54 protein-coding genes, 1 tRNA gene and 1 other RNA gene (1 of these 56 running past the window's edge) are annotated in these 57,671 nt (G+C 35.7%); 35 read left to right on the top strand and 21 right to left on the bottom strand.

Features of this window, described 5'->3' with window-relative positions; translation table 11 throughout:
- A protein-coding gene (locus tag ACSHW7_RS14985; RefSeq protein WP_435680178.1) for a hypothetical protein crosses the window boundary here: on the bottom strand, nucleotides 1-30 show its start. It extends 171 nt beyond the left edge of the window; 30 of the gene's 201 nt are visible here — the first part of the coding sequence; it begins with the start codon at nucleotides 28-30; its stop codon lies off the left edge, out of view.
- Nucleotides 31-336: 306 nt separating this feature from the next.
- Entirely contained in the window at nucleotides 337-2,130 is a 1,794-nt protein-coding gene (gene typA, locus ACSHW7_RS14980; protein ID WP_435680177.1) for a translational GTPase TypA, read from the bottom strand.
- 242 nt (nucleotides 2,131-2,372) lie between these two features.
- Between typA and ACSHW7_RS14975 the strand changes: the two genes are divergently transcribed.
- The 3 genes from ACSHW7_RS14975 (at nucleotide 2,373) to ACSHW7_RS14965 (ending at nucleotide 5,259) form a co-directional block, all read left to right on the top strand.
- Nucleotides 2,373-3,767: a T9SS type A sorting domain-containing protein gene (locus tag ACSHW7_RS14975; protein ID WP_435680176.1), complete on the top strand. Its 1,395-nt coding sequence runs from the start codon at nucleotides 2,373-2,375 to the stop codon at nucleotides 3,765-3,767.
- Between the two features lie 70 nt (nucleotides 3,768-3,837).
- A complete protein-coding gene (gene kdsA / locus ACSHW7_RS14970; protein WP_435680175.1) occupies nucleotides 3,838-4,656 on the top strand; it encodes a 3-deoxy-8-phosphooctulonate synthase in 819 nt (272 codons plus the stop codon).
- A gap of 24 nt (nucleotides 4,657-4,680) precedes the next feature.
- The gene (locus tag ACSHW7_RS14965) at nucleotides 4,681-5,259 is read left to right on the top strand and encodes a hypothetical protein (RefSeq protein ID WP_435680174.1); all 579 of its coding nucleotides are present in this window, start codon (nucleotides 4,681-4,683) and stop codon (nucleotides 5,257-5,259) included.
- A 30-nt stretch (nucleotides 5,260-5,289) separates the two neighbouring features.
- Here the strand turns inward: ACSHW7_RS14965 and ACSHW7_RS14960 are convergent, their stop codons facing one another.
- Nucleotides 5,290-5,661: a DUF1801 domain-containing protein gene (locus tag ACSHW7_RS14960; protein WP_435680173.1), complete on the bottom strand. Its 372-nt coding sequence runs from the start codon at nucleotides 5,659-5,661 to the stop codon at nucleotides 5,290-5,292.
- Between the two features lie 358 nt (nucleotides 5,662-6,019).
- Between ACSHW7_RS14960 and ACSHW7_RS14955 the strand changes: the two genes are divergently transcribed.
- The 6 genes from ACSHW7_RS14955 to ACSHW7_RS14930 all read left to right on the top strand — a co-directional run bounded on the left by ACSHW7_RS14955 (nucleotide 6,020) and on the right by ACSHW7_RS14930 (nucleotide 9,811).
- Nucleotides 6,020-6,628: a hypothetical protein gene (locus ACSHW7_RS14955; RefSeq protein ID WP_435680172.1), complete on the top strand. Its 609-nt coding sequence runs from the start codon at nucleotides 6,020-6,022 to the stop codon at nucleotides 6,626-6,628.
- Nucleotides 6,628-6,915, top strand: a complete 288-nt coding sequence (locus tag ACSHW7_RS14950) for a winged helix-turn-helix domain-containing protein (RefSeq protein WP_435680171.1) — start codon at nucleotides 6,628-6,630, stop codon at nucleotides 6,913-6,915. Before ACSHW7_RS14955 ends, ACSHW7_RS14950 begins: the two co-directional genes overlap by 1 nt.
- A 119-nt stretch (nucleotides 6,916-7,034) precedes the next feature.
- The gene (locus ACSHW7_RS14945; RefSeq protein WP_435680170.1) at nucleotides 7,035-7,313 is read left to right on the top strand and encodes a hypothetical protein; all 279 of its coding nucleotides are present in this window, start codon (nucleotides 7,035-7,037) and stop codon (nucleotides 7,311-7,313) included.
- Between the two features lie 17 nt (nucleotides 7,314-7,330).
- On the top strand, nucleotides 7,331-8,686 hold the full coding sequence (gene creD, locus ACSHW7_RS14940; protein WP_435680169.1) for a cell envelope integrity protein CreD: 1,356 nt from the start codon (nucleotides 7,331-7,333) through the stop codon (nucleotides 8,684-8,686).
- A 128-nt stretch (nucleotides 8,687-8,814) separates the two neighbouring features.
- The gene (locus tag ACSHW7_RS14935; protein WP_435680168.1) at nucleotides 8,815-9,177 is read left to right on the top strand and encodes a DUF2809 domain-containing protein; all 363 of its coding nucleotides are present in this window, start codon (nucleotides 8,815-8,817) and stop codon (nucleotides 9,175-9,177) included.
- Nucleotides 9,164-9,811: a DUF1361 domain-containing protein gene (locus ACSHW7_RS14930; protein ID WP_435680167.1), complete on the top strand. Its 648-nt coding sequence runs from the start codon at nucleotides 9,164-9,166 to the stop codon at nucleotides 9,809-9,811. The genes ACSHW7_RS14935 and ACSHW7_RS14930 overlap by 14 nt, the downstream gene beginning before the upstream one ends.
- Before the next feature lie 31 nt (nucleotides 9,812-9,842).
- On the opposite strand, the gene ACSHW7_RS14925 is transcribed toward ACSHW7_RS14930, so the two are convergent.
- The gene (locus tag ACSHW7_RS14925; protein ID WP_435680166.1) at nucleotides 9,843-14,345 is read right to left on the bottom strand and encodes an HYR domain-containing protein; all 4,503 of its coding nucleotides are present in this window, start codon (nucleotides 14,343-14,345) and stop codon (nucleotides 9,843-9,845) included.
- 419 nt (nucleotides 14,346-14,764) lie between these two features.
- On the opposite strand from ACSHW7_RS14925, the gene ACSHW7_RS14920 reads away from it, so the two are divergent.
- Nucleotides 14,765-16,969 carry an ATP-binding response regulator gene (locus ACSHW7_RS14920; protein ID WP_435680165.1) on the top strand — a complete coding sequence of 735 codons (2,205 nt, stop codon included), beginning with the start codon at nucleotides 14,765-14,767 and terminating at the stop codon, nucleotides 16,967-16,969.
- A 435-nt stretch (nucleotides 16,970-17,404) separates the two neighbouring features.
- Here the strand turns inward: ACSHW7_RS14920 and ACSHW7_RS14915 are convergent, their stop codons facing one another.
- Nucleotides 17,405-18,016 carry a hypothetical protein gene (locus ACSHW7_RS14915; RefSeq protein ID WP_435680164.1) on the bottom strand — a complete coding sequence of 204 codons (612 nt, stop codon included), beginning with the start codon at nucleotides 18,014-18,016 and terminating at the stop codon, nucleotides 17,405-17,407.
- A gap of 138 nt (nucleotides 18,017-18,154) precedes the next feature.
- Nucleotides 18,155-19,363, bottom strand: a complete 1,209-nt coding sequence (locus tag ACSHW7_RS14910) for an NAD(P)-dependent oxidoreductase (protein ID WP_435680216.1) — start codon at nucleotides 19,361-19,363, stop codon at nucleotides 18,155-18,157.
- A 285-nt stretch (nucleotides 19,364-19,648) separates the two neighbouring features.
- Here ACSHW7_RS14910 and ssrA point away from each other — a divergent pair.
- The 5 genes from ssrA to ACSHW7_RS14885 all read left to right on the top strand — a co-directional run bounded on the left by ssrA (nucleotide 19,649) and on the right by ACSHW7_RS14885 (nucleotide 24,415).
- Nucleotides 19,649-20,048: a transfer-messenger RNA gene (gene ssrA / locus ACSHW7_RS14905) on the top strand.
- Nucleotides 20,049-20,439: 391 nt separating this feature from the next.
- The gene (locus tag ACSHW7_RS14900) at nucleotides 20,440-22,782 is read left to right on the top strand and encodes a 7TM diverse intracellular signaling domain-containing protein (protein ID WP_435680163.1); all 2,343 of its coding nucleotides are present in this window, start codon (nucleotides 20,440-20,442) and stop codon (nucleotides 22,780-22,782) included.
- Nucleotides 22,783-22,992: 210 nt separating this feature from the next.
- On the top strand, nucleotides 22,993-23,562 hold the full coding sequence (locus ACSHW7_RS14895) for a mechanosensitive ion channel family protein (protein ID WP_435680162.1): 570 nt from the start codon (nucleotides 22,993-22,995) through the stop codon (nucleotides 23,560-23,562).
- Between the two features lie 172 nt (nucleotides 23,563-23,734).
- Complete coding sequence (locus tag ACSHW7_RS14890; RefSeq protein ID WP_435680161.1) at nucleotides 23,735-23,956, top strand: hypothetical protein; 222 nt, start codon at nucleotides 23,735-23,737, stop codon at nucleotides 23,954-23,956.
- 159 nt (nucleotides 23,957-24,115) lie between these two features.
- Nucleotides 24,116-24,415, top strand: a complete 300-nt coding sequence (locus tag ACSHW7_RS14885; RefSeq protein ID WP_435680160.1) for a hypothetical protein — start codon at nucleotides 24,116-24,118, stop codon at nucleotides 24,413-24,415.
- A gap of 158 nt (nucleotides 24,416-24,573) precedes the next feature.
- Here the strand turns inward: ACSHW7_RS14885 and ACSHW7_RS14880 are convergent, their stop codons facing one another.
- Both ACSHW7_RS14880 and ACSHW7_RS14875 read right to left on the bottom strand, forming a co-directional pair.
- Entirely contained in the window at nucleotides 24,574-25,068 is a 495-nt protein-coding gene (locus ACSHW7_RS14880; protein WP_435680159.1) for a hypothetical protein, read from the bottom strand.
- Between the two features lie 21 nt (nucleotides 25,069-25,089).
- The gene (locus ACSHW7_RS14875) at nucleotides 25,090-26,505 is read right to left on the bottom strand and encodes a hypothetical protein (RefSeq protein WP_435680158.1); all 1,416 of its coding nucleotides are present in this window, start codon (nucleotides 26,503-26,505) and stop codon (nucleotides 25,090-25,092) included.
- Between the two features lie 132 nt (nucleotides 26,506-26,637).
- Between ACSHW7_RS14875 and ACSHW7_RS14870 the strand changes: the two genes are divergently transcribed.
- From ACSHW7_RS14870 to ACSHW7_RS14855, 4 genes are all read left to right on the top strand, one after another.
- Nucleotides 26,638-27,078 carry an RNA polymerase sigma factor gene (locus tag ACSHW7_RS14870; protein ID WP_435680157.1) on the top strand — a complete coding sequence of 147 codons (441 nt, stop codon included), beginning with the start codon at nucleotides 26,638-26,640 and terminating at the stop codon, nucleotides 27,076-27,078.
- A 128-nt stretch (nucleotides 27,079-27,206) separates the two neighbouring features.
- A complete protein-coding gene (locus ACSHW7_RS14865; RefSeq protein WP_435680156.1) occupies nucleotides 27,207-28,109 on the top strand; it encodes a FecR family protein in 903 nt (300 codons plus the stop codon).
- Nucleotides 28,096-30,612, top strand: a complete 2,517-nt coding sequence (locus tag ACSHW7_RS14860; protein ID WP_435680155.1) for a TonB-dependent receptor — start codon at nucleotides 28,096-28,098, stop codon at nucleotides 30,610-30,612. Before ACSHW7_RS14865 ends, ACSHW7_RS14860 begins: the two co-directional genes overlap by 14 nt.
- Nucleotides 30,613-30,712: 100 nt before the next feature.
- The gene (locus tag ACSHW7_RS14855; RefSeq protein WP_435680154.1) at nucleotides 30,713-31,558 is read left to right on the top strand and encodes an alpha/beta hydrolase; all 846 of its coding nucleotides are present in this window, start codon (nucleotides 30,713-30,715) and stop codon (nucleotides 31,556-31,558) included.
- Between the two features lie 89 nt (nucleotides 31,559-31,647).
- Here ACSHW7_RS14855 and ACSHW7_RS14850 read toward each other — a convergent pair whose 3' ends face one another.
- The 4 genes from ACSHW7_RS14850 to ACSHW7_RS14835 all read right to left on the bottom strand — a co-directional run bounded on the left by ACSHW7_RS14850 (nucleotide 31,648) and on the right by ACSHW7_RS14835 (nucleotide 33,779).
- Nucleotides 31,648-32,082, bottom strand: a complete 435-nt coding sequence (locus ACSHW7_RS14850) for a rhodanese-like domain-containing protein (protein ID WP_435680153.1) — start codon at nucleotides 32,080-32,082, stop codon at nucleotides 31,648-31,650.
- On the bottom strand, nucleotides 32,082-32,393 hold the full coding sequence (locus tag ACSHW7_RS14845) for a rhodanese-like domain-containing protein (RefSeq protein ID WP_435680152.1): 312 nt from the start codon (nucleotides 32,391-32,393) through the stop codon (nucleotides 32,082-32,084). Before ACSHW7_RS14845 ends, ACSHW7_RS14850 begins: the two co-directional genes overlap by 1 nt.
- Nucleotides 32,394-32,508: 115 nt before the next feature.
- Nucleotides 32,509-33,213: a thioredoxin family protein gene (locus ACSHW7_RS14840; protein WP_435680151.1), complete on the bottom strand. Its 705-nt coding sequence runs from the start codon at nucleotides 33,211-33,213 to the stop codon at nucleotides 32,509-32,511.
- Between the two features lie 5 nt (nucleotides 33,214-33,218).
- A complete protein-coding gene (locus ACSHW7_RS14835; protein ID WP_435680150.1) occupies nucleotides 33,219-33,779 on the bottom strand; it encodes a TlpA disulfide reductase family protein in 561 nt (186 codons plus the stop codon).
- A gap of 278 nt (nucleotides 33,780-34,057) precedes the next feature.
- On the opposite strand from ACSHW7_RS14835, the gene ACSHW7_RS14830 reads away from it, so the two are divergent.
- The 11 genes from ACSHW7_RS14830 (at nucleotide 34,058) to ACSHW7_RS14780 (ending at nucleotide 42,362) form a co-directional block, all read left to right on the top strand.
- Nucleotides 34,058-34,522, top strand: coding sequence for a MarR family winged helix-turn-helix transcriptional regulator (locus ACSHW7_RS14830; protein ID WP_435680149.1), 465 nt, complete (start codon nucleotides 34,058-34,060; stop codon nucleotides 34,520-34,522).
- 4 nt (nucleotides 34,523-34,526) lie between these two features.
- Nucleotides 34,527-35,096 carry a YceI family protein gene (locus tag ACSHW7_RS14825; protein ID WP_435680148.1) on the top strand — a complete coding sequence of 190 codons (570 nt, stop codon included), beginning with the start codon at nucleotides 34,527-34,529 and terminating at the stop codon, nucleotides 35,094-35,096.
- Between the two features lie 235 nt (nucleotides 35,097-35,331).
- A complete protein-coding gene (locus ACSHW7_RS14820) occupies nucleotides 35,332-36,741 on the top strand; it encodes an anthranilate synthase component I family protein (protein WP_435680147.1) in 1,410 nt (469 codons plus the stop codon).
- 39 nt (nucleotides 36,742-36,780) lie between these two features.
- Complete coding sequence (locus ACSHW7_RS14815) at nucleotides 36,781-37,419, top strand: anthranilate synthase component II (RefSeq protein ID WP_435680215.1); 639 nt, start codon at nucleotides 36,781-36,783, stop codon at nucleotides 37,417-37,419.
- 117 nt (nucleotides 37,420-37,536) lie between these two features.
- The gene (gene trpD, locus ACSHW7_RS14810; protein ID WP_435680146.1) at nucleotides 37,537-38,529 is read left to right on the top strand and encodes an anthranilate phosphoribosyltransferase; all 993 of its coding nucleotides are present in this window, start codon (nucleotides 37,537-37,539) and stop codon (nucleotides 38,527-38,529) included.
- 9 nt (nucleotides 38,530-38,538) lie between these two features.
- Complete coding sequence (trpC, locus tag ACSHW7_RS14805) at nucleotides 38,539-39,318, top strand: indole-3-glycerol phosphate synthase TrpC (RefSeq protein ID WP_435680145.1); 780 nt, start codon at nucleotides 38,539-38,541, stop codon at nucleotides 39,316-39,318.
- On the top strand, nucleotides 39,315-39,953 hold the full coding sequence (locus tag ACSHW7_RS14800; protein ID WP_435680144.1) for a phosphoribosylanthranilate isomerase: 639 nt from the start codon (nucleotides 39,315-39,317) through the stop codon (nucleotides 39,951-39,953). Before trpC ends, ACSHW7_RS14800 begins: the two co-directional genes overlap by 4 nt.
- 47 nt (nucleotides 39,954-40,000) lie before the next feature.
- Entirely contained in the window at nucleotides 40,001-41,182 is a 1,182-nt protein-coding gene (gene trpB / locus ACSHW7_RS14795) for a tryptophan synthase subunit beta (RefSeq protein ID WP_435680143.1), read from the top strand.
- 69 nt (nucleotides 41,183-41,251) lie between these two features.
- On the top strand, nucleotides 41,252-42,013 hold the full coding sequence (gene trpA, locus ACSHW7_RS14790; protein WP_435680142.1) for a tryptophan synthase subunit alpha: 762 nt from the start codon (nucleotides 41,252-41,254) through the stop codon (nucleotides 42,011-42,013).
- Between the two features lie 92 nt (nucleotides 42,014-42,105).
- Entirely contained in the window at nucleotides 42,106-42,234 is a 129-nt protein-coding gene (locus ACSHW7_RS14785) for a hypothetical protein (protein WP_435680141.1), read from the top strand.
- Nucleotides 42,234-42,362 carry a 30S ribosomal protein THX gene (locus tag ACSHW7_RS14780; protein ID WP_435680140.1) on the top strand — a complete coding sequence of 43 codons (129 nt, stop codon included), beginning with the start codon at nucleotides 42,234-42,236 and terminating at the stop codon, nucleotides 42,360-42,362. Before ACSHW7_RS14785 ends, ACSHW7_RS14780 begins: the two co-directional genes overlap by 1 nt.
- 62 nt (nucleotides 42,363-42,424) lie before the next feature.
- On the opposite strand, the gene ACSHW7_RS14775 is transcribed toward ACSHW7_RS14780, so the two are convergent.
- The 3 genes from ACSHW7_RS14775 to yaaA all read right to left on the bottom strand — a co-directional run bounded on the left by ACSHW7_RS14775 (nucleotide 42,425) and on the right by yaaA (nucleotide 47,198).
- Nucleotides 42,425-45,511 (bottom strand): HYR domain-containing protein, encoded by a 3,087-nt coding sequence (locus ACSHW7_RS14775; protein WP_435680139.1) that lies wholly within the window; start codon nucleotides 45,509-45,511, stop codon nucleotides 42,425-42,427.
- 216 nt (nucleotides 45,512-45,727) lie between these two features.
- Nucleotides 45,728-46,249 (bottom strand): uracil-DNA glycosylase family protein, encoded by a 522-nt coding sequence (locus tag ACSHW7_RS14770; protein ID WP_435680138.1) that lies wholly within the window; start codon nucleotides 46,247-46,249, stop codon nucleotides 45,728-45,730.
- Nucleotides 46,250-46,436: 187 nt separating this feature from the next.
- Entirely contained in the window at nucleotides 46,437-47,198 is a 762-nt protein-coding gene (gene yaaA, locus ACSHW7_RS14765) for a peroxide stress protein YaaA (RefSeq protein ID WP_435680137.1), read from the bottom strand.
- A 293-nt stretch (nucleotides 47,199-47,491) separates the two neighbouring features.
- On the opposite strand from yaaA, the gene ACSHW7_RS14760 reads away from it, so the two are divergent.
- Nucleotides 47,492-49,243, top strand: coding sequence for a T9SS type A sorting domain-containing protein (locus ACSHW7_RS14760; RefSeq protein WP_435680136.1), 1,752 nt, complete (start codon nucleotides 47,492-47,494; stop codon nucleotides 49,241-49,243).
- Nucleotides 49,244-49,291: 48 nt separating this feature from the next.
- Here ACSHW7_RS14760 and ACSHW7_RS14755 read toward each other — a convergent pair whose 3' ends face one another.
- Together ACSHW7_RS14755 and ACSHW7_RS14750 are read right to left on the bottom strand one after the other, a co-directional pair.
- Nucleotides 49,292-50,341: an RluA family pseudouridine synthase gene (locus ACSHW7_RS14755; protein ID WP_435680135.1), complete on the bottom strand. Its 1,050-nt coding sequence runs from the start codon at nucleotides 50,339-50,341 to the stop codon at nucleotides 49,292-49,294.
- A gap of 3 nt (nucleotides 50,342-50,344) precedes the next feature.
- Nucleotides 50,345-50,935 carry a PASTA domain-containing protein gene (locus ACSHW7_RS14750; RefSeq protein WP_435680134.1) on the bottom strand — a complete coding sequence of 197 codons (591 nt, stop codon included), beginning with the start codon at nucleotides 50,933-50,935 and terminating at the stop codon, nucleotides 50,345-50,347.
- Between the two features lie 127 nt (nucleotides 50,936-51,062).
- Here ACSHW7_RS14750 and ACSHW7_RS14745 point away from each other — a divergent pair, with 127 nt between their 5' ends.
- Both ACSHW7_RS14745 and coaD read left to right on the top strand, forming a co-directional pair.
- The gene (locus ACSHW7_RS14745) at nucleotides 51,063-52,052 is read left to right on the top strand and encodes a D-alanine--D-alanine ligase (RefSeq protein ID WP_435680133.1); all 990 of its coding nucleotides are present in this window, start codon (nucleotides 51,063-51,065) and stop codon (nucleotides 52,050-52,052) included.
- A 56-nt stretch (nucleotides 52,053-52,108) separates the two neighbouring features.
- Nucleotides 52,109-52,549, top strand: a complete 441-nt coding sequence (gene coaD / locus ACSHW7_RS14740) for a pantetheine-phosphate adenylyltransferase (RefSeq protein ID WP_435680132.1) — start codon at nucleotides 52,109-52,111, stop codon at nucleotides 52,547-52,549.
- Between the two features lie 107 nt (nucleotides 52,550-52,656).
- Here coaD and rpsT read toward each other — a convergent pair whose 3' ends face one another.
- The 3 genes from rpsT to proS all read right to left on the bottom strand — a co-directional run bounded on the left by rpsT (nucleotide 52,657) and on the right by proS (nucleotide 54,558).
- A complete protein-coding gene (gene rpsT / locus ACSHW7_RS14735; RefSeq protein ID WP_435680131.1) occupies nucleotides 52,657-52,908 on the bottom strand; it encodes a 30S ribosomal protein S20 in 252 nt (83 codons plus the stop codon).
- 25 nt (nucleotides 52,909-52,933) lie between these two features.
- Nucleotides 52,934-53,005: transfer RNA gene (locus ACSHW7_RS14730), tRNA-Glu, on the bottom strand.
- An 80-nt stretch (nucleotides 53,006-53,085) separates the two neighbouring features.
- Nucleotides 53,086-54,558 (bottom strand): proline--tRNA ligase, encoded by a 1,473-nt coding sequence (gene proS / locus ACSHW7_RS14725; RefSeq protein WP_435680130.1) that lies wholly within the window; start codon nucleotides 54,556-54,558, stop codon nucleotides 53,086-53,088.
- A gap of 102 nt (nucleotides 54,559-54,660) precedes the next feature.
- Here proS and ACSHW7_RS14720 point away from each other — a divergent pair, with 102 nt between their 5' ends.
- Nucleotides 54,661-55,722, top strand: coding sequence for a hypothetical protein (locus tag ACSHW7_RS14720; RefSeq protein WP_435680129.1), 1,062 nt, complete (start codon nucleotides 54,661-54,663; stop codon nucleotides 55,720-55,722).
- A gap of 26 nt (nucleotides 55,723-55,748) precedes the next feature.
- Nucleotides 55,749-57,254, top strand: coding sequence for an OmpP1/FadL family transporter (locus ACSHW7_RS14715; RefSeq protein ID WP_435680128.1), 1,506 nt, complete (start codon nucleotides 55,749-55,751; stop codon nucleotides 57,252-57,254).
- A 303-nt stretch (nucleotides 57,255-57,557) separates the two neighbouring features.
- Here the strand turns inward: ACSHW7_RS14715 and ACSHW7_RS14710 are convergent, their stop codons facing one another.
- Nucleotides 57,558-57,650 (bottom strand): hypothetical protein, encoded by a 93-nt coding sequence (locus tag ACSHW7_RS14710; RefSeq protein WP_235906147.1) that lies wholly within the window; start codon nucleotides 57,648-57,650, stop codon nucleotides 57,558-57,560.
- Nucleotides 57,651-57,671 lie beyond the last annotated feature (21 nt).

The raw sequence follows: 57,671 nt of genomic DNA, 5'->3' as shown, positions 1-57,671 counted from the left end.
TGTTCCAGCGTCAAAATATAAAAAGCTCATTCTATTTTGTTTTATCTATTTTATTAAACTATCCGCAAATTAACTAAAAAAGACGGAGTTTATTGAGGGTGGGTTAAAGTAAATTGTTAAAAGTTGCAACCCCAAAAGGTGACAATAAAGTACATAACGTAAAATCTGGTATTTCATTTTAATTTCGGCATTTCCAATTTTCGCTTTTATATCCTAACGGAAATATAACTCGATGTAAATATTAGCTGTTGTTTTAAAATTTCCGAAGAAAAACCGAATAAAAAAAGGGTTAAAAGTTTTTACACCTTTAACCCTTTTTAAATCTATAGATGTAAATTACATCTTGTTACGTTTTCTGTCTGTAGCTTTCAACCAAACCTTACGAATTCGCAAGTGATTGGGCGTTACCTCAACATACTCATCTTTTTGAATGAATTCAAGCGCTTCTTCTAATGAAAATTTAATCGCAGGAACAATTTTTGCTTTATCGTCTGCACCACTTGAACGTACGTTAGAAAGTTTCTTCGTTTTTGTGATATTCACTTCCATATCATCTTGACGAGTGTTCTCTCCAATAACTTGTCCTTCATAAATTTCCTCATTCGGATTTACGAAGAAACGGCCTCTATCTTGTAATTTATCAATTGAATATGGAATTGCACTTCCATTTTCCATAGAAACCAAAGATCCGTTTTGACGTTCTGGAATTCCACCTTTTAAAGGTTGGTATTCAAGAAAACGGTGTGTCATGATTGCCTCACCCGCCGTAGCTGTTAATAATTGGTTACGTAAACCAATGATTCCACGTGATGGAATCTGGAATTGGCAGATCATACGATCACCTTTTGCTTCCATTGATAACATCTCTCCTTTTCTAATGGTAACCATATTCACTGCTGTACCACTTACACTTTCTGGAAGGTCAATTGTTAACTCTTCAACTGGCTCACATTTAACACCATCAATTTCTCTAATGATTACTTGTGGTTGCCCAATTTGTAATTCATATCCTTCGCGACGCATGGTCTCAATCAATACCGAAAGGTGTAAGATACCACGACCAAAAACTAAAAATTTATCGGCACTTCCCGTTTCTTCCAAACGGAGCGCTAGGTTTTTCTCAAGTTCTTTTTCCAGTCTCTCTTTTATATGGCGAGATGTTACAAACTTTCCATCTTTTCCAAAGAAAGGCGAATCGTTAATCGTAAACAACATGCTCATCGTTGGCTCATCGATTGCGATAGTTTTCATTCCTTCAGGATTTTCAAAATCGGCAACCGTGTCGCCAATTTCAAAACCTTCCAGTCCAACAAGCGCACAAATATCTCCTGCTTGAACTTCTGTTACTCTTTTACGCCCAAGACCTTCAAACGTGTGAAGTTCTTTAATTTTCGACTTTACAATAGAACCATCACGCTTTACCAATGAAACTTTCATTCCGTCTTTTAAAACACCTCTTTGTAAACGTCCAATGGCAATACGGCCTGTAAATGAAGAGAAATCTAAAGACGTGATCAACATTTGTAAGCTTCCTTCTTTAATTTCAAAAGAAGGCACATGCTCAACAACCATATCTAATAATGGCTCGATATTATCTGTTTCATTTTTCCAGTCATCACTCATCCAATTGTTTTTGGCAGAACCATAAACCGTTGGAAAATCTAGTTGCCATTCTTCGGCACCGAGTTCAAACATTAAGTCAAAAACTTTTTCGTGTACTTCTTCTGGAGTACAGTTTTCTTTGTCTACTTTATTGATTACCACGCAAGGCTTTAAACCAAGGTCAAGTGCTTTTTGAAGTACAAAACGCGTTTGAGGCATTGGGCCTTCAAAAGCATCAACTAGCAAACAAACACCATCTGCCATGTTTAATACTCGCTCTACCTCTCCACCAAAATCGGCGTGACCAGGCGTATCGATAATATTAATTTTAGTGTCTTTATAAACTACAGAAACATTCTTTGATGTAATTGTAATACCACGTTCACGTTCAAGATCGTTATTGTCAAGAATTAAATCTCCTGTGTTTTCATTGTCACGAAACAATTGACAGTGATACATAATTTTATCTACCAAGGTTGTTTTACCGTGGTCAACGTGTGCAATAATTGCGATGTTTTTAATTTCCATTTTCAAAGTCCGCTAAGGCGGCTAACTATTTAATTAAGTGACAATTAAAACATTGAAAATCAATTGACTTTTTCATGCTTTTTTTGACGGTGCAAAAGTACTGCTAATTAATGGATAACTTGCAAGTTAAGGGGTGATATTTTAATACTAGAAAAATCGTGTTATTTCTACTTTGTAAATTTAACTTAATAATATTTTGATTATATTTAATGATAATCCTCATAAGATGAAAATAAAATTAAATGATGAAAAAATATTTTTTTGTAATTGCTCTACTTTTTAGCTCGATTTCTTTTGCTCAATGGGAAATACAAGAGGTTATATCGTTAACTTCAATTGAGCCTTCATTTGCTTTGCCATTTGACATTGATGGAGATGGGTTCATTGATATACTAGCCAATTCAAATAATAGCTTTAATTTAGTTTGGTATAGAAACACTAATGGGCAAGGAGATTTTGAAGAATCACAAACGTTAAATAATGTTCCCACTGCATATTTGAGAATAATACACCAAGATATTGATAGTGACGGTGATAAAGATTTACTCTTCTTAGAGAACAATCCAAATAGAATTCAATGGATGGAAAATCTCGACGGTAATGGAAATTTTGGAATACCACAGTTAATTTTTGAAAGGATAGATGACTATGTCAATGATATCTCTTTAATGGACATTAACAATGATGGTCATTTTGATTTGATTATGACATATCAAGATTTTTTTACGCACAGCATAGTTTGGAGAGAAAATATTAATGGTATTGGCACATTCGAAAATGAAATAGTAATTATAGGCGAAACAGAAAACATCACTCACCCTACACTCGCAGATATCAATAATGATGGTTTAATAGATTTTGTAACAGCACATGAAGAAAATTTTGCGGCAAAATTAGTATGGTACGAAAATCTTGGAGATAGTACATTTAGTCAAGAAAATGCAATTTTCCAGTATCAATACTCAGCATCAGATTGGACAAGTGTTTATGGAATTCAAATGGCAGATATCAATACGGATGGGATTGAGGATATTGCCTATAGCACAGTGAATGATGATATTGGTAGCTACTTTTACTGGATTCCCGGCAATAATACTGGAACGTCGTTTGAAGAACCTATTTTGATTCCCAATATAACCTTTGGTAATTTGGCTTATGATATGGATAATGATGGCGATGTTGATATGCTTAGAAATTTAAGACAAATTGATGAGATTAGATGGAAAGTTAATAATGGAGAAGGTATTTTTAGTGATGATATATTAATTACAACACAAGTTGATTTCCCGATTTTTTCCGCTATGGCAGATTTAAATGGTGATGGTTTTCTTGATTTGATTTCCGCATCAATTGGCGATGACAAAATTGCTTGGTATCCCAGTTCTGGAATTTTTGGCATAGAAGACAATAGTCTCAATACTATACAAGCCGTCCCAAATCCTACAAATGGTATTGTTAGTCTAATTTCCGAAGCACAAATAAAAAAAGTTATTGTAAATGATATGTTGGGGCGCCAACTCAACAATGTTTATAAAGAAGAAACAATTGATCTGACTAATGCTCCAATTGGAATTTATCTCGTGGCCATTACTTTTGAAAACGGAAGATCTGAAGTGTTGAAGGTGATTAAACACTAAAATTTCAACGATATTAGAGAACGCAAAATAGGGTAGTAATTTACTATCTTTACACAACTAAAAATCTACTATGCATCTTTCAGAAATTCCTAGAATAAAACACGCAGATTCAGACAACTTTTTTTTACTCGCTGGCCCTTGCGCTATTGAAGGAGAAGATATGGCGCTCAAAATTGCCGAAAAGGTGTTGAGCATCACCGATGCACTCAAAATACCGTACATTTTTAAAGGAAGCTTCAAAAAAGCAAACCGAAGCCGTATTGATAGTTTTACAGGAATTGGTGATGAAAAGGCGTTGAAAATTCTTCGTAAAGTTTCAGAAACGTTTGACGTTCCAACGGTGACGGATATTCACGAAGTAAGCGATGCTGCTATGGCTGCGGAATATGTGGACGTGTTACAAATTCCAGCATTTTTAGTGCGCCAAACCGATTTAGTTGTCGCAGCTGCCGAAACCGGTAAAGTGGTCAACCTCAAAAAAGGACAATTTATGAGTCCGGAGGCGATGCAACACGCAGTGCAAAAGGTGAAAGATTCGGGGAGCGATAAAGCTTGGATTACAGACCGTGGTACCATGTTTGGCTATCAAGATATGATTGTTGATTTCCGTGGAATTCCAACGATGAAACAATATGCGCCCGTTATTCTTGATGTGACCCATAGTTTACAACAACCCAATCAAAGTGCAGGTGTTACAGGCGGGAGACCCGAAATGATAAGTACCATAGCTCGTGCTGGAATTGCCACCGGTGCCGACGGACTTTTTATCGAAACCCACTTTGATCCAACAAATGCAAAAAGTGACGGCGCCAATATGCTCGACTTGAGCAGGCTCGAAAAATTGTTGACAGATTTGACGGCTATTAGAAGAGTTGTAAGAAGTTTGTAAATCATACAATAAGAGCTGCAAAACGTGAACCCTCAACAAACATATCTAAATGGAAAATCCGTTTTTATTGTTTCTAGTCTCGTTATAGCTGTTACTATTATAACCGTATATCTAACAGGTGTAAATTACAATAGATCACTTACCTCAAACTTATATTTATCCTTATCAATAATTGGATTTACATTATTTGTTTTTATGACATTTGGTCTTTATAAAGGACTGGGCCTGAAAGATGATTTTCCTAAATATAAAGAATTTGAGAGTGGCGCCTTATTAGGAAACGCTTCGCCATCATCAGAAACACCATCTATCGATATAGCTGATGGAATTGGCGGAATAATTACATCAATACTTTTATGGATAGGAATGACAATAGCAATAATTTTGTTGTCAGTTTTGCTTGAAGTAATTTTCTGGTTCTCCCTTTTTATTCTACTAACAATGCTATATTGGGTATTTTTTAGAGCACTAAAATTTGTATTTTCAAAATCTATTATTACAAAAGGAGATATTGGAATTTCACTAATTTATGCTATAACTTTTACGTCTCTATATTTGGGTTGGTTATTTGTGCTAGTCTATCTCAAAGAAATTTTCAGTTAAAACTTAATTGTCTCATTTTTAAATTCGTAGTCAATTCTTCTTTTTATAAAAAGACTTCTCTTTATGACCATCGGCTTCGAGTAGAATTTCTATTAGTACATCTTCATCAATGTCCTCTTGCTTATAATAGCGGAGTGATTTTAAGGCTTTTCTGCCGTAGGGTTTTAAATGTTGGGGATGGATGTCTAAATATGCCGAGCGCCAGAACACTAAGTCCACATAATTTTTGGTTTGGTTAAGATAGCAAAATCCGCTGTGCTCTTTATACCAATAACACGGCAGACTCCATTTATAAGTTAAATCGATATCCTTAATCGTATGCTCAATCACCACTTGAAGCTGTAGTAAGATGCTTTTATATGGTTCGGGTTTGTTAAGGATGTAACTTTCTGCTGGATTCATGGAAGCTTTGAATATCAAACAATCTATTAAAAAATCTTTACATAAAAAATATCCCGCTGAAATAGCGGTATTTATTCAACCAGCATTTTAGCATTCGCCTTTCAGGCTTTTCAAAATTGGGTTTCATAAAAAAGGTCGCTATTTCTAGCAACCTTCTCTTTAACTAATATCGCTTATAAACTCCCCAATTTATATAGCATTAAATTAATATGGAATAAAGATGCGTTGTATTTCAAACGTTCACAAGAGGGAAAACACCTAATTAAATAAGGGTTTTTCCCCTTTTTTAAAATTTCCTAAGAAAAAAGTAATTTAATTCAAAAATATATATTTACTTTGTAATTCAAAGTACTTTAATATGAGTGAGCAAGATTATTTAAAAGACCTCAGCGAAATCAAGAATTTGATGAACAGATCGTCACGCTTTATTTCTTTGAGCGGCTGGGCAGGAATTATGGCCGGCATGTATGCCATTATTGGCGGTATCGTAGCCTATTATATTGTAGCAAATAGCGCACGAGAATATTTGATTCTCGATGGGTACGTCTTTAAAATCATTATGCTCGACCTATTTCTAATAGCATTTTTTAGCGTTGTTACTGCCGTGTTTATTACCACTCGAAGAGCAAAAAAAGATGGCGTAAAAATATGGGATGACACCACTAAACGACTTTTGATCAATTTTTTAATCCCGTTAATCACGGGAGGAATTTATATCATTATCATTTTAGGACAACAAAAATATGGGCAAACGGGCGCGTTGATGCTTATTTTTTATGGACTTTCCTTAGTGAGTGCTGCCAAGTATAGCATTGGTCATATTAGATATTTAGGTTTTATTGAAATTACGCTGGGACTCATTTGTGCTATTTTTCCAGGTTATGGTTTTTGGCTGTGGATGTTAGGATTTGGAGTCATGCACATCGTTTATGGAGCCATTATGCTCATCGCTGAAAGAAAAGACTAGTGGGAATTATTGAAAACATAAATAAGGTTTTTGATCACCGCATTCGTCTTGGTATTATGTCCATTTTGATGGTGAACGAGGATGCCGACTTTAACCGTCTCAAAGAGTTGCTGGATGTGACAGATGGCAATTTGGCCAGCCACTTAAAATCGCTTGAAAAAGAAACCTATATCAATGTAGAAAAACAATTTATTGGCCGAAAGCCAAATACTCGATACAGCGCTACCCCATTAGGAAAAGCCGAATTTAAAAAACATATAGAAGCCTTAGAAAAATTACTTCGGTAACCTGCCTGCCAAGGCACGACAGGAAGGTAGAAAACAACCATTAAGATTGTGCTCAACTCACCTTGAGTATTTTTTTGAATTAATCACTTTGAAAAACAAAGTACTTTGAGATTATAATTATGAAACAAAAGACAGCCATAAGAACAGCAGGAACTTTTTTTGGAATCGGTACCGTGCTTTTTTTATTTGAATTATTCACCAAGAGCCACGAGCTTTTATTCATTGGCTTTGTATTTATAGTCATCGCTGTAATATTTAACAGCATCACTTTTTTAGTACTGCTAATTGAACTTATTCGCAAAGACAGCCTAGAAGCCTTTTTCTCTATTTGTATCATTTGCAGCAACATTCCCATTGCAATGGGCTATTACTACCTCCTTACACATTTCAATCACTAATTTAATAAACAATAATTATGGAATCATTAGAAAACAAAAAAGGCAAATTCACCACTTGGTTGAGAGACTCTATCACAGCAAGAATGCTGGTCGTGGGATTTTTATTAATCGTATTGCTCATACCCCTAGAATTTGTAAAAGAACTTATTTATGAACGCTCTACCCGTCAAGCGGAAGTCATTCAAGAAATCAATGAAAAATGGGGAAATGAGGTTATACTTTCTGGGCCTATTTTAAAACTGCCGTACAACACCTACAAAACCGAAAAAGTTTTTGACCAAGTTTCAAAAAAATATGAAACTGTTACCGAAACAATCCCAAACGTGGCGTATATTTTTCCGGACGATTTGAATATCGCTTCGCAGGTAGATTCAAAACCTTTGAATAGGAGTATCTACGAATCTGTTGTTTATACTTCTGATATTTCTGTTTCAGGGAAATTTCCGAAGTTAGAACTTTCAGAAAGAGATATTAAAGCAGAAGATATTTTATGGGATAAAGCGGCCGTCATCATTCAAACAAGTAATATTAAAGGAATTCGAAGTACGCTTGAAGTTACTCTGGGCGACCAAAAATTGGCGATGAACCCAAAATATGATACGAGCTACCTCAACACGATTCAAAGCGAATTTATCCAAGGTTTAAAAGCGAATGCTGAAAGTGAAATTAATTTTAATTTCAATCTTAAAATCAACGGTAGTGAAAGCCTCAAGTTTATCCCAATAGGAAAAGAGACCAAAGTCACAATGAATTCGAACTGGCACTCCCCTAGCTTTGATGGTAAGTATCTGCCCATTGATGGCTCACGCGAAATAACGCCAGACGGTTTTAGTGCTTCTTGGGAAGTGTACCAAATCAATCGCCAATTTGAGCAAATTTTTTACAATAAATTACCCGAACTTACTGGGTTTGCCTTCGGAACAAAATTGGTTATCCCTGTGGACGAGTATCAAAAAAGTGAACGCACCGCCAAATACGGATTTATGGTTATCGGGCTTACGTTGTTGGTGTTTTTAATGATTCAGATTGTGAGTAAAATTTACATACATCCTTTTCAATATGTAATGATTGGGCTTGCGCTGGTCATGTTTTACACATTGCTCATTTCCATAAGTGAACACAGTTCATTCTTAAAAGCGTATGTTATTGCTGCAGGCGCTGTGCTAGGGTTGGTTACTTTATATTCGAGAGCGATACTTAAAGGGTTTAAATTTCCGCTATTGATTGCTACTTCGCTGGCTTCGCTTTACGGGTTTATCTATGTGATTATTCAGTTAGAAAACTATGCGCTATTAGTTGGAAGCATTGGTTTATTCTTGATACTCGCAATCATAATGTTCGCCTCTCGCCGCATTGAATGGGGAAATGAATAGTGAATATTAAAATAATTTAAGGGTTCAAAATTTAGAAATTCTTTGTCCGGTTGAGCGCAGTCGAAACCTATTTTGAGAATGGGACATTTAAAAAATTTAAAATTTTGAACCCTTATAAAAAAGAAAAAATGAAAAAATACATAACAATATTCATCCTGCTATTAGTTACCGAAATTGCGATTGCTTATTTCCAGTTCCACTCATTTATACGTGGATTTATTGGCGATGTCCTGGTCATCCCACTACTCTATTCTTTAGCTCAAAGTATTAAAAGATTCAATCCCATAAAAGTGACAGCTGCCGTACTCCTTTTTGCATTTGCGGTTGAGATAGCGCAATATTTTTTGATTGCTGAAATTTTAAACATCCAAAATCGCTTTGTCAAAATTATCATCGGGTCTCATTTTGACCCTTGGGATTTGTTGGCCTACACCCTCGGAATTCTGCCTATCGTATTCATTGAAAACTTTATATCCTATGGAAAAGATTAAATCAGTAGTAGTCAACAATTTTTCGACGGTATTTTACTCGATTTTGTTTTTGGGGACAAGTTTATTTTTATTGATGCTTCGGTTAAAAATCACACATTCGTTCTTTCTTTTATTTCTTGTTTGGAATTTATTTTTGGCTTGGATTCCCTACGGAATTTCTTCACTACTTCTTATAAAGAAAAACAGTAGCAAGATTTGGAAATTTTTAAGTTTTGGGCTTTGGCTATTATTCTTACCCAATGCTCCCTACATTGTGACAGATTTGATTCATCTACAAAGAAGTAACGACATCATACTTTGGCTTGACATTGTTGTTATTGGGAGTTTTGCCGTTGCTGGCCTGTATGGTTATCTACTTTCAATGGTGCAGATTCAAAAGGTAATGGCGCAGCACATTTCCGAAGCAAACACTAAATACCTCAACATTTGCATTCACTTTTTATGTGGATTTGGAGTGTATTTGGGAAGATTTCTTCGGTTTAATTCTTGGGACATTGTTCAAAATCCGATGAATTTATTTGAAAGTATAGTATCAAGTTTTAGAAATCCTTTAGCCATTTTAACCACGTTAAGTTTTGGAATTCTTTTGATGCTCTTATTTAATGGATATAAAAAATGCTCAACCTTAGTTTAAGATTGAGCATTTAATCAAAAATTAATTTTCCTTATTCTTTAGCTAATTGCTTTACAATTTGTCCATTTTTTGAAGATATCACAACCACATACGTAGCACTCTGTAGGTTTGACACATCTATTGTGAATAGTGCGCTCATTTCAGAAATACGTTGTTTTATGATAGCTCTACCACTGATATCATAAATAGTAACATCATCGATAGCCACAAACTGTGGATTACTAATGTTGATTATTTGGTTTGCAGGATTTGGATACATCACCAAGGTTTCTAAAGAAGCTTGTGGCGTTTCAGCACCTAGAGTATCATCAACATATAAAGTAAATTCGCATTCTTCTTCAAAACCGTTCATATCTTGAGCCGTAATTGTAATGATATGCGCTCCCTGCTCCAATAAAGTTCCAGGGTCTGGGTCTTGAGATGTACTTAGAACCGCACAATTATCTGTTGCAATTGCTAGTCCCGTTGCAATATAATCTGGCAATGAGTAAGGTCCTGTAGACGTAACATATTGATCTTCGGGACAGAAAACTTGAGGTGCTAGACCGTCAATTACATTCACAAAAGCAATGCACGTATCGGTTTGCCCTGCTGCATTTGTTACCGTAAATTCTATTTGAATAGGTGCTCCAATATCATCACAAGTAAAGGTATCTCTATCAATACTAAATCCATTAAAACAACGAACTCCTGTTGAACCGGCATCAAAATCAATCGCCATAACTGTTCCCGTTCCATCTTGCTGTAAAGGTACCGTTACACTTTCGCAAACTGCATTCGGAGCAAAAACACCTTCCTCAATCATTACGGTTACCGTGCATGTTGATTCATTACCACTTTGATCAACGGCTGTTATAGTAACTTCATTTTCACCAATATTTGAACAGTTAAATGTATCTACACTTATATCTGTACTCACTACAGAACAATTATCAATGATATCAACAGATATATCATAAATATCAATGATAACTTGATAATCTGAATTTAAACTACGTGTAATATTTTGACAATTAAGCACAGGTGGCAATACATCTTCCACAGTCACCATTGCGTTACAACTTGCTGTGTTTCCTTGAACATCTGTAATAGTAAATACAACTGGGTTGTCTCCTAAATTACTGCAATCAAACATATCTATATCTACTGAAAATGTAAAGTTTGCACAGTTATCAGTACTTCCGTTATCCAAATCTGATGGCGAAATTGTTGCGATACCGTACTCATCCAATTGCACCGTTATATTCTGGCAACTTGCAACTGGCAATTGATTGTCTTGAACCGTTACAATTGCTGAGCAGGTCGCTGCATTTCCATTAACATCTGTAACTGTAAGTATCACTGTATTTTCTCCCACCATTGAACAATCAAAATCTGTAATATTTAACTCATAGCTGGCAATTCCGCAATTATCTGTACTTCCCGTATTTATATCGGCTACAGTGATTTGCGCCTGATTGTTAGCATCCAATACTACCGTCATATTTTGACAAGACACTTGTGGTGCTAAATTATCTTCAACAGTCACGATTGCGTTGCACTCGCTCGTTATACCTGCATTATCTGTCACTGTAAAAACTACCGTGTTTTCTCCAATATCATTACACGTAAAGGTATTAATATCTATAGCTGTCGAAATCGCTCCACAGTTATCTGCGCTTCCACCGTCAACATCACTTGGAGCAATCATAGCTATTCCATTTGCATCGAGTTGGACGGTAATATTTTGGCATATTGCCATAGGAGCAGTATCGTCTATTACATCAAGATTAAACGAACAAGTAAGTTGATTGCTACCATCATCTGCAATTATTTCTATTAATGTAGTTCCCAAAGAAACAACGGTTCCCGGAGTAGGTGTTTGTGTTACTGAAAGAGTACTACAATTATCACTTGCCATAACATCCAAACGATAATCTGGAATTGTAAATTCGCAATTTGCTGTTGTTCCTTCCGTCTGATCATCTAAACAAGTCATTGTCGGTGGTGTCATATCTTGAACCGTCACAGTAGCTGTACAACTAGAAACATTTCCGCTAGCGTCAGTTACCGTTAGTGTTACTGTATTATCTCCTACCATTGAACAATCAAAATCTGTAATATCTAAAGAATAAGTATCTATTCCGCAGTTATCAAAACTCCCTGCATCGATATCAGCAGCAGTGATTTGAGCTTCATTATTTGCATCCAAAACCACATTTATATTTTGACAAAAAACCTGTGGTGCGATGTTATCTTCCACATTTACGATTGCGTTACATTCGCTTGTTATGCCAGCGTTATCCGTCACGGTTAAAATAACTGTGTTTTCCCCTATATCATTGCAATTAAAAATATCGTTATTGATAGCGAGCGTTACAGTTCCACAATTATCACTACTTCCCGCATCAATGTCATTAGCGTTAATTACTGCTGTTCCATTTGCATCGAGTTGCACGACGATATTTTGACAAACGGCCGTAGGTAAAGTATCGTCGATTACATCAAGATTAAACGAACAAGTAAGTTGATTGCTACCATCATCTGCAATTATTTCTATTAATGTAGTTCCCAAAGAAACAACGGTTCCCGGAGCAGGTGTTTGTGTTACTGAAACCATGCTACAATTATCACTTGCGGCTGCGTTTATGCGATAATCTGGAATAACGAATTCACAATTTGAAGTAGTACTTTCAATTTGATTATTCAAACAAGTCATTGTTGGTGGTGTATTATCTTCAACTGTAATTGTGGTTGTGCAGCTGTCTGAAAAAGTGCCGTCGTCAATAGTTAATGTTACAGTAGTCACACCCAAAGGATAAGGTCCCGCAGGACTTACTGTTATAACTGTTGGCATTCCGTCTGGGTCAAAAGAACCCGCATCAAAATCTGCAGCAGTTGCTTCGCCTTCACAATTTTCATTGGCTGAAACTACTACTGGTTGGCAAAGTGCCGTTGGTGGTTCGTCACAAACAAATAAAGGGTCTTGAACGTTCACAGTAGTTGAACATGAACTAATATTTCCGTAGATATCCTCTACTGTTAACACTACTGTATTAGCACCTAAATTTTCACATTTAAAGCTATTTACGTCAATGGTCATTTGCGCTATTCCACAGAAATCATTTGATCCGCCATCCACATCTGCTGCAGTAATCGTGGCAACACCATTTGCATCTAACGACACATTAAAAGGTGAAGCGCAAACGGCATTAGGCATCGTGGTGTCCTGCACTTCGATTTCGAATGTACAAGTAGTATCATTACTACCGTCATTGGCAGTTAATGTAATGGTACTTGTTCCTAAACCTACCAAAGAACCAATGGGTGGATTTTGGGTTATTGTTACCGGATTACAATTATCCATAGCAGTGGCAAGTCCTGTATAATCTGGTAAAATAAACATACAATTATTAGCATTTACCTCTTCAGTTTGATTTGATGGACACGTAATTGTTGGTGGTATAATATCATTTTGGATTACTTGGAAAGAACAAGAACCTATGTTTCCTACATTATCTTCGGCAAATATTGTTACGGTAGTATCGCCTGTTACTGTTGTTCCCGCTGGAGGATTTTGAGAAAAAATATAAGGTCCCACATCGCATGCATCGGTTACGTTAGCTAGACCCGTATAATCTGGTAGGACAAACTCACAATTAGCATCAAAATTCTCTAATAGATTTTCTGGACAGTCAACTATTGGTGGAAGATTATCGACCACAGTAATGTTGAAAGTACAAGATGTACCATTCATTCCATCACTCGCAGTCATTGTAATCAATGTTGTCCCAAGACCAACGATAGTTCCGGGTACTGGGATTTGTGAAAAAACAGGTGTTCCGCAATTATCGTTTGCTGTTGCAAGATTGGAATAATCTGGGATAACAAATTCGCAATTATTGTTTGTATTTTCATTTCTGTCCGCAGGGCAAACAATGGTTGGTGGTGTGATATCACTTGCTATCACATCAAATAAACATGCACCTGTATTTCCAGCATCATCTGTTGCAAATAAGAAAATAGTTGTTGTTCCAGAAACAACAGTTCCAGGAGCTGGATTTTGTGTTATAGGAATACTTCCCACACTACAAGAATCTGTAGCACTTGCTAATGACGTATAATCGGGTACTATAAATTGACAATTTTCATCAAAAACCTCTACTTGGTCTATTGGGCATGTAAGTGTTGGAGATGTGGTATCAATTACTGAAATATCAAACGAGCATTGCTCGATGTTTGTCCCATCATCTGCGGTTACTGTGATTGTGTAAATCCCTAAACCAACAATAGTTCCAGCAAGTGGACTTTGCGAAATAGTAGGCGGCATACAAGCATCTGATATCATTACTAGACCAGTATAGTCTGGAATTTGAAATGAACAAGTAGGTGTTGCGGATTCAGTTCGATTTGAAGGACACGTAATACTAATATTACAGAGTTCATTATCTATAGAAAGTTCATTTATCGCAACAAGAGGAGTTGCGTTTAAAATGAAAGTAGATAATGAAAATAAAACAACAAAAAGTAGATAGGGGGCGTAGATATTTTTCATCTGGGTGTAATTTAATTTGTTTGTCACAAAACAAATAAACTAAAAAATATCCATTAAATACAAATAAATCCGTTAAAAAGCATATTTATTGTAAATACGTCTTCAAAATTAACATTTCATATAAATCAAATTGAATTAACAAAAAGCTTAAGTGTATTTTTTTGTACATCTTAAAATTTCAGAATTCATTTTTCTGAAATGTAGTATCACAAAAGATTAAAAATCCATACTTAACTTATAATCAATTAGGTATACTTATCTTAAAACAGTTTTATATATAATTTAAATAAATAATTCAACGGTATTGATCCTTGGAAATTTCCTCAGAAAAAACAACTTTGAAAGCACATTATCTGATTATTTTGCTATTTGTCGAAAAAAAATTAAAAAAAATCGTATGTTTGATTAAAAATATTGGTTTGAGGCACCTAATCATTTTTTACATTTCTATTTTTTCTTGTTTTGGGCTTTTTGCTCAAGGGGAGATGGTGCAAACTGTGGATAGTCTGAAGATTAAGAGGATTGATTCCTTGAAAAAGTTCATCGTAAGTGAATTCTATAAGCGTAATTATGATAAGACTATTGAATATGGCGAATTAGCAATTACACTTTCAGAAAGCGCCTCTTACTATAATGTATATAATAATATTTCCAGCTTTTTAGGTAATGCATATCTTGCAATTGATGACTCATTAAAAGCAAAAAAAATCTTTAATAGGTCAATTGAATTAGCCTATAAAGAACAGGATACAACTTGGATTTTGGCTGCTGAAATTGATTTAGCAAATTTGTTTGCTTTAAGAAAAGAACCAAGTTCCAGAAGGAAATCCATAAAATTGTACCAAAACATCCTGCCATTAGCGGAAACTGCAAATCTTGAAGACAAACTTTTAGTTCTAAATTCAAATATTGCAGAAATGTACTTAAAACTCAATCAACCTGATTCTGCAGAAAAATATATTACACAAACAACCAAGTATATAAATGATTCAACTTTTGTTGGCTTTAAAGGAAGCTATCGTTTAAACAAAGGCGTCTTTAACAATCAAAAAGGAAACTACAAACAAGCTAAAATTGATCTTGAAGAGAGTTATTCTATTTTTGAGGAAATAGATTATCTTGATGGTAAAATTGACATATATATTGCCTTAGTAGAAAATGCTTATTTACGTGGAAATTATAAAGAAGCATTTGAGGCACAGCAAAAATTAGATTTATTAGAAAAGGAAAAATTCGAGGTTGATAAAGTCGAAGCTGTACAAACTGTTACCACAAAATTTAAAGTAGAAGAAATGAAGAAACAGCTTGAGGAAGAAAAGCTGTTCAATGAAATTAGCAAAGCCGAGGCAAAACGTGAAGCTACGTTGTTTTGGGTAAAAATTGCGTCTGGTATCTTATTGATTTTTTCAATTTCTATTGCCATATCCTATTACAGAAGAAAAAAGTTAGTGGTTGATCTAACGGCGAAAAACAAGCAATATTTAGCCGAAAAAGAGCGTAGCGAGGAGCTAATGCGAGCTAAATCTGTGTTATTCTCAAATATAACACACGAGTTGAGAACCCCAATGTACGGTATCATTGGAATCTCGAACATGTTATCAGAAAATAAATTATTTAAAAGTGAAAAGGGACATTTAAAATCACTTAAATTTTCGGCAGATTATCTTTTATCTCTTATCAATAATATTCTGCACTTTAACAAATTAGAAAGCAATGAGCCAGATGCCATTAAAATTTCAGCATTTGATATTCGCAACTTAGTATATAATGCCGTTGAATCTTCAAAGTTTTTAAGCGAAGAACATCCCAACAAATACATTGTTACTATTGACGACTCTATACCGAATATTATAGAGGGTGACGAAATTAAAATTTCTCAAATACTAATAAATCTTTTAAGCAATGCCTCGAAATTTACGAACGACGGTACTATTGAAATAAGCCTCGAAGAAATAAACAGAACGAGTGAAAAAATAGAAATAGGTTTTATTATAAAAGATACTGGTGTTGGTATCGATGAAAAAACGCTTTCCACAATTTATAACAAATATGCCCAAACCGGAACCGGACAACATTTTATGGGTACTGGACTTGGACTTCCTATTGTTAAAAAACTGGTAGAGCAACTTGGTGGAATTTTAAATCTGAAAAGCGTTATCGGAAAGGGAACTACCATCCACTTCGCACTGGAATATGGCATGTCTAAAAAAGCGCATCTCGATGAGATTGCAAATGCAGATTTAAATCAAATTTTAAATGACTTCAATGTGCTAATAATTGACGATAATAAAATTAATCAACTCGTTACAGGAAAATTTATTGAACGCCACGGTGCAACGTCTAAAACTGCGAGCAGCGGGCAAGAGGGAATCGAACTGTTAAAAGCCGAAACCTTCGATATTATTTTAATGGATATCAATATGCCAGAAATGAATGGTTTTGAAACCACAAAAATAATTAGATCTTTTAATCAAGATATTCCTATCATCGCATTAACTGCAGTAGAAAAAGAAAAAGTAGTGGGTGATCATTCTTTTAATTTAATGAACGATATTATCATAAAACCTTACTCAAACGAGAAGTTTATAAACATTATTCTGACTAACGCTGCACCTAAGCACTAAAATAAATTCTCAATTACTTATTTTAGTGCTCGTAGAAATTCTAATTTCATGAGATAATCTTTGCCATCTCTAAATTAAATACACCATCAACAATCGCTGAAATCCTTTAAAATTGCTTTTAGGATATTCAATTAGCACCAAGAAAACACAGGATATCAATCGTTTTTATAATATGAACAGTTTATGTAGAAAGGAAAGCTAGTGATTTTATAAACATACTAAAATATTATCTACTTCATCATATAAGAAACTTTAGTACAACACCAAATTTTAAATATCGCTCTAATATTCAACAAGAGATCTATTATGGTTCCATAGCCTTAAATCAAAAGCAATCCTAAAATCATTTTAATCAACTAACGACATTCATAAAATAAAAAACCCAAGATGCATAATCGTGGGTTTTTTATTTGTACTTCTAATGTTAATTAATCTCTACTTCATCACTAACCATTTTTCTAAGTAACCGTCGTACATCAATTTCACAATTTCATATTGTTTCACATTAGTAGAAGCACTTTGTCCAATGAACTGATTGCTAATAAGTGAATTTCCATCAAGATTCGACAATTGCATGTTTCCAGTTACACAGTATAACATTAAAGTATACCCATGCGCATCAAATGGTGTTGCAAACGAGGACATGTCTATACCAGTAATGGTTAAGCTACCTCCATTTAAGTTATTTGAAATCCTTACTACAGCCCTCCCATTCCCTGCGGCTCCAGGCCAAATTATACTGGGGAGGTTATTCATATTACCTGTAGTGAATACTGTCAAATCAGTAATGTTCTCCTTTCTATTGTTATAAAATATTTTATTATTATCTATATACAGGTTATCATCCATTTCAAGCTCGAGTATCATTCCATTTTCATCAACACCCAATATTTTTTTAGCCTCACCAGACACCATTGTGCGTGATTGAATTCTCATAGTTCCATTAACATCTAATGTAGCTTGAGGGTCATCTGTATTAATACCTACCTGAGCAGTGATTTGAGCTCCTACAAAGAATAGTAGGATTATAGTAATGAGGTTTTTCATAAGTAGTATTTTAGAGATAAAATTTGGGCTTTATCTTGACAACGATACACAAACGTAAGAAAACATACTTATTAACCAACTTAAAACGATTTAATAACGTATATTTTCGATGAAATGCATTTTATTTAATCAAATATATTAATCTACTGCTTTCACATAATCACTTAAATACTTAAATCGCTCTGTCAATTCACCGTTTGAATTTGTGATTTTTGCTCTTTTTAAAATACCTCGCTCATCGCCATTGAAGAAAGCCGGGATTACGTTTTCTAAAAACATTTCTCCAAATCCTTCACTCGCATCTTTTGGTAATTCGCAGGGTAGATTGTCCACTGCCATCATTGTGATTGCACCTTTCGCATCCATTGCAACTTCCTTTTCGGTTTGTGGGTCGTAGCCGTAAAAAGGGTCGGCGATTGTGGATGGTTTTATGGTTGCTGCTACTGGGCCATCGATATCACAAGAAATATCTGCTATCAAATTGATTTTAAATTCTTCTTGTTTCGCATCCTCTCTCGTGAATAAGTAGGGTGCGTTATTTCCGTAGAAGTGTCCCGCGATAAAATAATCGGTTTGTGCTGCATAGGGCATAAAATTACTTTCATAACCCGTGGGGTCTTTATAGAAAGCATACTTGTCCCCAACTTTACCATCTTTACGTTTACTATATTCCATAACATCTGCCATGACATAAACCGGCTCTGTAAAATCTGCTGTGAGGTATAATGCATCGCTCACTTCTTTGATTTTTAAATAGTCCAAAATCTCTTTAGCTCCTTTGGCTACTTTTCCTGTTCCTGTCAATAATATTTTGATTGGCGGAATTGTAATTTTATCCAATTCGGCTTTAACGGCTTCGAGGTCCGGGAGATTTTCTACTTTTGGAAGGTTAAAAAGTCCATCTCTTATGCCTAGAGCTCTAAAGCCATTGTAGGCGCCAACCAACCCTGCGTATCTTCCAAAACCTATCAAACGAGCGCCACTTTGCTTTACTATGGTTTCGTGATCATACATTTCTATATTTTTCTCCAGCATTGCAACTAATAATTTTCTGTTATAAGGTTGCTTTTTTATGGTATGGCTGAAATAGAAATATTTTTTATTTGCAATCAATGCATCGAGAGGAACTTCTTTAACCCCCAGCATTACATCTGCTTCTGAAACATCATCTTTTACTTCAAATCCCGCTGCCCTATATTGGTCATCACTAAAAACACGAACATCACTAGATTCAACGATAAATTTAGCATCTGGGAATTTTGAAGCTGCTTCTTTTAATTTTGAAGGAGAAAAAACAACGCGACGGTCTGGTGGATTTTTACGCTCTTTGATGATGGCAAAAGTGATTGACATTTGGTATAGAATTTGTGATTTTGTTAAGCATCAAAGATACTTATAAACTTGTATCTTTGCGAACTCATTGCGGGAATCCTAAAAGGTTTTTTAACTTTGGCGGCATGCGCGCAGTGGCTGCGTGAGGGATAGAAGCGGCATCCTTTTATACCGCTTTAGGGTATAAAAGATATAGCGGATAGCCCGACGGTTAATCTTTAGCTTTTGTAGCGAAAGTTTAAAAGACACGCCAAAAAAAAGAGATTAGAATTATGTTTTCTGATTTCTATTTTAACAAAAGGGGCCGACTGGTTTTGACAGCGGGTCAACTAGTATGGTAAGCATGTAGAGCGCTGGGAAACAGCTCTTAAATCTCATTTTTCACACTTTTTAAACGGCGAGAATAACTACGCCCTAGCTGCATAATCTGAATCATAGTAAGATTACGCCTCGGCCCGCAAGGCGGGCAAGCAGGAAGTCACTCGAGAGCCTTGGTTTACGGCAATCGACATAGTGACTTCGTAAAAGTAAACCTATTGGGAATAGTACTTCGATGTTTCTGAGACACTTAATTGAAGATAAGGGGTGCGTTGGTAGTTTTTGACCGGCAAGCCCACGAAAATCTAAACAAAGACTAAACATGTAGAAAGCTGTAATAGTGCACGTTTGGACGAGGGTTCGAATCCCTCCGGCTCCACTTTAAACCTCGTAAACTCAATGTTTACGAGGTTTTGAATTTTTGGGGTATAAGTAGGGGCGTACTTTAAAAAAAAACCTAAATCTTTATGCCAAAAAAAATCAAATCAATTCGTAACTATTTTAGTAATTGCATAGACATTAAAATTATAGCCTATTTATAAAAACTTTAGATTTTACTTCTTTAGTCTTGCCTCGGAAATTTTACAACCTCAACTTCTGCACTTGGCCATGAAGTTTTAAAACACATTTCTCCAGTTTATTTAATTTAAAAACAAATTGTAAGATTTAACCTACTTAAAAAGTGCTTTTTATCGATTTTTAGCGATTTTAATTAGATAACATGCGTAAATACACTATTTCTTGTATATTAGCCTGTTGAAAGCAATTGTATATTGAATAAATTCCTCTTCATACTATTATTTTGCACCGGATATCTCTCTGCCCAAACGCTTCCGTTTGACCCGGAGAACGATAAAGGACAGTTGTTTGAATATGCTCAATTTACTAATGCGGGTAGAAATGACTACTCAATTAGTGAAATCATCAACAATAATTACCTCAAATACGAGGATCTTTTAACTGAAAATCATAGTTTGGGTTTTACGACCGATTTCTATTGGTTAAAATTTCAGCTTAAAAATAGTACAGACGAAAAGCAAAGTTATTATCTAGAGACCGCAAGACCAATAACCGATGTTGTTAATCTTTATCAAATTGATAATGACAGTATTGAAGTCTTTACTAGTGGTGACCAATTATTATTTGAAGACAGGCCTCAAAACCATCGTCAAACAGTTTTCAATATCCACTTGCCTCCAAATAAAATTCAAACTTTTTATATTCAAATAAAAAGTGATGGCGAAACAGTAAATATTCCTCTTAACCTCTATAATACAGACCAATTTTTTGAAGCAAAAAGTAAACAACAATTATTCTTTGGGTTGTTTTATGGAATCCTTGCTTTTGCTGGTCTCATGTATTTGTTCTTCTACACCAGTTTAAAAGAAAAAACATTTTTATACTACGGTTTTTATGTAATTTCAATAGCTTTAATGCAAGCAGCTCTTGATGGTTTTTTATTTAAATATGCATTTACTAGTGGAGGCTATTTAAATAGTAGGATGGTACTTATCACCGCTTTATTTTCAAATCTTTTCTTGCTGAAATATTGCGAGAATTTTTTAAATATTTCTAAAAATTTTAATCGCCTAAAAAAGTTCTACAACGCCGCCTATGTGGTTATTGCGCTGCTATTTATTTCCCTTTTTATAAATGATACAACGCTGGCGTTAACATATCCCATAAGCAACCTCAATGGTTTATTCACACTCATTTTAATTTTGACTTCATTAGGATTAATGTGGTACAGGGGTATTAAGGTGGACATCTATTTTTCTATTGGTATATTTTTTCTAGTTATTGGTCTTTTAGGTTTTGTAATGAACAACCTAAGCCTTCTACCAAATAATTTTTACACGCTTAATAGTGCTAAATTCGGTTCTGGGTTTGAAGTCATTTTCCTTTCGCTATCGATGACCAACTTGATTAGAAGCTTGCGTTTAGAAAAAGAAACTTCGCAAAAGTTAGCCCTTCAAAAAAGTGAAGAAGTTAGTGAACTCAAATCTTATTTTATGTCAAATTTGAGTCACGAATTGCGAACTCCTATTAATGCTATTTTGGGAGTTGTGGATGATCAACTTTTCAGAAATAAATATACTACAGACCAGAAAGAGTCTTTTGATATCATAAAACACGCCTCCATTAGTTTGTTGAGCAACGTGAATGATATTATTGATTTTGAACACATTGAAAAGAATGAGCTTATACTTCGACCTTCAAATTTTAACCCTATCCTTCTTTTAAATCAAATTTCGGCTAACTGGGAGCTGGAAGCCAGAAAAAAAGGACTTGAGTACTCAATTGAATATGATACTGAAATCCCCCAACTTGTTCATGGAGATGCCGAACGTTTTGGTCAAATAATCAATAATCTTTTGAGCAACGCGGTAAAATTTACCCACGAAGGATTTATCAAATTTGAGCTAAAGTGCAAGATGCAGGCAAAAGAAATTTGTTTGTTTTCATTTAAAATTACCGACACTGGAATCGGAATGAATGAAGACAGTAAGCGCGATGTCTTCAACAGTTTTAATCAAATGCGATTGAAACACAATAGAAAATTTGGAGGTGTGGGATTGGGACTATCAATTGTAAAGCACGTAATCAAACTTTTTGAAGGCACCTTAAACATTGAGAGTGTTATTCACCAAGGAACTACAGTTTTTGTTTCTGTCCCCCTAAAGGCACTTGAAACGCCCAAAAAAATAAATGCAAACGAGGCTCTTACTCAGCTCAATTTTAAGATTTTAGTCGTTGAGGACAACACACTCAATCAAATGGTGATGAAAAAAATGCTCAGTAGTAATACAAATATAACTTTTGATATAGTGGCTAATGGTCAAGAAGCTTTAGACTCATTAAAAGCTAATGATTACGACATTATTTTAATGGATTTACAAATGCCAATTATGGATGGCTACGAGGCGACAATTAATATACGCAGCGGTGTTTTGGGGCCAAACAAAACACACATTCCTATTATAGCAGTAACGGCAGATGCCACAGAGGAAACACGAAAGCGCGTTTTTGAAATAGGAATGAACGATTACACTACAAAGCCGGTAAATAAAGAAATCCTGTTCGATAAGATTACAGCAAGCTACAGTCTTGCCTAGTATTAAATGTCTGTTTAATTTTTTTCTTCGGAAATATTACAGAATTATAACTTCAGAATATTTAAAAAATCCAAATTTCAATTTAAACACAGCGAGTCGTGTAGTCTAGATTTCTATTTAATTAATCAAAACATAGTTGTTGTTTATTTCCGAAGAGATACTTAGATTTCATTCGTATTTTTGCTTTCAAGAGGCAAACAAAAATAGCGTATGATTATTTACTCAAAACAACTTTTAGGCACATTAATAGCAATTGCAGTATTACTTGTTGTGAGTCAGCTCGCAAAGCGGGTTATCAAAAGTTTTGTAAGAAGAAAAGCAATTGACCCAAACCGCAAGAAGGTTATGCTCAATTTAACGTATGCCCTTTTTATGTTACTTGCGTGCATCGCCCTATTATTTATTTGGGGAATTGGACTTAAGGATTTTATTTTTTTTATCTCTTCAATCCTTGCTGTTTTGGGTATTGGCTTTTTTGCCCAATGGTCTATTCTTTCAAATCTAACAGCAAGTATCATCTTATTTTTCAACCATCCGGTGCGTATTGGCGACCGAATTCGAATTGTTGACAAGGATTATGAATGGGTGGGCGTTGTCAAAGACATTACCGCATTCTTTGTATATATGCGTACCGATAATAACGAATTTATCTCCTTCCCCAATTCTCTCGTTTTGCAAAAAGCGATTGAAATGCTCGACCCGTTAGAGCCTAAAAGTATCGAAAATCCTAACGAAAGTATTATTAATGATGAGATTGAAATTTCAGAAAATAATACCTAAATCTACTCCAATTTTCAAAGCTTCTTGCGCTGAAAAATACATACTGTTCTCTTCGGAAATTTTAGCGACTTAAAATTCGCAAAAATCAAATACTAAAGTATTCTTAAATATATGTGCAATGGTATTTGTTTAACTATATTGGAAAAAATATTAAACAAAAAATACTGAAGCTATGGATATACTTAAAGAAGCTGCACAGTTTGAAGAAGAAAAAATGAGCCACATGTCTATGAGCGATAGAGTTACGGCGTCAAGAAAAGCAAAAAGATTAATACTTGCCATTAATGAAATCTACAAAAAAACCAAGGATTCTAAATTAATGGACACCATGAAACGTCTCACTGAAAAAAAGAAGAAGATTGAAAAGAGACTCAAAGGGAGATTGACTGCATAAAGCAGTTTCAGCTTTTTTTGATTTCTCAAAAAAACTTCTTTTTACAGAATTAACGCTTTGTGAATTTTTTAACCAATTTTCATAAACTACTGCTAAACGTCATTGTGGCAAAATCTTTCGTTTTTATCTTTATGATATAGAAATTAAAAATCTGTTATTATGAAAACGATATTTTTCTTTGTTACTCTGTCATTAGCTTTATTTTTTGGTATAAAGCCAGTTTTGGAAAATTATTCTTCAAAAGATTCTATAGAAATAACTTTTGACGGATATGAGGGCGGTCATTATTTTTTTACTTCGGAAAATGGTCGTGCTATTCAGTTTTTAGAAAATGAACATACTTTTTTAGAAGATAAAAATTTTGAAAACGGTACATACATAGGTCAATCTTTTGAAATCCAATTTTCGAATGAAATTTCAGAAAATGAATTAGATGCACCCGATATTTCTTTTAATTAAGATATATCATTTTAAATTATTTAAAAGCCCATTGGTAGAAAATACCAATGGGCATTTTTCATTAGTTTATAAAACGAAAAAACCGCAATAGTAAAATTACTATTGCGGTTAAAATTTACAGATTGGGGAGTCTGCTAAAATTTTTCTCTTTCAAATAATTAAATCTTGCTAAAAACCAAGATATCTGTACCTCCGTTTCCACCACTTATATCAATTAACGATATTGAGGTGTTACTAGTTGAAACAATATCCCAGTCATCATTTAAATCTTCAAAGTTACTATCCGGAGAAACTTGAAAAAAGATATTAAAATCTACATCATTACTACTGCTTCCATCATCATCACTGCTGTTTGAGCTACTATCTGTTACACTCCATGTACCATTAACAGTATTGGTTCCATTTGTGGCACTTAAATCTCCATTTGCAGCGAAGGTAAAAGCATAGCCATTAAAATCTGAAGTCTCATCATCACCAGAGTCAATAAAAGACGAAACTCGCCAAGTACCATCCATTGCATTTGATGTCGCTTGTTGTATTAATTCACTATTGGAATTTGACATACTATTATTGTCATCATCACTCTTACAACTCATAAAAGTAGCTGTCAAAGTCATTAATCCCATTGAAATCATTATTAATTGCTTTTTCATAATATTTAGTTTAGTTTAAAATTAAAGTTTAGTAAAAGTAAGGTTATCGGTGCCTCCGTTTCCGCCACTAACATCTCTGAGGACCACTTCTGTATTAGATGAAGAAATAACATCCCAATCATCATTGAACTCATCAAAAGGGAATGCATTAAAGTTTAAAAATAGTTTTGTGTCATTATTTTGTGCATCCCAAGTTCCATCTATTGCCGTTCCATTTGTTGCAATAACAGTTCCATTGGAATCAAAATCGAGTGTGTAACCAGCGTAATCATTTGTTTGATTATCACCATCCTCATCATAATTACTTACAAACCATGTTCCATCGATTAAAAAACTGTCTAGTGCTGTTCCGCCACTTCCACCACCAGATCCATTAGAACCACACTCAAAACGAAAACGGTCATCACCTAATCTTAAATCAATCTTTTGTTCATTACCCATTTCAATTTCGTGTAAATTCCAAGTATCGCTTACATCGGGCAATCCGGCTATGTTGATATCAATGTCAATCCCATTTCCTTCGCCCGTAGCTGTCCAAGTACCCGTAAAGTTATCAGTATCGCTTGTCACTATGATTGAGCCGTCAATTGCAAAAATAAAATTATATCCATTATAATTATCCTCTAAGTCATCATCATCACGCTCTAATTTATCAATAAAAAAGCCATCGCAATTAGTAAGAAGGTCTGTCACCTGCGAAACACTGCAATTATCACAATCATCATCGTTATAATCATTGTCGTCATCTTCATCGCAAGAATCTTCAGCATTAATGATTATGGTTTCTAATTCTTGAAGCGAATTAATCTCAACACTTGTCCCATCAGCCAGGATTACTGTAATTGGAAATTCAATAACTACAATATCAAATGAACTCAAGTTATTGATAAAATCATACATTTCGGCATCACTGTTAATGATGATTGTCTCAATCAATTCGTTGTTTATATTGAAAATAGAAGCCGTTATTGGATATTGAAAGTCAATACATTCTATATCATCATCTTGCGAATTTTCAGGCCCACATTGCGCAACTAATGCTAATAGCTCAGGGTATGAATTTACCTCAACAGTTGTATAGTCTGAACGAATAACGGTAATTGGAAATATAATATCAAGTGTGTCAGTATCTGTAGTTGATGCATCAAAAATATCCTCGATAATTTGGTAATCAGCCGGAGTAGTAACAACTACTTGCGTACCATTGGCAATTACAGTAACCGGGAGTTGGATGCTAATACAACTTGCATTGTCAATAATATTATCGATTGAACCATCGTTTGTAGAAACTCTATTCAATAAATTCGCAATATTTGAATTAGGATCTAGCGCTTCGTCCTGTGGTGGATTAATAATTTCTTCATCTTCTTGTCTACATGATGTAAAAACGACCATGAAGAGCACCATTAATATGCTTACTATTTTTAAAGTTTTCATAGGTATAAATTTTGATTAGTTTTAAATTAATTGGCTTTAAATGCCTTTTCATAAATAAAACAACAGTAACTTTAAAATTCCCGAAAAAAAATTATTTTTTTTTAAATTGCTTTAAAATTATAGCAAAATTCCATGAATATAGCAAACCAATCTTTGTGTGATGATTCTCGCTTTAAAGAGGTTTATAATATGTATGCTCAAGATTTGCATGATTTTATCTATTATAAATATGGTAGCGAATTTAATCCAGACGACATCGTCCAAGAAAGTTTTATCAAACTCTGGAAGAACTGCGGAAATGTAACCATCCAAAAAGTAAAATCTTATCTTTTTACACTCGCAAACAATGCAACGCTCAATGTAATAAAGCACAAAAAAGTAGTCCTTAAATATCAAAAGCAAGAAGTACCGCAATCCACAATTGAAACTCCCGAATTTATCTTAGAACAAGAACAATTTATGGAGAAATACGAAAAAGCACTGGCAAATCTCTCTGCCGAACAGCGCATAGCATTCCTCCTCAATAAAGCGAAGGAAAAAAACATCAAGAAATCGCAGACCAACTGGGAGTAACAAGACGAGTAATAGAATACCGAATTTATAGTGCGTATGACCAACTTAAAAAAGAATTAGAAAATTTTTATTTAAAATAGTTTCGGGAATTTAGTAATCTCGATTGTTTTATAGATAATAGGAATGCTATGGAAGAAAAATTACGCAAAAAATGGTTGAATGACGAACCTCTTTCTAATCAAGAAAAGGAATTCATTGCCTCGTCTAAAAATTTCAGAATAGAGAAAAATATCATGGAAAATGCTGAACGTTTTAAAATTTCAGCAATGAAAACCGTAGCACCGTTCAGTTCTATAGAAAATAAGTTAAAAGAAAATCCTAAAAACAAAACGTTTAAATTATATAGAACGTTGTCCGGTATCGCAGCTGTAATGCTGGCTATATTTGGATTGTTTTATTATTTCAGCACAAATAATATTACTACCCTCGCAACGGCAAATGGCGAACAAAAGACTATCCAATTACCAGATAACTCAATTGTGGATTTAAATGCAGATTCTCAAATTAAATTCAACGAGAAATCTTGGAATACTCAAAGAAGCATAGAACTAAAAGGTGAAGCGTTTTTTGACGTTGAAAAAGGAGCAACTTTTGATGTTACTTTCAACGGCGGAAAAGTAACAGTCCTTGGAACTGAATTTAATGTAAAACGAAGAAATGATTTTCTCGAAGTGAGTTGTTACAAAGGGTTAGTGCAAGTAATCTACGAGAATGACACAATAAGACTCCCTAAAGGAAATGCCTTTCGTATCATTGAGAATAAAAAATCAGAAATGGCAGCCATTGGAGAAAAACCTAGCTGGAAAGAGCACTTAAGTCAATTTCAAAACATACCAATAAAGTTTGTTTTTGAAGAATTTGAAAGACAATATGAGCTTTCAGTAAAATTTCAAAATGTAGATACAAGCGTGTTATTTTCGGGTGCTTTTGCACATAACAACAGTAAGAATGCCTTGACTGCTATCACAGCGCCTTTAGGGCTATCATTTAAAATAGACGGCAATGAGGCTCTAATTTATGCCAAAAATTAAAAAACATATAGTCTTATTAACATTGTTTGCCACAGCACTTTGTTTTTCTCAAACGAGTCCTGAAAGACGCCCATTGAAAGAACAATTGGCTTCATTGGAACAAAAGTTTAATATCACTTTCAACTATTCTCCGGCTACCGTTGAAGATATCTTTATCAATACTATCCCGCAGAATATCAATACGGTGAATGCTTTAGTTGAGTTTTTAAATAAAAGCACAAGCTTGAAATTCAATGTATTGGCCAACAACATTATTTATATTAGTAAAAAGACTTCAAATTTAATTTGCGGTTACCTTCTAGATGGCTCGACCCAGCAGCCTTTAATGGGTGCAACCATAATCGAGACAGATAACAACTACGCAGTTAGTGATGAAAAAGGGTATTTTGAAATCATATTAGTGTCAACTACTAAAAACAACATTTCAATACAAAATATGGGATTCGAAGAAATGCAAGTTTCCATATCATCATGGGAGAATTCCTCGTGTAAAACAATCGCTTTAATTCCTTCTACTGAAATATTAGATGCGATAACTCTTGAGGATTTTCTTGTCAAAGGTATTTCGCAAACAACTGAAGGTAACATAAGTATTGATTTTGATAATTTTGAAATTCTTCCCGGACTTGTTGAAAATGACGTTTTACATTCTGTACAAGCATTACCAGGAATTATGAGTGTTGATGAAACTATTTCAAATTTAAATATCCACGGCGGAAGTCACGATCAAAATTTATTGGTTTGGGACGGAATCAAAATGTATCAATCGGGTCACTTTTTTGGTCTCATTTCAGCATTTAATCCGCAAATCACAGACAAAGCCACTGTGATAGATAATGGTAGCGATGCGAGTTTTACAGATGGCGTTTCGGGCACAATCTTAATGGAAACTGATTCTGAAGTAAATGATACATTTAAAGCAAATTTTGCAACAACGTTATTAAATTCCGAAACATTTGGAGATGTACCTATTTCAGATAACTCATCAATTCAAGTCGCAGGAAGAAAATCAATAAGTGAATATATAAAAACTCCTATTTACAATTCTTACTTCAGTCGCATATCTCAACAAACCGAAGTGGATCAATCCAACCAACCGCTTCCAACTATAGAACAGGAATTTGATTTTCACGACACGGCGTTGCGATATTTGTATAAGCCAGAAAACGGAGACGTTTTACGTGTGAACCTAATTTATATTAACAACGAACTTAAATTTACAGAGCAAGCTCTCATAGACAATGTAATCAACACAAGAGAGAGTAGCGTTTTACAGAGCAATTTTGGAGGCTCTTTATTCTACAGTCGTAACTGGAATTCTACGTTTACTTCTGATATTGAAATCTATGAAACAGACTATACTTTAAAAGCCAATAATGCAAACATTGAACAATCGCAGAGATTACTTCAAAAAAATAGTGTTTCTGAAACTGGCGCAAAACTAACAACCCACGCAACTCTTTCACCCACAATAAATTGGAAGAACGGCTATAATTTCACGGAAACCGAAATAACGAACCTCGAAGATGTTGATAGACCTTTATTTAGAGAGTTACTATCAAAAGTATTGCGAACACATGCCTTATTTTCACAAGCAGAATACACCTCAATAAATAATGCTACTTTTTTAAAATTGGGAATTAGAGGAACCTATGCTGATAAATTTGGAACTTTCAGGTTTGAACCCCGAGTGTCACTTTCTCAAAATTTTTCAGATTATTTTAATCTACTCGTCCAAGGCGAAGTTAAACATCAAAACACATCTCAAATAATAAACTTTCAAAATGACTTTCTAGGCATCGAAAAGAGAAGATGGCAATTAGCAGATGACAACGAATTCCCAGTAATTGAAAGTAAACAAGCAACAATTGGCTTGAGTTTTAGCAGGAATAATTTGCTCATTTCAGTAAAAGGATATCATAAAAATGTAGATGGAATCACCACACAAAGTCAAGGTTTTTCTACAAAATATGAATTTGTTAATACCACCGGAAGCTATAAAGTAAACGGTGTTGATGTTTTACTGCGAAAAAAAATGAACAGATTTAACACTTGGTTGAGTTATGCATTTATGGATAATCAATATACTTTTTCCGAACTCCCTGAAAATACCTTCAGAAGTAATTTTGACATTACCCACGCAATGACTTTGGGTAGTGTTTACAGTACAAATGTTTTTAATATTTCCGCAGGTTTACTTTGGCGAACGGGCAAACCCACTACGATTCCAGTCGCTGAAAACAATAGAGATGGCGAAGAGGTAAATTTCAAAGCGGTAAATAGCGACCAACTGGAAAATTATATACGCACAGATATTTCGGCACTTTATAAAATAAAAAATAAAGGGAAATGGCGTGCCGAAATTGGATGTTCAATATTAAATGTTTTTAACCAAGAAAGTACTGTTGACACATATTATCGTATCATCAATGACAATGTGAGTCAATTTGATGAGCACTCTCTAGAAATTTCTACAAACGCACTATTAAGAATTTCAATATAAAAATGATTTCTTCGGAAAATGAGCTGAACCCATTAACTGTTTAATCCTTTTTACAATTCTCTTAACAACAAAGGATTGAATTTTGAAATACATTTGAGATATGAAATTATCCTATCTCTTATCTCTATTCATAGCATCCTTTTTTATTTTTAGTTGTTCCTCGGTACAACGCGTAAAAAACCTTGACTATCTCCCAACTACATTACTTACGGAAGAAAGCAACCCAAAACTCAATATTTTCACTCCCAAAGAGAAACCCGAAACCGCGATGCCGGTTATCATTTTCGCCCATGGCGGAAATTGGAACCGTGGAGACAAAGACACCTACGGATTTTATGGAAAGGATTTGGCAAAAAGAAATATCATTTTGGTTGTTCCAGAATATACATTGAGTCCAGAGGTAACATACGACCATCAAGCAAAACAGATTGCTGCTTGTATAGAGTGGACCAAAGACAACATTGCGAAATATGGCGGCGACCCAAATCAAATTTATATGAATGGCCACTCGGCTGGAGGGCATTTAGCTGCACTTTCTGTAATGAACCCAAAATATGGTGTAGATCAAAGTAGTATTTCTGGTATCATTTTAATTGATGCCGCTGGATTGGATATGTATTGGTTGAATACTGAAGTACCTCCCAAAAAAGGCGGATTCTATGATTATCAAAGTACGTTTACCAATGACCCAGAAACATGGAAAGACGCATCTCCCATCTATTTCATTTCCGAAGAAAATCCACCGTTTTTAATTTTTCAAGGCACTAAAACCATTGAAGCCATCGCAAAAACAAATATTGACTTTAAAGAAAAACTAATAAAAGTACAACCCGAATTACAATATATTACGCAGAATAAAGGGCACTTCGGGATGATGTTACAATTTATTTGGGGAGGAAGAGAAACAATGGATACGATTGAACAATTTATTGAACAGCATAAATAAAACTCCGCAACACTAAATTTAAGGTATAAAAAAACCATTGCATCGTTTTGTATAAAGATGCAATGGTTTTTAATTTATTAATATCCAGATTATTGTTCGGTCTCTAACGATTCATTATTCCATTTTGTAATTCCACCATCCAAGTCATAAATTTCTTTAAATCCCATGTCTTGCAAAATTTTTGCTGCACGGCCACTTCTTCCACCGCTTTTGCAATACACATATACGGGCTTATTTTTATCTAAATCCTGTACTTTTTCTTTAAAATCACTATCGGTTACGCAAATGTTCTGAGCATCTCTTAAGTGACTTACTTTGTACTCTTGGTCTGTGCGAACATCAACCAATTGAGCCGTTGGGCTTTCTTTCAACACTTCGTGCATTGCTTGTGGAGCGAGTACCTTTATGGTTCCTTTTTCTTGAACGGTCGCAATATCGGTCGCGGCAGATGCATTGTTATCTTTGCAAGAAATTGCCCCAGTAAAAACTACAAATACCAAAAATAATTTTATCAAATTTTTCATTAAATCGTAGTTTCACCATCCCATTGAGAAAATCCTCCCATTAGATTGTATGTGCTATTATACCCTATGCTATTTAAAATCATACACGCTTGCGCACTTCTTCCTCCTGCTTTACAATACACATAATAGTTTTTTGACGGATCCATTTTTTTTGCACCTTCCATAAAACTTCCAGCGTTCATAATATCTAAATGTTCTGCGTTCGGGATGTACCCTTCTTCTACTTCAGCTTTTGTTCGAACATCTAAAATAACTGCGTTATCGTCTTTCGCTAATTGCTCACGCCATTGTTGTTGTGTTAAATCTGCCATGTTTATTTAATGTATTAAATTTCAGTAAAATTAATCATTCAATTTAAAATTTCATAAAAAAACCGACTACTTATTATCTAATATGTAGTCGGTTTTAAAATTTAGGAAAATCCTATTATACTTTTATGGAGCAACCTATCGCTTTTGTTTCTTTTACGGTTACCTCTTTTCCTGCTAATAACTCATCAATGGCATTGGCCAAAAATGTATCTTTCACAGCGCTTGCATTACGCACATTGTCGTCAATTGCACCAATATATTTTACCACATTTTTGCCGCCTTCTTTATTCAATAAATATACATGCGGAGTTTTTGTCGCTCCATACGTTGCATATACTTTATCGTTCGCGTCATATAAATACGGGAACGTAAAACCTGCATCTTTTGCCTTTTTTTGCATCAACTCATAGGTATCGTCTGGTTGTACATTTGGGTCGTTGGGGTTTACAGCAATTACTGGATACCCCAATACTTTGTATTTTTTATCTAACGCAACAATACGCTCCTCACTCGCCACAGCAAATGGGCACGTATTACACGTAAAAATAACGATGAAGCCATTGGCATCTTTGTAATCTGACATTGATACCATTTTACCATCTACATCTTTCAGTTTAAAATCGGTAGCCGAGTCGCCCACTTCATATCCTTTAATAATTTTACCATCGCGCACTTCCATGCTCAAATCTTGAGCGGTTGTATCTTCCACAATAGTCTCAGCTTTAGCGGTATCTTTTGGCTGGTTATTACAACCAACTAAGCTCGCAATTGTTACTGCCACAACAGCAAAATTTACATAAATATGTTTTTTTGTATTCATAATTTCTATTTGTTAAATGTTTGTACTTCGGTTATTAATTGTTCGTAAGTAAATGATTGCTCATAAAACTTCCTATTGTTATTCTTGTAAATCAATGTAGCAGGAATTGCGCCACTCCAAGTTTCGCTAATCTTAGGAATCCAGCCGTTAGCATCTGCGTCATCCAATAAAACAACTTCACTCTTAATTTCGTTTCTATCCAAAAATGGAATCACTTGACTTTCAATTTTTTCGGGAAAATCGAGAGTTACTAAAATTACTTTTACTTTTTCTGAAACCGATTCCGCGTTCAACTTCTCAAATACCGGTAACTCTGCAATACAAGGTTTACACCATGTAGCCCAAAAATTAACGACATAGGTTGTGTCATTTTCTTTTTCCAACAAAACCGAAAGCTCTTCATAATTATAAGAAGGCACACGGCTATTTTTGATTTGTTTCTCTTTGGAAATTTCTATTTCCGAAACTTTCGCAGTTTCATCCTCCACTACGCTTTTCTTTTCTGCGTCAGCGCAGGAGCTGAAAATCAGCAGTAAAAAAACACTAATAATTTTAAATATTTTCATTTTCTATCTTCTTTCGATTTGGTGTAATTTTCCAATTAGTAAGCCGCAGTCCCATTGTTACATGAACAAAAACATATTTCATTTCTGGCTCATTTTCGCATAAGCTAAAAAATTGAATCAGTGCTATTTATCTTCAGCAAGATAGCTACGTTCTACGACAATTTAAAAAGTAATAACGTCAAAATACAGTTGGCAGTCATTAAATATTTGTTAAAATAAATTTTCATTATAAAAAATAAACTTACATTTGTATGTACAATAGTTGTAGATACAATATTATGAATATAGAACAAGTTATTAAGTCGAATGTAAAAATGAATGTTGCCACAAAAACGGTCATCAACATTTCTTACACGAGCAGATTTCTGGAAGAATCTTTTCTGGAAATCTTAAAGCCATTCGATTTAACATCGCAACAATTTAATGTTTTGAGAATTTTGAGAGGCCAAAAAGGAAACCCTGCAAACCTCTCCACCATTCAAGAACGCATGGTTGATAGAAATAGTAACACAACAAGGTTGATAGATAAACTCATTAAAAAAGACCTCGTTACAAGAAGAGTTTGCGCGAGCAACCGTAGAAAAATCGAATTATTTATTACCAAACAAGGCCTTGCGCTCTTAACAACCCTTGACCCTATTACCCAAAATAACAATACAACCATTACAAGCGCACTCGACGCTGAAGAACTCGAGCAACTCAATAACCTTTTAGATAAAATCCGAACTTTTAAAGAAAACTAGAATTATGAAAACAACAGTAAAATCAATTTTAATCTTAGCAGTAGCTGTTGGAGCAACTGCATTTACAAACAATACTATGAAAAAAATAAATGTTACAGACAGTACAATTCAATGGACCGGTAAAAAAGTTTTAGGGTCGCACACAGGAAACATACAATTAAAAGAAGGATATCTTGAAATGGACGGCGCGTCATTAACGGGCGGAATGTTTGTTGTAGATATGACCACTATTGAAGTAACCGACTTAAAAGTGGGCGAAGGAAAAGAAAAACTAGAAGGGCATTTAAAGAGCGAAGATTTTTTTGGGACTGACACTCACAAAACAGCGACCTTAGTTTTCACAAATGTTGAAGCTAAAAACGGTGGCTATACAGTAACTGGAGATTTGACTATTAAAAACATAACAGAGCCGATTACATTTGACCTAAAAATGGAAGACGGAAAAGCAACGACCTCTTTAAAAATGGACCGTACTAAATATGGCGTGCGTTATGGTTCTGGTAGTTTCTTTGACAATCTTGGCGACAACACCATTAGCGACAACTTTGAACTTAACGTAACGTTGATGTTCTAAAAATTAAGAAATGTTTTTGTTTTGAGTTTGAAGAACTTTTCTATCTTTGAAATCACAATGAGAACAACACAAAATACTTGGTGGTGGAATAATTTACAGACAACGTCCGTGAACTAGGTAAACCATGTATTTTAACATATACAAAGCCTGTCTTTCACGAGACAGGCTTTTTTTTATGTAATAGCAAAGAAAAAACGGGTACTCCAAAAATTAAGAGCTTAGAGAAATAGAAAACATGAACTACAAACTTAAAACGCATTCAAAAAAATTACTGGCAGACACCCTCACCCCTGTCTCGGTATATTTGCGCCTGCGCGATAAATTTCCCAACAGTCTGCTTCTTGAAAGTAGCGATTATCATGCAAACGACAACAGTTTTAGCTATATCTGCTGCAACCCAATCGCATCGATAAAAGTGGCGAACGAAGAGATTACACAACAGTTTCCCTGCGGAAACGTGACAACAATAAAACTGTCGTCATCTCAAGAAATAGCAACGAGTGTTGCCGCCACCATCCAAAATTTTTCTGAATCATTCACTGCCGAAAAGAGCGACCTCAAGTTTATAAACAATGGCCTTTTTGGCTTTACCAGTTATGATGTCGTTCGCTATTTTGAAGATGTAGCGATAGACAAAAGCAAATCGGTTTTGGGAATCCCAGATATGTATTATGCAGTGTATCAAAACATCATTGCCATCAATCACTTTAATAATGAAGCCTACATATTTTCGCATAACTACAATACCGAAAGTAACATCGAGCACATCGAGCAACTCATCAGTTCCAAAAACTTTGCCGAATATCCTTTTGCAAGAAATGGCGAGCCTACAACCAACCTAAAAGACCAAGAGTTTAAAGATTTGGTTGTAAAATGTAAAGCACATTGCGCTCGCGGAGATGTATTTCAAATTGTGCCCAGCAAGCGATTTTCGCAACAATTTACGGGAGATGAATTCAATGTTTACAGAGCCTTACGCAGCGTAAACCCTTCCCCCTATCTTTTCTATTTTGACTACGGAAATTTTAAAATCTTCGGAAGTTCGCCAGAAGCGCAACTCGTAGTAAAAGATGAAACCGCAGAAATCCATCCTATTGCCGGGACATTCAAAAGAACAGGAAATGATTTAAAAGACGCCGAACTCGCCAAGCAACTTTCAGCAGATGCAAAAGAAAACAGCGAACATGTAATGCTCGTGGATTTAGCAAGAAATGACCTTAGCCGCCACGGCAGCAATGTCAAGGTTGAAACTTATAGAGAAGTACAATTTTTCTCCCACGTCATTCACCTCGTGAGCAAAGTCACAGCGACAAAAAATAAAAATACCCCAACAATGCAAATTGTAGCAGATACATTTCCCGCAGGAACGTTGAGTGGCGCACCTAAACACAAAGCATTGCAATTACTAGAAAAATATGAAAATATCAATCGTGAATTCTATGGCGGAGCTATTGGGTTTATGGATTTCAAAGGCAATTATAATCACGCAATTATCATCCGTTCATTTGTAAGTAAAAACCACTCGCTACATTGGCAGGCTGGCGCAGGAGTTGTCAATGACAGCAAACCCGAGAATGAATTGCAAGAAGTTTATAACAAATTAGGAGCTTTAACAAAAGCACTAGAATTAGCAGAAACAATATAAAAGCTCCACCTAGCCTCCCAAAGAGGAAAAATTTAATTCATAAATATAATGAAAAGTAAAAATAAAAAACAGATTCTAGCTTCTCCCCTTTTTGGGGAGTCTGAGAGGGGGCCTAGAATACTAGTAATAGACAACTACGATAGTTTTGTGTACAACCTTGTCCACTATTTGGAAGAATTTGATTGCGAAGTGCATGTAATTCGTAATGATCAATTTGACATTGAGCTACCTGAAAAATACGATAAAATCCTACTTTCTCCAGGTCCGGGCGTCCCAGAAGAAGCAGGCCTTTTAAAAGAAGTAATTAAAGTATATGGTGGCAAAAAGCCAATCTTGGGAGTTTGTTTAGGGCAACAAGCCATTGGAGAAGTTTTTGGCGGAACACTCTCAAACCTAAGCGAAGTTTTCCATGGCGTTTCAACACAAGCAACCCAACTTGTAAATGATGAGGAACTTTTCAAAGACATTGAAAAAGAATTTGAAATTGGCCGTTACCACTCGTGGGTAGTGAGCCAAGAGGGTTTTCCAAATGTATTAGAAATAACATCCATTGATGATAATGGACAAATAATGTCACTTCGCCACCGTGAATTTGATATTAAAGGCGTACAATTTCATCCAGAAAGCGTATTAACACCACAGGGAAAATTAATGATTAAGAATTGGGTAGAACTATAAAGATTGTCTGGTTGAGCGCTGTCGAAACCTATATTACGCAGAGGAAAATTAAAAAAAATCAAGCATGCGAATTATCTCCGGCAATAGAATCACAACAAGGAAGAAGAATTAACAAATATGAAACAAATACTAAACAGACTCATAAATCACGAACACCTCGATAAAAAAGAAGCGAGAGAAATACTCGTTGCTATCAGTGAAGGCAAATACAATAGCGCACAGATTTCAGCTTTTTTAACAGTCTATATGATGCGAAGTGTAACGCTCGAAGAGCTTGAAGGATTTAGAAATGCCTTATTAGATTTATGCCTACGCGTTAACCTAGAGGAGTACAATACCATCGATTTATGTGGAACGGGAGGCGACGGAAAAAACACTTTTAACATTTCAACAGTTTCATCATTTGTAACTGCTGGTGCCGGAATTAAAGTCACTAAGCACGGGAATTACGGAGTATCTTCAATTAGCGGAAGCAGTAATGTCATGGAAAATCTAGGAATAAAATTCAGCAATGAACATGACTTTTTAAAACGTTGCCTTGACGAAACTGGAATATGCGTATTGCATGCGCCGCTCTTTCACCCAGCAATGAAAAACGTGGCGCCAATCCGTCGCGAATTAGGGGTCAAAACGTTCTTTAATATGTTAGGTCCCATGGTAAATCCAGCGTTTCCTAAAAATCAATTAGTGGGGGTTTTTGACTTAGAATTGGCACGCATGTATGGCTACCTATATCAAAAGAGCGACAAAAATTACGGTATTCTGCATGCCATGGATGGCTATGACGAAATTTCATTGACGGGCAATGTAAAAATGCTTTCAAATTATTCGGAAATGATACTGAGCCCAGAAGATTTTAACATGCCATTACAAAAACAAATAGATATTTACGGAGGAGAAACAGTAACAGAATCTGCCGAAATATTTATGACCATCCTAAAAGGAAATGGTACAGAACAACAAAATAACGTAGTATTCGCAAATGCAGGAACCGCAATTTCAATCGCTGAACAATGCAGTTTAAACGACGGAATTGAAAAAGCGAAAGAATCCCTTCATTCTGGAAAAGCTTTGGAATCATTAAATAAATTAATCGCATTGAGCAGCTAGCCACAGCCCATGACAATTTTAGACAAAATAATAGCGTATAAGCATAAGGAAGTAAAAGCAAAATCTGAAGCTTTCCCAATTTCCATTCTAGAACATTCGGTGCTTTTTTCGAGAGAAACTACATCACTTGCAGATGCGCTTCGGAAATCTAACTCAGGCATCATCGCTGAGCACAAAAGACGTTCTCCGAGCAAATCGGTAATAAATCACAACGTTTTTATAACCGATGTCGCTCGTGGTTATGAAATAGCGGGAGCTTGTGGAATGTCTATTTTGACTGACACCAACTTTTTTGGTGGTTCTTTGGACGACCTTTTGGTTGCCCGAAATGAGGTCGATTTCCCATTATTGAGAAAAGAATTTATCATAAATTCTTATCAAATTTATGAAGCAAAAGCGTATGGTGCCGATGCTATTTTATTAATCGCAGCATCATTGACCGAAAGACAACTAAAGGAATTTTCAAAAATCGCAAAGTCACTTTCACTGGATGTGCTGCTCGAAGTTCATAACGAAGAAGAGTTAAACAAATCAATAATCCCAACAGTTGATATGCTGGGTGTTAACAACCGAAATTTAAAAACTTTTGAAGTTTCAACAGATATAAGTAAAGAGCTTTCATCAAAAATACCTTCCGATTTTGTAAAAGTTTCCGAAAGTGGAATTTCAAGTATTGAAACAATCAATGATTTAAAGCAATACGGATTTAAAGGTTTTTTAATAGGTGAAAATTTTATGAAGACTGAAAACCCGGGGAAAAGCGCAGCCGATTTTATCTCAAAACTATGAACAATTTAAAAGTCAAAATATGTGGAATGAAACACAATGTTGCAGAAGTTGCGGCCTTGAAACCTGATTATTTAGGTTTTATTTTCTACGGAAATAGTCCTAGAAATTACAAAGACTCGAAAATAATTAATATTTCCGAAGACATTAAAAAGGTTGGTATTTTTGTTGACCAATCGGTTGATGAAATCATTGTATTGGTTGAAAAATTTCAATTTAATGTTATTCAATTACATGGCGAACAGCCAGTGGAATTTGTGAGTTTGCTAATTTCAGAATTAAAGAACTCTAAAAAAGGTCAGGTTGAAATTTGGAAAGTATTTTCCATTAAAGACACTTTTGATTTTTCGGTTCTAAAAGATTTTGAAGATTTGGTTTCTAAATTTCTCTTTGATACAAAAGGAAAAGAAAAAGGTGGCAACGGATTTACGTTTGACTGGAGCATTTTAAAAAATTACAAATCAACGAAACCGTTTATTTTAAGTGGCGGAATAGGAATGACAGAAATTTCCGAAGTGAAAAAAATTCAACAACTCGGGCTACCCATTTATGCGATTGATGTGAATAGCAAATTTGAGATTGAGGCTGGATTGAAAGATATTTCGGCATTAAAAAAAATGAAAGAATTACTTGATTAAAAATATAGATTAATTTAAAGAGAATCCTGCTTACGTGGGAAATGAATATGAAATACAATGTAAACGAAAAGGGATATTATGGAGAATTTGGTGGTGCATACATACCAGAAATGCTCTATCCCAATGTGGAAGAATTACGCCAACAGTACATTTCGATCATGCATGAGCCTTCTTTTCAAAAAGAGTTCAATGCATTATTGAAAGAGTATGTAGGTCGGCCAACACCGTTGTATTTTGCAAAACGACTTTCGGCTAAATACAATACAAAAATCTATTTAAAACGGGAAGATTTATGCCATACCGGAGCGCATAAGGTAAATAATACCATTGGTCAAATTTTGATGGCGAAACGCTTGGGTAAAAAAAGAATCATTGCCGAGACAGGTGCTGGACAACACGGTGTTGCAACGGCTACAGTTTGCGCATTGATGGGCATGGAATGCATTGTTTATATGGGTGCGATTGATATTGAACGACAAGCACCCAATGTTGCCAGAATGAAAATGCTTGGCGCAAAAGTTGTTGCTGCCGTGAGCGGAAGTAAAACTTTGAAAGATGCCACAAACGAGGCGATTAGAGATTGGATAAATAACCCCACAGACACCCATTATATTATAGGCAGCGTCGTTGGGCCGCATCCCTATCCAGATATGGTTGCGAGGTTTCAGAGCGTAATTTCTTCGGAAATAAAACTTCAATTATTAGAAAAAGAAAGTCGAGAAAACCCAGATTTTGTTGTGGCATGCGTGGGTGGTGGAAGTAATGCAGCAGGCGCTTATTATCACTATTTGGATACACCCGAAGTTGAAATTATAGCTGTTGAGGCTGCTGGAAAAGGCGTGAATTCTGGCGAGAGCGCTGCTACTTCAGCTCTTGGTAAAATAGGTATAATCCACGGAAGCAAAACATTGTTGATGCAAACTAAAGATGGGCAGATTACTGAGCCTTATTCAATTTCGGCAGGTTTGGATTATCCGGGCGTTGGGCCAATGCATGCACATTTATTTAAGAGTGGTCGCGGAGAATTTATATCGATTACTGACGATGATGCAATGAAAGCTGGAATGGAATTGAGCAAGCTTGAGGGTATTATTCCTGCCATCGAAACAAGCCATGCGCTAGCCATATTTGAAACCCGAAAATTTAAACCCGATGACATTGTAGTAGTCAATTTGAGTGGTCGTGGGGATAAGGATCTGAATACTTATATTGAATATTTTGGTTTATAATTCTCAATATAAAAGAAGACAAAATATTAATCTTCTCGCTTTCGAGGAAATGACAAAAAACCATCTTAGATGAATAGAATTATAGAAAAACTAAAAGAAGATAAAAAGCTACTTTCCATTTACTTTACCGCGGGATATCCATCTATTGATGATACTGTTCGCGTCCTTGAAGCATTACAGGAAAATGGCGTAGATATGGTTGAAATTGGACTTCCTTTCAGCGACCCTTTGGCCGATGGCCCAACCATTCAAGCCAGCTCAACACAAGCTTTAAAAAACGGAATGACCACCGAAGTTTTATTTCAGCAATTGAAAAATATTAGAAATTCGGTACAGATTCCTTTGGTCTTAATGGGATATTTCAATCCGGTATTGCAATATGGTGTTGAAAATTTCTGCAAAAAATGTCAAGAAATCGGGATTGATGGTTTGATTCTACCAGACCTCCCTGTGGCCGAATATAAGGAACATTATCAACAAATTTTTGAGAAGTACGGACTCATCAATGTTTTTTTAATTACACCACAAACCAGCGATACACGCATTAGAGAAATTGATGAAGTGTCTAATGGCTTTATTTACATGGTGAGCAGTGCGAGTGTTACAGGAGGCACACAAGGCTTCGGAAACGGAACAACATCATATTTTCAACGCATTTTTGAAATGAAATTGAAGAATCCTCAAATTGTTGGTTTCGGAATTAATAATGCTGAAACTTTTAAAGCTGCGACGACATATTCAAAAGGAGCCATAATAGGAAGTGCATTTATCAAGATGCTAACTTCGAAAGGTGTTTTAGGTATTAAAAAGTTCATTTATTCGATTCGCTAGGTTTAACGAAGGTTTAGTAAACCCTTAATAAGAATTAAGAATTTCTATAGGTACATTGTTGTTAATTAATTTAGAACTTAAAACTTATTATTATGGAAAAGAAATTTAGAAGAAAAACAGAACAGATAAACCCTACGAACCCAACAGGGAATACCAGTCAAGAAACTAATAAGTTTGACATTGATAAAAAAACTATCAAAGAGCAACAAAATAAAAAATAATGGGAAAGGGAGATAAAAAGACGAGAAAAGGAAAAATAAATATTAGCTCTTACGGCAAATTGAGACCCAAACGTGGAAAATTCAAGACAAAACCACGTAACATAAAAGGAGCTTTAAAACCTGATTAAATAAAAACCCCTTCACTTTAAAAGTGAAGGGGTTCTTTTATTATTGCAAATTGTGATAAGCCTTATTTTTTGATAAGTCTCTTAACAACGCTAGCAACATCACTAGTTAATTGAACTGTGTAAACTCCAGCAGCTAATGCAGAAACATCAAGTGTTTGATCTCCTTGCGCACCTCTTAAGTTAACGTTCATTACCATTCTTCCATTGATATCATGTATAATTGCACTTTCTAATACTTGCGTAGAAGAATTTTGAATTGTTAGAATATTATTTGCAGGATTAGGATAAAGTGATACTCCGTCTGCAAGGATATTATCGTTTGCTCCAAGAATGCTTTCAACAGTTAACGTGAAAGTACATGTACCTACGTTACCGTATTCATCAGTTCCTGTTAATGTTACAGGATATGTACCATCTGGCAAGAATGAACCTGCAGCAGGATCTTGTGTAGTAATCGTCACAGGATCTGTACAGTTATCAACAACCATTGCATCACCCGTTGCGAAGTAATCTGGAACTTCATAGTTCACATTTCCACTTCCTGGATCAACAGTAATATCTGCAGGACACGTAATAACTGGTCCTAACATATCAACTACAGTAACCATAGCGCTACAAGAAGCTAAGTTTCCACCTAAATCGTTTACAAACAATGTAACCATAACTGGTGTTCCTATATCATCACAATTAAATTCTGTGATATCAGCAGCAGCAGACATAATTCCACAAGCTTCAACAGTTGCTCCCATATCAATAAGAGTCATTGGATCTAATGTTACAGTACCATCAGCACCCAATTCAAGAGTTGCATCCATACATACAAGTTCTGGAGCTGTTACGTCTCTAACGATTACAGTTGCAGTACAAGTTGAAACATTTCCACTAGCATCAGTAACAGTAACATCGATAAGGTTTTCACCTAAATCATCACATGTAAATACCAATCCACTTGTTGGATCTGGAGTTTCGTAACGAATGATTCCATTAAAGTTTCTAGGTTGGAATAATAAACCTGTTGATAATGATGTTTTACCAGCACCTTCTAAATGCTCAATATTTGCATCACTCGCTAAAACATTTCCTGTTACTGTTCCATCTGTATAATTGATACCTATATCTAAAGTAGCTACAAAGAAAGCTCTAGTTTCTCCAGAGGCCATAACAATATCCAAATCTAATCCTAGGGCAGTTGGTAAATTTTCACCTACAGATGTTACAGTCGTAGACCCTACCATAGTCCAAGCCGCTGGATCACTATCAAAACCTACCCAAGTTCCTGTTTTAGTATAAACCTCAACAGTACCAGTACCAGCATCAATATTTACATCAAACGATTGAATTGAAATATCATTTAATGCATTAATATCAAAGAAGTTACCTCCTGGTGTAAGTCCATTTCCACCTGCAAAACCTACGTTAAGTTCAGCTGGAATACCTCCACCTGAAGCTCCACCTGCTTCAATTGTAACGCTACATGCGTCCTCAACAGATATAAGTAAATCACTAGGGTCTATAGATGCCATTCCCATTTCATCAAGATCTAATACTAATGGAGAACTACCAGAAGGAGCCTCTACATCTAAAAGGAAATTGTCCACAGCAGCACCCCATGACCAACCACCATCATCATCATAAGTAAATCGCACTTGAAATGCATCATTTGCGAATGGTAACATATCTAATGCACCTGTAGAAGTTGGCTGTACTAACGTATCTACAAATAACACTTCTTGCCAAGCTGTACCATCCCAAACTTCAACACGTAAAAATCCTGATCCAAAAAAGTTATGTGCATACTCAAAAGAAAGTTCTGCTAACGTAGCAGTAGCAATGTCATATACCGGAGACAACAATTCACTAGCATTAACATTATTTTGACCAGCAGCATCATCATCAAAAACGGCAGCATTTGTAGGAAAGTCATTCAAAGTAGCACTTGGAGTAACTCCACTACCAAATTGCCAATCTGCTGCGCCAATAAGTACATTAGTTGACCAACCAGTTGGTACAGTTGCTCCTTCAAAATCTTCAGTTGCCATGAAGTCTCCTCCACCAGCACCTATACATGTAATAATGGGGGCAGTAGTATCAGTTATAGTTACTGTAGCTGTACATGTTGATTCGTTTCCACTATCGTCTGTTACAGTTAATGTTACAGTATTAGCACCTATGTCACCACAACCAAAACTTGTTTGACTTGCAACAACACTTGCCACTGTACAGTTGTCTATTGAACCACCATCAATATCAGCAGCTGTAATAGTTGCGTTACCATTTAAGTCTAGTTCAAGTGTTACATCTTGGCACATTGCCATTGGAGCTTCCATATCCATTACAGTATATGTAGTTGAGCATGTTACAGTGTTACCATCAGAATCTGTTGCTGAAAACTCAATAATTGTATTCCCAACTGGAAATACAGTCCCACTTGCAGGTCCCATAGTTTGAGTCGTTGCAATAGCTCCATCTTCAGGATCTAAAGCAACAGCATCAGTAAAGTTCACTATAGCTCCACAAACTCCTAAATCTGTGTTCGCCATTCCACCCATTGGGCAGTTAATTACTGGAGGTGCTCCAATATTTTCAGAAAAAGTAATCTCATAAGAAAAAAGAGTACCGCCATCACCTCCAGCGTCGTCATTAAATTGTACCGTCCAATCACCAGAAACAGATTCACCAGCCAAAACTGTGTTTAAATCAACTCCCGGACCATCTCCGAAACCAATAGGAAAAACATTAGCACCACCTTCAGCACGATAATCTGCCATTGGAGCACCGGAATCCCATCCAGTAATATTATTAGTAGAAGCATCAGTAAATAATAATGAACTTGGATTTGTTATTAATCCAGTACTACCACCGTTATCAGAGCACAAAGCCACTCTTGTACCTGCAGGCGATATTAAAACAATCTCTACGTCTGCTGCATAGGCGTGAGTTAGACTTAAATCAATACTATTCAATACAAATTCTCCATTATTAGTACCAACAACTCCAACAAGAGGCACATTAGCTGCAGAAGAGGTTACAACTCCACTACCGGGACCTATTGGAAGCGGTACGCCAGCTCCTGAATACGTTTGAGCACTAATGGTCCAACAAAACGTGGTCACCATGAGCGCAATTAAAATAAAAGTAATTTTTTTCATAAATCAATTATTAGGTTAATATGTAAAAGTTAATAAGGTGTTAAATTAAACAAAATAAATTGTATTTCGAAGGATAATCTAGGAATTGATTTTTTTTTAGATAAACAACATATAATTTCTGTCCAAAGGATGTTTAAATTAAGGTAACATTCAATTAATATTAATTTATATTTTCATCTAAAAGATACCACCCTATAATTTGAGTAGTTTAGAAATTTAATTTTTCTGAAAAAAAGGTGCATACTGTTCAATTCTGAAATCAACTGTGTTTTTCTTCGGAAATTTTTGCTTCATTTCTTTGTAAGGAGCCAAACTGCCCACTGCTCTATTTGCAGCTCCTGATGGTGCTGTTAATGAAACGGTTTGGATAATTCGGTTTGAATTGGGGAGTTTGAGTTGGTGAATTCGGGGTACTTCATTGTTTAGAAGTTGTAGTTTGAGGTTATAAGATTTTAAATGTCTTCTAAAAAAATACTCGGGACCATTTTTACTATTTCCACCGGTAAATAATAAAGTGTCAATCTTTGGAAATTTCCGAAGCACTCCAACCACGTCCCGTAATTGAACGTCTTGCATCCCTAAATCACTTGCGTCCACTTTCTCGCGCACTGCAGATTCTACAATGTCGCAAATCCCAATTTTTTCCTCAATTAAAAATTGTTTGCGCTCGTCAATGGCTTGTTGGGTAGTTTCATAATGTAAGTCAAGTTTAAAAATTGCATCAAGAATGGGCCACAATTGTCCGTCACGACTGCCATAACCAAAATCGACATCTCTTTCTTTTAATGCTCCCGTAGTAAAACGGGGAGGCGGTAACGTGCCAACAATTAGTTTTGTGGTTGATTCTTGAACAAAGGGAGAATATGGATGGGTATGAAGAAAGATGTTTTTGTTTTTAATGGTTGAAACAAATCCTAAATAACTTTTACCTTATAAATACCGGCTCATTTTCATTCTCCGTGTGTTCTTCGCTAAAACGATACTCATCATAGTCAAACCCTTTGATGTCCTCCAGTGTTTGAGCGTTTGTATCGATGACATAACGAGCCATGCTTCCCCTCGCCTTCTTCGCATAAAATGAAATAATCTTCAATTTTCCATTTTTGAAATCTTTGAAAACTGGAGAAATCACTTCAGTTTTTAGAAGTTTGGGATTTATTACTTTAAAATATTCTTGGCTTGCGAGGTTGAGAAAAAGTTCGCCTTCCTCTAATTCATCATTTAAAGTTTCGGTAACTGTGTTTCCCCAAAATTCATATAAATTGTTATTCCTTTGTATTTTTAGATTGGTCCCCATTTCAAGTCGATATGGCTGCATCAAGTCTAATGGGCGAAGTACTCCGTACATCCCGCTGAGAATGCGCAAGGTGTTTTGTAGCAAATCAATTTTTTCTTCCTTAATAGTATATACATCGAGACCCGTGTAAACATCCCCCGCAAATGCGTAAGCCGCTGGCCTAGCATTGCTCTTTGTAAAAGGCACGGTGAAATCTTTGTAACGTTGATAATTGAGTTCGGCTAGCTTATCACTTATATCCATCAAATCTGCCACCGCTTTTTTAGATTTTCGCTCGAGTTTTGCATTCAACGTTTCGGCTTGTTCTAAAAATTTGGGTTGTGTTCCTCTTGTGGTGGGTAACTTATTTTTGTAATCTAACGACTTGGCTGGCGATACTACTATTTTCATTTTTTTACTTTTTCGATGTTCTTTTAAAGCTTTTTAATTGCTTCGGAAATTTTAATCAAACTAGATTATTTCCATTCATTACTATTTCAGAAGTAATTATCACAGCAATCTGTTTATGTAAAGATACGATGACAAACTAAAAGATACCAAAGAGTCATATCAACCTAATTTATATTTCTATAAGCAATCCTAAACTAGTTATTTTAACAAGCGGTATTTTATTTTAACATACAAGTAACGCGATTAATGAAATATATTTTCCAATTTTAGGTCGAACATTAAACTCTTCAATTATGAAAACCAAAAAATTACTTTTATCATTAAGTGCATTTTTAGTCATTTTTCCGCTAACAGCGCAACAAATGGGTAAAAAAGCAACCTTGAACGAAGACGGAACTATTACAACTAGCGATGTCCTTTTACCCGAACAAACCAACAACAGAGCAGCTGCTGCAGATTTACTTTTTTCTTTTGGAAAACCAGCAAACCCTCAAATTAAAAACTCTAGAGGTGTAACCCTAGCCGATTTAAATGGCGACGGTGTTGACGAAATTTTATACGGTATTGACACAACTTTATTCGCATTAAACGGCGATGGAAGTATCTATTTTGAAAAGCCAGTGGAAGGCCCCATTTTATTACCGCCAAGTATTGCTGACTTAGACGATGACGGAACACCTGAAATCATTTTCAACACCGGATACCCCACAACCGTAGGTCGGGTTTATGTAATGGACAACACGGGAGAATCTCTTCCCGGCTGGCCAATAAGCTTTAATGACAAATGGATGATAAATGCGCCCGCAATTGCAGATGTTGATGGTGATGGAACGCTAGATATTGTTACCGGTGAACGTTTTGGCAGTACGCAAGGTTTTGTACATGCCTTAAATATTGATGGTACTGAAATCAATGCCGGCTGGCCAGTCTCACTTCCCGCAACGCCTGCGTTTACGCCATCTATTGGTGATATTGACAATGATGGCGACATGGATGTTGTTATCGCAGCATCGTCAGCAGGAATGTATGCCTTTGATAGTAGCGGAACCATTTTGCCCGGATTTCCTTTAGTGGATCCAGCAAAAAGATATTCGTATCAATCCCCTATGCTCGTTGACCTTGACGGAAATGAAACTCTTGAAATCATAGGTTCAAACCATGGAGATAGTCCTGGATATTATGTGTTAAATTCTGACGCTACGTATGCAGCAGGATGGCCAATTGTGATTAACGAATGGACGTATTCACCACCCACTGTAGTTGACTTAGATGATGACGGAACGTATGAGTTGTTCTTCGGAAATAGAAATACCAGCAACGACGGAACTCCATTACCCACCATTTATGGTCAAGCGCCAGATGGCTCAGATTTGAATAATTTTCCCGTTGAAAATTACGGAGGAAACGAAGGCGTTATTACCATTGCAGATATCAATGAAGACGATATCCCCGAAGTTATTTTCTCAAGTGTCATCACAGACGCTGATGGTGTTGGTTATTTACATGCATATTCGGTTGACGGAAGCGGAGAGATTGATGGTTTTCCTTTAAGAACTCCTGGTTTTACGTTTTTAAATGGTGCAGTATTAGGTGATGTTGACAATGATGGAATGATGGACTTAACGGCTAATTCTTATAAGCTGAATTTTGGAGCAACGGTAGATTCAACATTCGTGAATACTTTTAATTTAAATATTCCTTACGATACAAGCAAAATATTAAGCAATGGATACAAAGGAAGCAATCTTAGAGATGGAAGAATCCAAGAGATAATTTTAGGAATTTCAGAAAACGATATTAATTCAAGTCTTACGATTGCCCCAAACCCTTCAAGTGGTATGGTGAGGCTTTCGATTCCGTTTGACATAAACGAAGCAGAATTAAAAGTACATAGCATTAGCGGAAAACTATTATTTTCTGAAACGGTAAACATCCAAAAAAACAATCCGTTGGAATATGAATTCAACTCCTTTACAAATGGGATTTATTTTATAACAGTGGGCGATGGAGCATCTTCCTACACGGCCAAGTGGATTAAAAACTAATCCAACAAACAGATAAAAAATCCCGAAGCATTCAACTTCGGGATTTTTTTATTCTACACTATTTTTTGAATAGCTACGCCATTTTTCGAGGCATTGCTCAATATCATCTGGTATTTTACTTTCAAAGCGCATCATCTTTCCGGTGGTGGGGTGTTTAAATCCTAAGGTGCGGGCATGGAGTGCTTGTCGTGGTAAAACCTTAAAACAATTATCTACAAATTGCTTGTATTTTGAGAAGGTAGTTCCTTTTAAAATACGCTCACCACCATAACGCTCATCGTTAAAAAGTGTGTGCCCAATATGTTTCATGTGCACGCGTATTTGATGTGTACGCCCTGTTTCTAACCTACAAGAAACCAAAGTTACATACCCCAACTGTTCTAAAACTTTATAATGGGTAACAGCAGGTTTGCTTTTTTCTGAATCTTCATCATCAAGATACACAGTATTCTGCAATCTGTTTTTAGGATGTCGACCAATATTACCTTCGATAGTGCCTTCTTCCTCTTCCATCGCTCCCCAAACGAGGGCAACATATTCCCGCTCGGTGGTCTTATTAAAAAACTGTTTTGACAAATGCGTCATCGCCTCTTCAGTCTTTGCCACTACTAACAATCCGCTGGTATCCTTATCAATACGATGAACTAATCCTGGGCGATTGCTGCTATTATTAGGTAGGTTATCAAAATGATAGACTAATGCATTGATAAGTGTACCACTGTAATTTCCATGACCGGGATGAACTACCATTCCGGGTTCTTTATTAACGACCAGAACATCGTCATCTTCATACACTATATCTATGGGTATGTTTTCTGGCGTCAATAAAAGCTCATAGGGAGGGTGTTCAAAAAGTACCTTAACCACATCATTCGCCTTTACTTTGTAACTTGACTTTACAGCAACATCATTCACATGAATATTACCATCCTTTGCAGCTTTCTGAATACGATTACGCGTCGCATTCTCTACTTTATTCATTAAATATTTATCAACCCTTAACGGTTGTTGTCCTTTATCTGCTACAAACTTAAAATGCTCGTACAAATCATCATTCCCTTCATCTTCAATTTCTGGCCCTTGGATTTCTTGTGTCATTTTTTAGTTTTCCTCTGTATTATCATCTTCCTCCTCTTGTACTCTGTTCAACGAACCGTCACCCACGATGATATCAATTTCTGACGTTTTTTCAATCGCATCTCCTTCCTTAATTCTCGAACCTTTATAACGCAATTCTAATACTTGATCACTTATGTGCGCTCTTTTTGAAATTTTACCAATCTTAAAACCCATTGCCAATAATGTTGGTTCTGCTTGGCGTAGCGTTTTTCCAGTAACCTTAGGAATACTAATTTTTGCATATCCAGACGGGTTTAATGCTAAGTAAATTTTTCTATTTTCTTTCACTAAATGCCCAGCTTTTGGTACTTGCTCAATCACCGAATACCTAGGAAAATCTGGATTGTAGTTCGCAGAGTCCATGATTTCGTAGCGTAAATCTGCATCGTCTAGCACCTCCTCAACTTTGTCCAGTGTCATTTTTGAAAGGTTAGGAACTTCAATAGACTCACCATGGTTTGTAGTGAATTTCAACCACCATAAAAGCAAGAATGTCAATGCAATAAGAACTACTAAAGCGTATAGCAATTGCTTCAAAAATGCTTTGGTAAACAAAAATTTAAAAAAAGACATAGCCTAAGGATTAAGATGCAAAAATATGAAACCTAAAGTTAGTATCTTTCTACCTTTAAATAATATTTTTGTGGGGTACTATTTCCGCAGAAAGACAAAGTTAAAACGAAACATTACGCAAATTGTTATGGCTAAAAAAAATATAGCGATTGCCATGGGTGGCTATTCGAGTGAGTTTGAGATTTCACTTAAAAGTGGTGGCGTCGTAGCAGATGCACTGGACAAAAATGTTTATAATGTGTACCACTATCATATTCTCAAAGATGGCTGGAATTGTGTTTTGCCTGACGGAGAAAAAGCAGCGATTGATAAAGGTACTTTTGGTTTTACCTTCGGAAATGAGACGATCATTCCACATGTTGTTTTCAACACCATTCACGGTACACCGGGTGAGGATGGATACCTTGCCGCGTACCTTGAATTACTCAATATTCCTCAAACCAGCACTGGATTTTATCAGGCCGCATTGAGTTTCAATAAACGTGATTGTCTGTCCGTTTTGAAGAATTTTGGAATCAATTGCGCAACTTCTTTTTATGTAAATAAAGGTGACGACTTTAACACGAAGGCTATCATTGATAAAGTGGGACTGCCCTGCTTTGTAAAACCAAATAGAGCAGGGTCAAGTTTCGGAATATCAAAAGTGAAGAATATTGAAAATTTAATTCCGGCACTTGAAATCGCCTTCAAAGAAGACTCCGAAGTCATCATTGAAAGTCAGTTAGTAGGTACAGAAATCTCTGTGGGGGTTTATGAATTTCAAGGAAAAATGCATGTTTTTAATCCTACTGAAATAGTTTCGGAAAATGATTTCTTTGACTACGAAGCAAAATATTTAGGAAAATCGCAAGAAATTACACCCGCAAGAATTTTGGCTTCCGAAATGAAAAAAGCCAAAGAGGAGGCTTTAAAAATCTATAAAATTTTAAATATGGAAGGAGTAACTAGAAGCGAATTTATAATTCAAGACGGAACTCCATATTTCATTGAAACAAATTCAACGCCCGGATTATCTAAAGAAAGTATTATCCCTAAACAAGCTGCAGATGCCGGTATTCCGTTGCGAGACTTTTTTGGGATGTTGATAGAAAATGCTTTAATTAAAAATTGGCATTAATTATATATCTTTATAATTGTACATTAAATAGTTACCCGTCTCCACGGTCTTTAAAAATGAGAAAAGCAGTATTTCCCGGTTCTTTTGACCCCATCACATTGGGGCACGTTGATATTATTGAAAGAGCATTGCCTCTATTTGATGAAATTATAATTGCCATTGGTACAAATGCTTCAAAACAAAATATGTTCTCCTTAGAAAAGCGGATGGAATTCATTTCCTCTACATTTAAAGGACAAACAAAGATCAAGGTGGCTACGTATGAGGGGTTAACTGCAAATTTCTGTAAAGAACAAAAGGCACAATTTATCTTAAGAGGCCTCAGAAACCCCACCGATTTTACCTACGAGCAAACCATTGCCCAAGCCAATGATAAAGTGAACGGAGTGGACAGTATTTTTTTAATCGCTAGCCCAGAGTACTCTTATATATCTTCATCAATTGTGAGGGACATTGCTAGAAATGGTGGAGATTTTAGTGCGCTTGTACCCAAATAGAATATAAAAAACGCAATCATTTCATCAGTGTCAAAGAATAAAATTTCAGCAAATAAAAAACGCTTCTAGTTTCCTAGAAGCGTTTTTTATTTAAAAGTTTCAAAATTCTATAACGAAGCTACGTGCTTAGCCATATTTGACTTTAAGTTAGCCGCCTTATTGCTATGAATAATATTTTTCTTAGCAAGTTTGTCAATCATAGACTCTACAGAAGAAAGCATTTTTTCTGCTTCTTTCTTGTCCTCTAATTCTTGAAAACGCTTCATCGCATTACGAGTTGTTTTGTGTTGGTAACGATTACGTAAACGTTTTGCTTCGTTACTTCTAATTCTCTTCAATGCTGACTTATGATTCGCCATAATTTTGTTTTGTTAACTTTATTTGTAGTCCGTAGGGGAATCGAACCCCTGTTACATGGATGAAAACCATGCGTCCTAACCCCTAGACGAACGGACCGTTTTTTTCGCTATTTGCGGTTGCAAAGATACAGTCTTTTTTTAATGCTCCAAACCCAAAATAACTTTTTTTAAAAAAAATTAATATGCCTTTGCAAAAAGCACTTTTCTAGCTGATGGTTTTCCGCTAAAAACACAGGATCCTGCTTCGGTATCTTCATCCAAAGGGATGCACCTTATAGTTGCTTTTGTATCATTTTTGATTCGGTCTTCTGTTTCAGCAGTGCCATCCCAATGCGCAAGCACAAAACCTCCTTTACCTTTGATAACTTTTTTAAATTCATCATAGGTTGCAACAGTGGTTGTATTTTCTTTCCTGTGATTTATTGCTTTTGCAAACAAGTTATTTTGAATCTCTTCCATTAAGGCAACTACTTTATCTACAACCGCCTCTTTTTTCATTATTTCCTTGCTCAAAGTATCTCTTCTCGCTACTTCAAAAGTTCCATTCTCAAGATCCTTAGGTCCAATAGCAATTCTTACAGGAACACCCTGTAATTCATATTGATTGAACTTCCAACCTGGTTTTTGAGTATCTCTATCGTCGTACTTAACACGTAATCCTTTAGCACGGAGTTCCTTCATTAGCTCATTTGCAACAACACTTACCTGCTCCAATTGCTCTTCTCCTCTATAGATAGGCACAATGACTACTTGTTGTGGTGCAAGTTTTGGAGGTAACACTAATCCGTTATCATCACTATGGGTCATAATAAGCGCTCCCATTAACCTCGTGGAAACTCCCCACGAAGTTGCCCAAACATATTCTTGATTTCCTTCTTTTGTAGCAAATTTAACATCAAAAGCTTTGGCAAAATTCTGGCCTAAAAAATGTGATGTTCCTGCTTGTAATGCTTTTCCATCCTGCATCAAAGCTTCGATACAGTATGTTTCTAAGGCTCCTGCAAAACGCTCACTTTCGGTTTTCAAGCCCTTAACTACAGGTACTGCCATATGAGTTTCAACAAACTCAGCATATACATTCATCATTTGTTCTGCTTCAGCGATTGCTTCTTTTTCTGTTGCGTGTGCAGTATGCCCCTCTTGCCAAAGAAATTCTGCAGTCCTCAAAAATAGACGCGTACGCATTTCCCAACGAACAACATTTGCCCATTGATTGATTAACAACGGTAGGTCTCTATATGATTGAACCCATTTTCGGTAGGTATCCCAAATAATAGTTTCAGATGTTGGGCGAACAATTAATTCTTCTTCGAGTTTTGCGTCCTCATCCACAACAATAGAACCATCTTCAGCAGTTTTTAGTCTATAATGCGTTACAACAGCACATTCTTTTGCAAATCCATCAACGTGACTTGCTTCTTTACTGAAATACGACTTCGGAATAAAAAGCGGAAAGTATGCATTTTGATGTCCGGTTTCTTTAAATTTTCGATCTAATTCGGCTTGCATCATTTCCCATATAGCATACCCATAAGGTTTTATAACCATACAACCCCTAACCCCACTATTTTCAGCTAAATCCGCTTGTATTACAAGTTCATTGTACCATTTGGAATAGTCATCGTTTCTAGTTGTTAAATTCTTCGCCATAAGCTGTTAGTTTGGCACAAATCTTGCGACCTGTATAGTAATTAGTTTATTTCGACAAAACTAGTTATTTTTAAACGTTTCAACAATTAAAACAATACAGTTATGCAACTCAATATAAATACTCTCAAGAAAAATGCTCCTTCATTTATTTTAGGGCTTTCCGCGCTACTTTTTATAGCCTGCGGAGCACATCAAGAAAGTGATTATCGAGATAATGACGGTATTTACGCAACTCAAAGTCAAACTGTTGCCGAAAATGGAGAGAATACTTCAAAAGACTCTTATTACAAGCAATATTTTAATTCAAAAACCGATTCTTATCAAGATTTACCAGATGAAGGTGCAATTTTTACGGATATAGATGCCTATCACACAACAGAATCCATTAATGAAGAAGGTGAAATAATCATTGAAGAAGTTGAAGAAGACCAATACGCTGGCTGGGGTGAAAATTCAGGTCAAGTAACAGTTAATGTTTATGATAACGGATTTAACAATGGCTTTGGTGCTTGGGGCTGGAATAGGCCTTATTGGTGGTATGGTGCTGGCTGGGGCTATTCAAATTATTGGTATGGACCTTATTATGGTATCGGATTTGGCTGGGGATATCCATATTATGGATATTATGGATATGGATACCCCATATATAATGGAGGATATTACAATAATTACTACAACCCATACTATGGCAATCCCTACAATGGATATGCATATACTCGAGGAAGAAGAAATTCAGATTATTATAGTGGACGTAATTCTAGCCGTTCGCGAAATTATGATGGTATAAGAAGCAACAGAGAACTTGTAGAAAGAGGTAGGTCAAATGCTACAAATCAAAGATTTTCTAGAGAAAGTAGAAGTGATAGCAGATCAAGAAACGCTAAAACTACAACGTATCGCCCTAATAGCCAAAGTTCAAGAACCCGTCCTAATACTTCAACATCAAGACGAAGTTCAATGAATTCAAGAAGTACGCGCTCTTCAAGACCTAATGTTTCTTCTCCAAGAACAACAAGACCCGCGGTGCAATCAAGAAGAAGTTCAACACGTTCATCTTCTCCCTCGCGCTCTAGTTCAACAAGAAGCACGGGAGGAAGGACGCGTTCTAGCGGTGGCGCTTCTAGAGGTGGCGGAAGCCGAAGAGGTGGCGGAAGAGGAAACTAATCCTCACATATTTAAAAAAATAAATTATGAAAAGAATACAATTCTTGTTTGTAATGGCATTTGCTATGACCATTGCAAACGCTCAAAATATTACAGATGGATTGAGGTACTCACAGGACGGCTCTTATGGAACCGCTAGGTTTCAAGCTATGAGCGGAGCCTTTGGAGCCCTTGGCGGCGATGTAAGTGCCATAGGAATAAATCCCGCTGGTAGTTCGGTATTTTTACAATCAGAAGGTACGGTTTCCGTTGCCATTAATGATAGAGAGAATGCTACTAGATTTTTAGGAAATAATGAAAGGTCTATTGATACGGACGCTCAGCTCAATCAAGCTGGTGCCGTTTTCGTAATTAAAAATAGAAATACTGAGTCTGATTGGAAAAAATTTACAATCGGTCTTAATTATAATTCCACTAATAACTATAGCGATGAAATTTTTGTTCGCGGCACTGGAAACAACTCACTGGCAAACTTTTTTGTAAATCAAGCAAATGGTGTCCCTCTAGATTTATTAGAATTACAGAACGGAGAAAGTATCGCTGATTTGTATTCGTTTTTAGGAAGCACGGAAGGAACTTCTGCACAAAATGCATTCTTGGGCTATCAAGCTTTTCTTTTTGACCCCGTGGAAAATAATAATGGCGTCTACACTTCTAATGTTGCGAATGGTAATGTTGACCAAGATTACGCCTACTTATCACAAGGTGGAAATAGTAAACTTACGATAAATGTTTCTACTCAATTTACAGACAATTTTTATTTTGGAGTAAATCTCAACTCGCATGTTATCGATTATGACCAAAGCACATTAATTAGAGAAAGAAATGAAATTTCAGGCAGCACTATTAATGCAATAGGCTTTGAAAACAACCTTTCTGTCCTAGGTTCAGGATTTTCGGCACAACTTGGAGCCATTGGTAAATTCAACAATATAAGAGTGGGACTTACCTTAGATACGCCTACTTGGTATCAAATTTCTGAAGAAACAAGTCAAAGCCTTAGTTCAATAAGAACAATTGATAACGAAACAATTACCGAATTTATAGACCCAAACATAATTAATATCTTTGAAGATTATTATTTAAGAACACCAGGCAATTTAAGTGCGAGCGCTGCATATATTTTCGGAAACAAAGGACTTATTAGTATTGATTATTCGTACAAAGACTACGGAAATATTGAATTTGATTCAGAGTTTAACGATGGCGTTTTTGATGCTCAGAATGAAGAAATCAGAAATAATCTGAAAGCGGCTTCTTCCATTAAAATAGGTGGAGAATATAGAATTAAAAAAGTAAGCCTTCGTGGTGGATTTAGATATGAAGAAAGTCCTTATGTAAATGAAGAAATCATGAGTAGCTTAACTGGTTTTTCGCTTGGACTTGGCTATAATTGGGGTCGTTATTCCATAGATGGATCTTATGCTAGAGCTGAACAAGATAGAATTCAATCTATTTACGGATTAACCACCCCTTTTGCATCAAGCACAACATTTAGTAATGCTGCTTTGACATTCGGATTCAAATTTTAGAAAATTATTCTTTTTGGAAATATATCACACAAATCAATTTCCATTCATTAAAATTAGATGAGCCTAAGACTCTCGATTGCTAACATTAGGTTCATCCTTGATAAACATTTAACCATCAAAGATATTTTCTAAATAAGCATAAATTAAAAGTTTTTATAACGGAGAGGAATCAAAAAAAATAATCTGCTCCACTTCTGAAATCCCGCCCATAAAAAATTTGCGTTACCAAGGCCGAACTATTCAAAAAAGCAAAAAACCCCGCTACAATGTCATGTGGCGGGGTTTTTCCTTTGTTCAGAATTCTTACCTCTTCAGGGTAAAATGTCCCTTTATCTCCTTCCTCACCTCCTGTTCGGTGTACTCCACCCTGAACCAGTAGTCGCTCGATGGCAGCACGTTGCCGTTGTAGGTACCGTC

The organism is Patiriisocius sp., from assembly GCF_051252435.1.
GTDB lineage: Bacteria > Bacteroidota > Bacteroidia > Flavobacteriales > Flavobacteriaceae > Patiriisocius.
The sequence above is the reverse complement of the archived record's forward strand: the minus strand, read 5'-3'. Positions and strand labels throughout refer to the sequence as shown.

Coding starts and splice junctions, on each gene's coding strand:
- typA (WP_435680177.1), bottom strand. CDS start 2,130: ATGGAAATTAAAAACATCGCAATTATTGCACACGTTGACCACGGTAAA.
- ACSHW7_RS14975 (WP_435680176.1), top strand. CDS start 2,373: ATGATGAAAAAATATTTTTTTGTAATTGCTCTACTTTTTAGCTCGATT.
- kdsA (WP_435680175.1), top strand. CDS start 3,838: ATGCATCTTTCAGAAATTCCTAGAATAAAACACGCAGATTCAGACAAC.
- ACSHW7_RS14960 (WP_435680173.1), bottom strand. CDS start 5,661: ATGAATCCAGCAGAAAGTTACATCCTTAACAAACCCGAACCATATAAA.
- ACSHW7_RS14955 (WP_435680172.1), top strand. CDS start 6,020: ATGAGTGAGCAAGATTATTTAAAAGACCTCAGCGAAATCAAGAATTTG.
- ACSHW7_RS14945 (WP_435680170.1), top strand. CDS start 7,035: ATGAAACAAAAGACAGCCATAAGAACAGCAGGAACTTTTTTTGGAATC.
- creD (WP_435680169.1), top strand. CDS start 7,331: ATGGAATCATTAGAAAACAAAAAAGGCAAATTCACCACTTGGTTGAGA.
- ACSHW7_RS14935 (WP_435680168.1), top strand. CDS start 8,815: ATGAAAAAATACATAACAATATTCATCCTGCTATTAGTTACCGAAATT.
- ACSHW7_RS14930 (WP_435680167.1), top strand. CDS start 9,164: ATGGAAAAGATTAAATCAGTAGTAGTCAACAATTTTTCGACGGTATTT.
- ACSHW7_RS14925 (WP_435680166.1), bottom strand. CDS start 14,345: ATGAAAAATATCTACGCCCCCTATCTACTTTTTGTTGTTTTATTTTCA.
- ACSHW7_RS14915 (WP_435680164.1), bottom strand. CDS start 18,016: ATGAAAAACCTCATTACTATAATCCTACTATTCTTTGTAGGAGCTCAA.
- ACSHW7_RS14895 (WP_435680162.1), top strand. CDS start 22,993: ATGATTATTTACTCAAAACAACTTTTAGGCACATTAATAGCAATTGCA.
- ACSHW7_RS14890 (WP_435680161.1), top strand. CDS start 23,735: ATGGATATACTTAAAGAAGCTGCACAGTTTGAAGAAGAAAAAATGAGC.
- ACSHW7_RS14885 (WP_435680160.1), top strand. CDS start 24,116: ATGAAAACGATATTTTTCTTTGTTACTCTGTCATTAGCTTTATTTTTT.
- ACSHW7_RS14880 (WP_435680159.1), bottom strand. CDS start 25,068: ATGAAAAAGCAATTAATAATGATTTCAATGGGATTAATGACTTTGACA.
- ACSHW7_RS14875 (WP_435680158.1), bottom strand. CDS start 26,505: ATGAAAACTTTAAAAATAGTAAGCATATTAATGGTGCTCTTCATGGTC.
- ACSHW7_RS14870 (WP_435680157.1), top strand. CDS start 26,638: ATGAATATAGCAAACCAATCTTTGTGTGATGATTCTCGCTTTAAAGAG.
- ACSHW7_RS14865 (WP_435680156.1), top strand. CDS start 27,207: ATGGAAGAAAAATTACGCAAAAAATGGTTGAATGACGAACCTCTTTCT.
- ACSHW7_RS14860 (WP_435680155.1), top strand. CDS start 28,096: ATGCCAAAAATTAAAAAACATATAGTCTTATTAACATTGTTTGCCACA.
- ACSHW7_RS14855 (WP_435680154.1), top strand. CDS start 30,713: ATGAAATTATCCTATCTCTTATCTCTATTCATAGCATCCTTTTTTATT.
- ACSHW7_RS14850 (WP_435680153.1), bottom strand. CDS start 32,082: ATGAAAAATTTGATAAAATTATTTTTGGTATTTGTAGTTTTTACTGGG.
- ACSHW7_RS14845 (WP_435680152.1), bottom strand. CDS start 32,393: ATGGCAGATTTAACACAACAACAATGGCGTGAGCAATTAGCGAAAGAC.
- ACSHW7_RS14840 (WP_435680151.1), bottom strand. CDS start 33,213: ATGAATACAAAAAAACATATTTATGTAAATTTTGCTGTTGTGGCAGTA.
- ACSHW7_RS14835 (WP_435680150.1), bottom strand. CDS start 33,779: ATGAAAATATTTAAAATTATTAGTGTTTTTTTACTGCTGATTTTCAGC.
- ACSHW7_RS14830 (WP_435680149.1), top strand. CDS start 34,058: ATGAATATAGAACAAGTTATTAAGTCGAATGTAAAAATGAATGTTGCC.
- ACSHW7_RS14825 (WP_435680148.1), top strand. CDS start 34,527: ATGAAAACAACAGTAAAATCAATTTTAATCTTAGCAGTAGCTGTTGGA.
- ACSHW7_RS14820 (WP_435680147.1), top strand. CDS start 35,332: ATGAACTACAAACTTAAAACGCATTCAAAAAAATTACTGGCAGACACC.
- trpD (WP_435680146.1), top strand. CDS start 37,537: ATGAAACAAATACTAAACAGACTCATAAATCACGAACACCTCGATAAA.
- trpC (WP_435680145.1), top strand. CDS start 38,539: ATGACAATTTTAGACAAAATAATAGCGTATAAGCATAAGGAAGTAAAA.
- ACSHW7_RS14800 (WP_435680144.1), top strand. CDS start 39,315: ATGAACAATTTAAAAGTCAAAATATGTGGAATGAAACACAATGTTGCA.
- trpB (WP_435680143.1), top strand. CDS start 40,001: ATGAAATACAATGTAAACGAAAAGGGATATTATGGAGAATTTGGTGGT.
- trpA (WP_435680142.1), top strand. CDS start 41,252: ATGAATAGAATTATAGAAAAACTAAAAGAAGATAAAAAGCTACTTTCC.
- ACSHW7_RS14785 (WP_435680141.1), top strand. CDS start 42,106: ATGGAAAAGAAATTTAGAAGAAAAACAGAACAGATAAACCCTACGAAC.
- ACSHW7_RS14780 (WP_435680140.1), top strand. CDS start 42,234: ATGGGAAAGGGAGATAAAAAGACGAGAAAAGGAAAAATAAATATTAGC.
- ACSHW7_RS14775 (WP_435680139.1), bottom strand. CDS start 45,511: ATGAAAAAAATTACTTTTATTTTAATTGCGCTCATGGTGACCACGTTT.
- yaaA (WP_435680137.1), bottom strand. CDS start 47,198: ATGAAAATAGTAGTATCGCCAGCCAAGTCGTTAGATTACAAAAATAAG.
- ACSHW7_RS14760 (WP_435680136.1), top strand. CDS start 47,492: ATGAAAACCAAAAAATTACTTTTATCATTAAGTGCATTTTTAGTCATT.
- ACSHW7_RS14755 (WP_435680135.1), bottom strand. CDS start 50,341: ATGACACAAGAAATCCAAGGGCCAGAAATTGAAGATGAAGGGAATGAT.
- ACSHW7_RS14750 (WP_435680134.1), bottom strand. CDS start 50,935: ATGTCTTTTTTTAAATTTTTGTTTACCAAAGCATTTTTGAAGCAATTG.
- ACSHW7_RS14745 (WP_435680133.1), top strand. CDS start 51,063: ATGGCTAAAAAAAATATAGCGATTGCCATGGGTGGCTATTCGAGTGAG.
- coaD (WP_435680132.1), top strand. CDS start 52,109: ATGAGAAAAGCAGTATTTCCCGGTTCTTTTGACCCCATCACATTGGGG.
- rpsT (WP_435680131.1), bottom strand. CDS start 52,908: ATGGCGAATCATAAGTCAGCATTGAAGAGAATTAGAAGTAACGAAGCA.
- proS (WP_435680130.1), bottom strand. CDS start 54,558: ATGGCGAAGAATTTAACAACTAGAAACGATGACTATTCCAAATGGTAC.
- ACSHW7_RS14720 (WP_435680129.1), top strand. CDS start 54,661: ATGCAACTCAATATAAATACTCTCAAGAAAAATGCTCCTTCATTTATT.
- ACSHW7_RS14715 (WP_435680128.1), top strand. CDS start 55,749: ATGAAAAGAATACAATTCTTGTTTGTAATGGCATTTGCTATGACCATT.